The following is a 57,267-nucleotide window of genomic DNA, read 5'->3' on the forward strand; positions in this document are numbered from 1 at the left end:
AATGCCGCCATACCGCCAAACTGCTTGCCGAAGCCTTGGGACTGACTGAGCAGGAATATATCGTTTCCTTTCAAAGCCAGTTCGGCAAGGCAAAATGGGTTAAACCGAGTACGCAGGTTCTGTTTGACGAACTGCCGAAACAAGGCATAACGAAATTGGACGTTTTCTGTCCGGGCTTTATGGCAGACTGCTTGGAAACGATGGAAGAAATCGCTTTGATGGGGCGCGAACAATTTCACGCTGCCGGCGGTAAAGAATACCGCTATATCCCCTGCCTGAACGACGGCGCAGAATGGATAGCCGCGCTGGCAGATTTAGTGCGGCGCAATTTGCGCGGATGGGTTTGAAGTAGCCTTCCGTTTGTTTGACTTAAATCTAAGGTCGTCTGAAAAGCTTAGGCAGGATAGGTTTTCAGACGACCTTTATTGTATGATTGCCCTATTCCTTTAAAACAAAAACATTCCGACCATCTGCAAGGACAAACCATGAAAACCATCCACATCCTGACACTTGCCGCACTCTCCTGCTTTTCCGCCTCAACCTTCGCCGCCGATGCCGCACAGATGGCGCAAGGGCAGAAAATTTACGAAACCAACTGCGCCGCCTGCCACGGTAAAAAAGGCGAAGGCAGAGGCGCAATGTTCCCTCCCCTGTTCCGTTCCGACTACATCATGAAAAAACCGCAGGTACTGTTGAACAGCATGCTCAAAGGCATCAACGGTCCGATCAAGGTTAACGGCAAACCCTACAACGGCTTCATGCCTGCAACAGCCATCAACGAAGCGGACGTAGCAGCAGTTTCGACCTACATTATGAATGCATTTGATAACGGCGGCGGCACCATCACCGAAAAAGATGTGAAAGCGGCAAAAGGCAAAAAATAACCGCTCCCGTAATCAAGAGGTCGTCTGAAACCATGCTTTCAGACGACCTCTGTTATAATCGTTCCGCTTTGCAATAAATGACTTCCCGATTCCGCCGCCTGAAAGACGGTGTTCCGACCATTAAGGACTTTGATGAATATGTTTACTCAAGCAGCCCAAGAATTGACCACCGTCCGCGACATCCTGCGTTTCGCCGTCAGCCGTTTCAACGATGCCGGTTTGTTTTTCGGGCACGGCTCGGACAACGCACACGACGAAGCGGCCTACCTCATCCTACACACCCTCAACCTGCCGCTGGACACGCTGGAACCTTACCTCGACGCCAAGCTGCTGCAAAGCGAGAAAGAAGAAGTATTGGCAGTGCTGGAACGCCGCGCAGTCGAACACATCCCCGCAGCCTACCTCACCCATCAGGCATGGCAGGGCGATTTCGATTTTTATGTTGACGAACGCGTCATCGTACCGCGCTCGTTTATTTACGAACTGCTCGGCGACAGCCTTACCCCTTGGATAGAACACCCCGAATTGGTTCACCGCGCATTGGACTTGTGTACCGGCAGCGGCTGCCTCGCCGTCCAAATGGCGCACCACTACCCTGCTGCTGAAATCGACGCCGTTGATTTGAGTTTGGATGCACTGGAAGTGGCCGCCATCAACGTTGAAGATTATGGTTTGGAAGAGCGCATCAACCTGATTCATACCGATTTGTTCGAAGGATTGGAAGGCGCGTACGACTTAATTGTTTCCAACCCGCCTTATGTCGATGCCGAATCGGTCGATATGTTACCCGACGAATACCTGCACGAACCCGAACTCGCCTTGGGCAGCGGCGAAGACGGTTTGGACGCCACCCGCCAAATCCTGCTGCACGCCGCCAAATACCTGAACCCTAAAGGCTTACTGTTGGTCGAAATCGGACACAACCGCGACGTATTGGAAGCCGCCTATCCCGAGCTGCCGTTCACTTGGTTGGAAACCAGCGGCGGCGACGGATTCGTATTCTTGCTGACCCGCGAGCAGCTATTGGGCGAATACTAGCCCGTTCTTTTTCAAGCAGCATTAATATAAAAAGGTCGTCTGAAAACTTTCAGACGACCTTTTTTCAACCATTCAAGCGATTAGCAACATCTTCCGCCGTTTGCACCGCAGCGGCGTTTGCGGCAGTAGTCTTGAAATTGCAGCTCGGTCATGACGGGGGCGTTGGGATTATGTTTGCGTTGTTGTGCAACGTAGTTTTCATAATCGGGCACGCCTGCCATGAGGTTGGCGGTAAGTTTGGCGGTTTTCCACCAAGCGGCGAGTTTACGCTTCACTTTGTGCCTCCGGTTGTTTGCCGTCGCGGTACACCGCCGGAATTTCTTTAGCGGTTGACCAGCCGACTTTGCGTGCTTTCATAGCGGTACGCACGCCGTAGATGGCAACGACGACGACGACGGAGAGGAACAATGCGGTCAGACCGGCATTAATCTGGTCGTTGAAGATGATTTGCGACATTTCGCCGATGTCTTTAGCGGGCGCGAGGACTTCGTTTTTAGCCAATGCTTCGCTGTATTTGCCGGCATGGGCAAGGAAGCTGACGCGCGGGTCGCTGTGGAACAGTTTTTGCAGACCAGCGTAGCAGGTTACAAATAGTACGCCGACGGCAGGAACGAGTGCCACCCAGACATAGCGGTCGCGTTTCATCTTAATCAACACAACGGCACACATAATCAAGGCTACACCTGCCAGCATTTGGTTGGCGATGCCGAACAAAGGCCAGAGCGAGTTGATGCCGCCCAACGGATCGGTCACGCCGGTGTAGAGGAAGTAGCCCCACAATGCCACGGCGAAGAAGGTCGCAATCAGGTTGGCAGGGATGGAGTCGGTGTTGCCGAAAGGTTTGTAGAAAATACTGCCCAAGTCTTGAATCATGAAACGTGCGACGCGGGTACCGGCATCGACGGCGGTCAGGATGAACAAGGCTTCAAACAACAGGGCAAAGTGATACCAGAATGCCATCATGGCTTCGCCCGGAATCAGACGGCTCATGATGTGTGCCATACCGACTGCGAGGGTAGGCGCACCGCCCGCACGGGAAAGGATGGTGTTTTCGCCCACTTCCTTAGCGGTGTGCAACAGGGTTGCGGCATCGACAGGGAATTGCAGCTTGGTGGTAATCACTTCGGCGGCAGTATTGGCATCTGTACCGATCAGAGCGGCAGGGCTGTTCATAGCGAAGTACACGCCGGGATCAAGCGATGCGGCAGCGGCAAGCGCCATAATCGCCACGAAACTTTCCATCAACATACCGCCGTAACCGATCATGCGGACGTGGGTTTCGTTTTCCAGCATTTTCGGCGTGGTACCGGAAGAAATCAGCGCGTGGAAGCCTGAAACCGCACCACAAGCGATGGTAATGAAGAGGAATGGGAACAATGCGCCTGAGAATACCGGGCCGGAACCGTCGATAAAGTGCGTTACGGCAGGCATTTGCAGCGCAGGGCTGACGATGAGGATGCCGATGGCGAGTGCGACAATCGTACCGATTTTCAGGAAGGTAGAGAGATAGTCGCGCGGAGTCAGCAGCAGCCATACCGGCAATACTGATGCTACGAAGCCGTAAATCATAATCGCCCAAGTGAGCTGGAGGCCGTCAAGGTCAAACCAGTGACCGATGGAGCTATGCGCCACATTGTCGCCGTAAATGACCGCCAACATCAGCAGGATAAAGCCAACGATGGAAATCTCGCCGATTTTGCCCGGACGGATATAACGGGTGTAAATACCCATAAACAGCGCGATAGGCATGGTGGCGGCAATCGTGAACGTACCCCAAGGGCTGTGAACCAGTGCTTTCACCACAATCAGCGCCAACACCGCCATGATGATGACCATAATCATCAAAATACCGATGGACGCGATCACGCCGGGTACAGTGCCGAGTTCTTGTTTTACGATATCGCCCAAAGATTTACCGTCGCGGCGCATGGAGACGAACAAGACCATCATGTCTTGTACCGCGCCGGCGAACACTACGCCGAAGATAATCCACAGCGTACCCGGCAGATAACCCATTTGCGCAGCCAGTACGGGACCGACCAACGGACCTGCGCCCGCAATTGCGGCAAAGTGGTGTCCGAACAATACGCCTTTGTGTGTCGGTACATAGTCCAAACCGTCATTGTGCCGCTCGGCGGGCGTGAGGCGGTTCGGATCAAGCTGCATCACATATTTGGCGATGTAGAGACTGTAAAAACGGTAGGCGATGCAGTACACCGATACGGCGGCGGTGACCATCCATACCGCACTGACCTGCTCGCCCCGACTGAGAGCCAGAGTGGTAAAGGACGCTACGCCGACCAAAACCACAATGCCCCAAATGAGGAACGTTTTGAGCGATTTCATTGTTTAATCCTTAAAATACAAGAGGGAGAATGTTCGGGTTCTTATTGTTGCGGGGGGATAAACTGCATCCCGAAGCATTTGTGGAGGAAAAAATGAAGCGATGATGGTGCGGAACCCTGGCTTGCAATAATTAATAAACGGGGAAACTAAAACGCCAAAATGTTAACTATTATCAAGCTTAGCGTAAGGTTAACACAATCCGATAACGTGCGGGCTAGATTTAACTCAAACAATCGTCATTCATTACGATATTACCGTGTATTTCTTGACAAATTCTTTACAAATACTATAAAGCCACACTACCCGCTTGCATACATTCAAAACGATATAGTGGATTAAATTTAAACCAGTACGGCGTTGCCTCGCCTTGCCGTACTATTTGTACTGTCTGCGGCTTCGCCGCCTTGTCCTGATTTAAATTTAATCCACTATAACGCCATTCCAATTCAATCAGCCCCATAAAGAAAAAGGTCGTCTGAAAACCTGTTTTCAGACGACCTTTTTCTTTCTAAAACTCAATAATCTGTTTCAAATCAATCCGCTTCCAAAACCACTTTCATGGCTTGGTTTTCGGCGGCGTGTTTGAACACATCGTAGGCTTTTTCCAATTCGCTGAATTTGAAACGGTGGGTCAGCATTTTGGTGTAATCAACGGAGCTGCTGGAAATTGCCTTCATCAGCATTTCGGTGGTGTTGGCGTTTACCAGGCCGGTTGTGATGGCGAGGTTTTTAATCCAGAGTTTTTCAAGTTTGAAATCAACGGATTGACCGTGTACGCCGACGACGGCGATATGACCGCCCGGTTTGACGATGTCTTGGCACATATTCCATGTGGCGGGGATGCCGACGGCTTCAATGGCGCAGTCCACGCCGTCTTCACCGACGATGGCAAAGACTTGTTTGGAGACGTCGCCTGAAGCAGGGCTGACGGTATGGGTTGCGCCCAATTCTTTCGCCAGTTTCAAACGGTTTTCGTCCATATCGCAAACGATGATGGCGGCGGGGCTGTACAGTTGGGCGGTCAGCAGGGCGGACATGCCGACAGGGCCTGCGCCTGCGATGAATACGGTGTCGCCGGGTTTGACATCGCCGTATTGCACGCCGATTTCGTGGGCGGTCGGCAAGGCGTCGCTCAACAGCAGCGCGACTTCTTCATTGACGTTGTCGGGCAGCGGAACAAGGCTGTTGTCGGCATAAGGCGTGCGGACGTATTCGGCTTGCGTGCCGTCGATCATGTAGCCCAAAATCCAGCCGCCGTTACGGCAGTGTGAATAGAGTTGGATTTTGCAGTTGTCGCAAGTGCAGCATTTGCTGACGCATGAAATAATGACTTTATCGCCGACTTTGATGTTTTTTACAGCCTCGCCGACTTCTTCTACAATACCGATGCCTTCATGGCCGAGAATACGGCCGTCGGCAACTTCGGGGTTTTTGCCTTTCCAAATACCCAAGTCGGTACCGCAAATCGTGGTTTTGACGATTTTCACCACCGCATCGGTCGGATCGATAATCTGCGGACGGGGTTTTTCTTCAAAACGGATGTCGTTTGCGCCGTGATAAACCATTGCTTTCATGCTGATACTCCTTGCTTGTTGATAAATAATTTCAATATTGCAATAAAGTCTCTTTATATGAGTTATATACCCCTACAAACTGTATGTCAATAAGAATTATTTTCACAATGTTATACCATAACATACTGTTTTAAATATAAATAAAACTCCCGATTGATATTAATGAACACACCCAGCCCCTTCTCCGAACGACTCATCTGCTGGCAAAAACAACACGGCAGGCACCACCTGCCTTGGCAAGTGCAAAACCCTTATTGCGTCTGGCTTTCCGAAATCATGCTCCAGCAGACGCAGGTTGCCACCGTGTTGGACTACTATCCGCGTTTCTTGGAAAAATTCCCGACCGTACAAGCGCTTGCCTCTGCGCCGCAAGACGAAGTATTGTCGCTGTGGGCGGGCTTGGGCTATTACAGCCGCGCGCGCAATCTGCACAAAGCCGCGCAACAAGTCGTCGAACAATTCGGCGGCACGTTTCCGTCAGAGCGCAAAGACTTGGAAACCCTCTGCGGCGTAGGTAGAAGCACCGCTGCCGCCATTTGCGCCTTTGCCTTCAAGTGCCGCGAAACCATTTTGGACGGCAACGTCAAACGCGTGCTCTGCCGCGTGTTCGCCCGCGACGGCAATCCGCAGGACAAAAAATTCGAAAACTCGCTCTGGACGCTTGCCGAAAGCCTGCTGCCGTCTGAAAACGCCGATATGCCCGCCTACACGCAAGGCTTGATGGACTTGGGCGCAACCGTGTGCAAACGGACAAAACCCTTGTGCCATCAATGCCCGATGGCGGACATCTGCGAAGCGAAAAAGCAAAACCGCATCGCCGAGCTGCCGCGCAAAAAAACCGCCCCCGAAGTGCAAACCCTACCGCTTTACTGGCTGATTGTCCGCAACCAAGACGGCGCAATCTTGCTGGAAAAACGTCCTGCCAAAGGCATTTGGGGCGGGCTGTATTGCGTGCTGTGTTTTGAAACCCTGAACGAAACATACGATTGCGCCGAGAAGCTTGGCATTTTTTCAGAGTGCGCAGCCTCCCCGTGGGACGACCTCGAAGAACAACCCGCCCTCACCCACCGCCTGACGCATCGTTTATTGATGATTACGCCGTTTGAAGCGCAAATCAGTTCGCCCGACACGCTACCCCATTCTGAAAACGCATCAAAAGATAACCGCTTCTGGGTGAAACCCGAAAATTTGGCGGATTACGGTTTGCCCAAACCGCTGGCAGATTATTTGAAACAACGGCAGCAGGCATTGTTTTAAAAATGCTTGAAAATCAAACACACAGCATCCAACTCTAAAACACAATAAACATACCCGCGCGTTATACAAACCCGCCCGCCCCTGTCAGGAATCCCATGCACACACTCCCCCTGCTTACCCAACAGTTCGCCGAACTCTCGCCGTTTTTCTATTCCCGCGTTTCCCCTGAGCCGCTGACCGCGCCCTACTGGGTTGCCTTCAACACCGATTTGGCGGCAGAGTTGAATCTGGATACAGATTTTCAGACGACCGCCAACCTTGACTACCTCAGCGGCAACGCGCCGCAATACGCGCCCGCGCCCATTGCCGGCGTTTACAGCGGCCATCAGTTCGGCGTCTATACCCCGCGCCTTGGCGACGGGCGCGCGCTCCTGATTGGCGATTCCGTCGATGCCGCGGGACAACGCCAAGAGTGGCAGCTCAAAGGCGCAGGTAAAACGCCCTACTCCCGCTTTGCCGACGGGCGCGCCGTCTTGCGCTCCTCCATCCGTGAATATCTCTGTTCCGAAGCCATAAACGGTCTCGGCATCCCCACAACCCGCGCCCTCGCCCTGTGCGGCAGCGACGACCCCGTTTATCGGGAAACCGTCGAAACCGCCGCCGTCCTGATCCGCATCGCCCCGAGCTTTCTGCGTTTCGGCCATTTCGAATACTTCTATTACACCGGCCGCGAAGCCGAAATTCAACAACTTGCCGACTACCTTATCCGGCATTACTACCCCGACTGCCGAGATGCCGACAATCCCTACGCCGCCTTGTTGGAACAAATCCGAAACCGCACCGCCTATACCGTCGCCGCATGGCAAAGCGTCGGCTTCTGCCACGGCGTAATGAATACCGACAACATGTCTGCACTGGGACTCACCATAGACTACGGCCCTTTCGGCTTCCTCGACGATTACGACCGCCGCCACGTCTGCAACCACTCCGACACCCAAGGCCGCTACGCCTACAATGCCCAGCCCTTCGTCGCCCATTGGAATTTCGCTGCCCTCGCCTCCTGCTTCGACGCCCTCGTCCCACACGACACCCTCGAGAAACTCATCGACGGCTGGACAGAAATTTTTCAGACGACCTATTTAGAGAAAATGCGCCGCAAACTCGGTTTGCAGCAAGCAGACAAAAGAGACGACGAAAGCCTTATCGCCGACCTCTTCACCGCCTTGCAAGATCAAAAAACCGACTTCACCCTGTTTTTCAGAAACCTGTCCGGAGTCAGCAATACACACGGCGAACCCCTCCCGTCCAAACTCGAACAAACCTTCAAAAACGGCGTTCCGCCCGCCTTCATCCGCTGGCTCGGACGCTACCGCCAACGCCTGCGCGCCGAAAACAGCAATCCCGCCGAACGCGCAATACGCATGAACCTGACCAACCCGCTCTACATCCTGCGCAACTACCTTGCCGAACAGGCCATCGCCCAAGCCCGAAACGGCGACTACCGCGAAATCGAACGCCTGCGCCGCTGCCTCGCCCGTCCCTTTGACGAACAGGCAGAGTTCGCCGACCTTGCCGAACCGCCGCCCGAAGGCAGCATTCCGGTTTGCGTCAGTTGTTCAAGTTGAATGAGATTTCCAACAAGGCAAAGGCGAAATCGCCCTATTCGGTCTGTAAATCCCAAAACCCAAACGGTGGTCTGAAAACCCAAATCGGTTTTCAGACGACCTTTTGACATTGCCCCAGCCGAAAACAATCGGCTTATTCGGAAATCAACGATGCTGCGGGTTGTAGCGGTTTTCCAAGCGCAGGAACACCCAGCCCAAGAAAGTCGTCATCAAGAGATAAATAAGCGCGACGGTATAGAGCGGTTCTTCATAAACGGAATAGCGGCCGCTAATCGTACTTTGCACATAAGCCAGCTCCGCCACGGCGATAACGGACAACAACGAGCTGTCTTTCAAAAGCGTAATAAATTCGCTGGCAAGCGGCGGCAGCATACGGCGCAACGCCTGCGGGAGAATCACATAGCGCATAGCCTGCGGATAAGTCAGACCCAGCGAACGCGCCGCTTCCATCTGACCGCGGTCGATGGACTGGATGCCCGCGCGGAAAATCTCGCAGATATACGCGCCGGAGTTGGCAATCAAGGCAAGCGAACCGGCAATCAGCGCGCCGTAAGAGCGTCGGATTTCCACCGCCTCGTCGCCGTTGATCAGCAAACCGTCGGTAGGATGGACGAAAAACGGGAACCAGACGTAAGACCAAATCACAATCTGCACAAACAGCGGCGTACCACGGAACAGCGTTACATACAGCAGCGAAACCTTACGCAAAACCCAAGCCAGCGCACGCATGGGCGCACCCGCCTTTTCCAGATGAATCAAGCGCGCCAGCGCGAGCAGCAGACCCAATACGGAGCCGCCTGCCGTCGCCACTACGGTCAAGCCCAGCGTAGTCAGCGCGCCGTAGAAAAACATCCAGCGGTATTCGTAAATAATGTCAAACCGAAAATCCATACTCGTCCGCCTGTCTAAAACTCCGGGAAACGGTTTGCGGCAGCCGCCCGATTCCCGAACATTGGAAAAATGAAACTCGATATTTTACAAGAAAATACATTCTTTGAATGCCTTTTTGTTAAATTAATCGGGTTGCCGTCCGTTTTTTTACATTTCCCCGCCCGTCGCGCCTATCCGCCCATTGCCACTCTTAAATCCGTTTTCTTCTGAAAAAACAACGCCAAACAATCCCAATATGCTGCCGTAAAATTGACCGTCCCAATAAAAAAGCGGATAATCCGCCCATCCTTAAAACACCTTTTCAGACGACCTTTCCCCGTGATTCAAAAGGTCGTCTGAAACCTTTTATAAAGCACAAACATGAAAGCACCCGAACTCCTCCTTCCCGCCGGCGGCCTCGAACGTATGCGCGCCGCCTACGACTACGGCGCAGACGCCGTTTATGCCGGCAGCCCGCGTTACTCCCTGCGCGCCCGCAACAACGAATTCGCCAAACTCGACGTCCTCGAGCAAGGCATTAAAGAAGCGCACGAGCGCAACAAAAAATTCTTTTTGACCGTCAACACCCTGCCGCACAATTCCAAGCTCAAAACCTTCGTCGCCGACATGGAACCGCTGATTGCCATGAAACCCGACGCGCTGATTATGGCGGACCCGGGTTTGATTATGACCGTGCGCGAAAAATGGCCCGAAATGCCGATCCACCTGTCCGTACAGGCCAACACCACCAACTACTGGGGCGTGAAATTCTGGCAGAACATCGGCGTCGAGCGCATCATCCTGTCGCGCGAATTGAGCATGGAAGAAATCGCCGAAATCCGCCAAGAATGCCCCGACATCGAACTCGAAGTCTTCATCCACGGCGCATTGTGCATCGCCTACTCAGGCCGTTGCCTATTGTCGGGCTATTTCAACCACCGCGACCCCAACCAAGGCACCTGCACCAATTCCTGCCGCTGGGATTACAAAGTCCACAACGCCACTGAAAGCGATGCGGGCGACGCCCAGCTTCTGCAAGGTTTCAACTTTGAAAAAGCCCAAGAAGAAGCCAACCAAAACTTCGAAGGCATCAACGGTCAGAAACGCCACCCCTACGCCGACAAAGTCTTCCTGATTGAAGAGTCCAACCGCCCAGGCGAAATGATGCCGATTATGGAAGACGAACACGGCACCTACATCATGAATTCCAAAGACCTGCGCGGTATCGAAGTCGTCGAAAAACTCGCCAAAATCGGCGTGGACAGCCTCAAAGTCGAAGGCCGCACCAAGTCGCTCTACTACGTCGCCCGCGTCGCCCAGTCCTACCGCAAAGCGATTGACGACGCCGTTGCAGGCCGTCCGTTCGACTACGGTTTGCTGAGCGAACTTGAAGGCCTCGCCAACCGCGGCTACACCAGCGGCTTCCTCGAACGCCACCAAACCCAAGACTATCAAAACTACCTCAGCGGCCATTCCACCGCCAAACAAAGCCAATACGTCGGACACGTTACCGAAATCGACGCCGAAGGCTGGGCAACGGTGGAAGTCAAAAACCGCTTCGCCGTCGGCGACACCTTGGAAATCATCCACCCCGAAGGCAACCAAACCGTCACGCTGGAACAAATGACCCGCAAAGGCGCAGCCGTCGAAGTCGCCCCGGGCAACGGCATCCAAGTCAAAATCCCGAATATGCAGGGCAAAGAAAAAGCCTTGCTGGCGCGGGTCATCAAATAATCATGAGGTCGTCTGAAAATTTTCAGACGACCTTTTGCCTTTTCCGACTCCAATCCCTTCTCAATAATCTATAAATGAACGGCTTTAATATTGAATAAACGGTTGTAAAATAACTCTGAATATTAATATATTCTTAATTTCTTCATGTTGATTTAAAAGTACAATTTGGCCTAGTAGCAACTAATTAATAAAATGCAGGCATTTTTCAAAACTTAACAAATAAGTACAACTCATTGATTGTCAGATAAATTGGTTGAATCATTTATTGCAATTCAACATTTCCATAACTTGCGCCATACTTGCCAACAAACAAATTCTCAGTTAATGTTTTGTGTAAGCGGTTACATCCGTGAGTATTCTATTAATCAATAACATAGGATGGTATAGCCATGAATGAAGATATTATCAAAGGCAAATGGGCACAGCTCAAAGGTAAAGCCAAAGAAAAATGGGGCGAATTGACCAACGATGATTTGGATATTATCGAAGGCAAACGTGACCAATTGGCAGGTAAAATCCAAGAACGTTACGGCCGTTCCAAAGAAGAAGCCGAAAAAGAAGTTGATGACTGGCTGAACGAAAATTAATATCAAACCCCACTAACACTAAAAAACGGTCGGGGATTTCTCCCTTGACCGTTTTATCATTGAAAATCCGAAAGGAATAATTATGCTACATTATGCAGTAGTCTTCTTCGTCATTGCCATCATTGCAGCCTTCCTTGGTTTTGGCGGCATTGCAGGCAGCGCGGCAGGTATCGCTAAAATCCTGTTTATCTGTTTCTTGGTTTTAGCTGTGTTGTCTTTGATTTTTGGCAAAAGAAGATAATCAAAACCTAATAATTTAAACAATAAAGTAAAATCGTAAACAATTTTTTTTACGAAATATTTTATTGTTTATCAAAACAAAGGTCGTCTGAAATTTTCAGACGACCTTTCTTCATGTCAAACCTTAATCTTCATACGCTTCCATCGGCGGGCAGGAGCAGACCAGATTCCGGTCGCCGTACACGTCGTCCACGCGGTTGACGCTCGGCCAGAATTTGTTTTCGCGCACGAAAGGCAACGGGAAGACGGCTTCTTCGCGGGAGTACGGATGCGCCCATTCGCCGGTTACGTCGGCGGCGGTGTGCGGGGCGTTGACCAGCGGGTTGTCGTCTTTCGGCCATTCGCCGCGTTCGACTTTCAGCACTTCCTGTTTGATTTGTTTCAGGGCGGCGATGAAGCGGTCGAGTTCGGCTTTGCTCTCGCTTTCGGTCGGCTCGATCATCAGTGTGCCGGCAACGGGGAAGGAAACGGTCGGGGCGTGGAAGCCGTAGTCCATCAGGCGTTTGGCGATGTCGGTTTCAGTGATGCCGCTTTCGGCTTTGAGCGGACGCAAGTCGACGATACATTCGTGAGCGACGCGGCCGTTTTTGCCTGTATACAGAATCGGATAGTCTTCGCTCAGGCGTTTGGCGACGTAATTGGCGTTGAGCAATGCCCAGCGTGTTGCCTGCTCCATGCCTTGTTTGCCCATCATGGTCAGGTACATCCAAGTAATCGGCAAGATGGACGCAGAACCGAAGGCGGCTGCGGCAACGGCGGTTTGGTCGGCACTGGCGCTGTGGGTGTCGGTCAAAGCGTGTCCCGGTGCAAACGGAGCGAGGTGGGCTTTCAAACCGATAGGGCCGACGCCCGGGCCGCCGCCGCCGTGGGGGATGCAGAAGGTTTTGTGCAGGTTCATGTGCAACACGTCCGCGCCGACTTCGGCAGGCTGCATGATGCCGATTTGGGCGTTGAGGTTGGCGCCGTCCATGTAAACCTGTCCGCCGTTTTCATGGATGATGCGGCAGATGTCGCGGATGCCTTCTTCGTACACGCCGTGGGTGGACGGGTAGGTAATCATGATGGCGGACAAGGCGTCGCGGTGTTGTTCGGCTTTGGCTTTCAAGTCGTCGATATTGACGTTGCCGTGTTCGTCGGTATCGACGACGACGACTTTCAAACCGAGCATGGCGGCGGTGGCGGGGTTGGTGCCGTGGGCGGACTTGGGAATCAGGCAGATGTTGCGGTGTGCTTCGCCTTGGGCTTCCTGATAGCGGCGGATGGACAGCATACCGCTGTATTCGCCCTGCGCGCCGGAATTGGGCTGGAAGGAAATCGCGTCAAAACCGGTGATGGCTTTCAGACTGTTTTCCATGTCGGTCAGAAGTTCGCGGTAGCCTGCGGTTTGCGCTTCGGGGGCGTAGGGGTGGATGTCGGTGAACTCCGTCCAGGTAATCGGCAGCATTTCGGCGGTGGCATTGAGCTTCATGGTGCAGCTGCCCAGCGAAATCATGCTGCGGTTCATCGCCAAATCGCGGTCTTCGAGTTTCTTCAGGTAGCGCAGCATTTCGTGTTCGGTGTGGTAACGGTTGAACACGGGATGTTGCAAGATATTGTCTTGGCGCAGGAATTCGGTTTTCAGACGACCTTTGACGTCGTCTGAAAGCGTGAAAGTGTTGTTGCCGGTGAAGGCATAGTACAACACGGCAAGGTCTTCGCGCACGGATGTTTCGTGGAAGGCGGCGGCGATTTGGGTGTCGCTGACGCGGCGCAGGTTGTAGCCCAGTTCCAAAGCGGTTTGGAACGCTTTGTCCGCTTTGTCTTTGCTGCCGAAATCAACGGTAACGGTATCGAAGAAGACTTCGTGAACCACTTTCAGGCCGTCTGAAACCAGCGCGTCGGCAAAGGCGGAAGCCAGCGCGTGAATGCGGTTGGCGATGCGTTTCACGCCTTCGGGGCCGTGATAAACGGCGTACATGCCCGCCAAGTTCGCCAGCAATGCTTGCGCGGTACAAATATTGGACGTGGCTTTTTCGCGGCGGATATGTTGCTCGCGGGTGGACAACGCCATGCGCAGCGCGGGTTTGCCCGATGCGTCTTTGGATACGCCGATGATGCGGCCCGGGGCGGAGCGTTTGAACTCGTCTTTAAACGCGAAATAAGCGGCGTGCGGCCCGCCGAAGCCCATCGGTACGCCGAAGCGTTGCGTGTTGCCCAACGCGATGTCCGCGCCCAATTCGGCAGGCGATTTCAGCAAGACCAAGCTCATGATGTCGGCGGCAACGGCAACAATCGTGCCTTTGGTTTTCAGACGACCTACGACGCTTTGCAAGTCTTGCACGTCGCCGTCTTTGCCGACGTATTGGAACAGCGCGCCGAAGTATTCGCCTTCATCCGCTTTGGCAAAATCGCCAACCACCAGCTCGAAGCCGAAATATTTGGCGCGGGTTTTCATCACGTCCAAAGTCTGCGGATAGACGCGCTCGTCCACAAAGAAACGCTCGGATTTCACCTTGCCCACGCGGTGCGCCATCGCCATCGCTTCGGCGGCGGCGGTCGCTTCGTCCAGCAAAGACGCGCCCGCCACGGGGAAACCGGTCAAATCGATACACACCTGCTGGAAGTTCAGCAACGCTTCCAAACGCCCCTGCGCGATTTCCGCCTGATACGGCGTGTAGGCGGTGTACCAGCCCGGATTTTCCAATACGTTGCGCAAAATCACGTTCGGCACGCGGGTCGGGTAATAGCCCAAGCCGATATAGGATTTGTTGATCACGTTTTTCGACGCAATGCCTTTCAGCTTCGCCAAAGCATCCGCCTCGGTCAGGGCTTCGGGCAGGTCGAGTTCGGACGGCATACGGATGCTTTGCGGCACGGTGTTGCCGACAAATTCGTCCATACTCTTTTCGCCGAGCGCTTCCAAAAGCGCAGCCTCGTCGCCGAAACTCAAATGACGCGCGGCAAATTCGTTGGGGTTGAACAGTTCGGATAGTTTCATTTCTACTCCTTTTTTGTTGTAGGAATCTGCCGCGAAGGCAGGTGTTTTGATGTTTCAGACGACGTTTGGATTCGGGAGGTCGTCTGAAAACATTTATTTAAAAATAAATACGGTAAGTGATATTAAAAACCCGTTTTCAGACGACCTCTGCCCATTTCGGGCGGCATTCTAAAACTTCTTGATAAACCGGACAGCTTTCAATATGCGCGCCGGGCAGGTAGCCGGTACTCATTAAAAATTCGCCGACGATTTCGCCGCCGACAAATTTGAAATGCTTTTTAAAGAGCTTCACCCACCCGTCTTTGTCGAGCGGATGGTGTGCATCCAGCCAGTTTTTGAATGAGCCGTATTCCTGCTGTATCTTTTTGATTTGCCGTGCGTTATAAATCGCAGCATTGATTTTCAAGCGGTTGCGGACGATGCCTGCGTCGGCAAGCAGGCGTTCGATGTCGGCTTCGTCGAATGCGGCGACAGCGTCGATGTCGAAATTTTTAAATGCAGCCCGAAACGCCTGCTGCTTCTTCAGCATCAATGTCCAGCTCAAACCCGCCTGATTGATTTCCAACACCAGCCGTCCGAACAACTCATTGTCGTCTGAAATCGGAAAACCGTATTGCTTATCGTGGTAATGTTTGTTCGGATTGTCCGTATCGCTTGGGAAGGCGGCAATAAATTCGCAGTAATTCATGTTTTATCGATCAAGCGAAACAAAGGTCGTCTGAAAACCTAAAACGGGGTTTCAGACGACCTTTCAAAATCGGAGCGCAGCAATATGCCTGCCGCGCCATTTTAAAATCAATCCACTTCGCCCGCGTATTGTTCGGCGGTCAGCAGGCCGTCGTAGTCGGCAGGGTTGGCAGGTTTGATTTTGAAGAACCAGCCTGCGCCGTATGGGTCGCTGTTGGCAGTTTCCGGCGCACTGGGCAAATCTTCGTTGACGGCGACGACTTCGCCCTCAATCGGCGCGTACACGTCGGACGCGGCTTTCACAGACTCAACCACACCGGCTTGTTCTTCAGCAGCAAGGTTCGCGCCGACTTCGGGCAGCTCGACGAACACGATGTCGCCCAACAACTCTTGCGCGTGGTGGGTAATGCCGACGGTGATGGTACCGTCTTCTTCAAGGCGCAGCCATTCGTGGCTGGCAACGTATTTCAGTTCGGCTGGGATGTTGTTGCTCATGGTTTGATTCTCCATTGGTTTTTGGCTTAAAGAATGAAGCCTTCGGATATGATCGACAGGCTGTTTTACGTTTGTTTTCAGACGACCTTTACTTTAACAAAGCTCGTCTGAAACCGCATCAATCAAACTGTTTCTGTCCGTTGCGCACAAACGGCAGCTTCAATACGCGCACGTCCACCTCTTTGCCGCGTATCAGCACTTTTGCGGTATCGCCGTCAAAATCTTTCGGTACGCGGGCGATGGCGATGGATTGTTTCAGGCTGGGCGAGAATACGCCGCTGGTGGTTTCGCCTTTGCCTTTGTCAGTCAACACTTCCATATGCGCGCGCAGGATGCCGCCTTTGTCGAGCAGCAAACCGACTTGTTTGACGGCAACGCCTTTTTCTTTCAATGCCAACAAAGCGGCTTTGCCGACGAAATCGCGGTTTTCGTCTTTCAAATCAACGGTCCAGCCCATGCCAGCTTCGAGCGGGCTGGTGTCGTCGTCCATATCGTTGCCGTAGAGGTTCATGCCGGCTTCCATGCGCAGGGTGTCGCGCGCGCCGAGGCCGCAGGGCTGTACGCCGGCTTGTTGCAGGGCTTTGAAGAACGCGACGGCTTCGGTGCCGGGCAGGATGACTTCGACGCCGTCTTCGCCGGTGTAGCCGGTGCGGGCGACAAACCAGTCGTTGCCCAAATCCGCGCCTTGGAACGGTTTGAGGTTGTGGACGACTTCCGCCCATTCGGGTTTGATGGTCAGGAGTTTTTCGATGGCTTTAGGACCTTGCACGGCAAGCATACCGAGGTCGTAACGAGGGTTGAAGGCGACGCCGAATTCTTGTCCGACTTTGTGGAACTGGGCGGTGTCTTTCTCGCGGGTCGCGCCGTTGGATACGATGCGGTATTGGGTTTCGGCTTCGTTGGTGCGGTAAACGATCAAGTCGTCAATCACACCACCATTGTCGTTGAGCAGCGCGGAATAAAGGGCTTTGCCGACGAAGGCGAGTTTGGCAACGTCGTTGGCAATCAGTTTGCGGAAAAAGGCTTTGGCGTTCGCTCCGGCGACGTCGGTAACGAGCATATGGGATACGTCGAATATGCCTGCGTCAGTGCGCACAGCTTCGTGTTCGGCGATTTGCGAACCATAATGGATGGGCAGCTCCCAGCCGGCAAAATCGACCAGCTTCGCGCCTGCATCTTGATGGGCTTGGTGAAACGGGGTGGTTTTCAGGGCAGTCATTCTCAGCTTCTCCGGATTTATTGTTCAGATGCCGTCCGCACATAAGCAGCGCGGAAGACCCTATCTGTCCTTGAACCTGAGATTTTCGGCATACCCGCTTGATGGCAAACCAGTCTGCTCACTGCTTGCGCGGTTGTCTGAATGGTGGTTCAGACGGCCTTCTCCCCTTCGGTGGGTGCGATCGCACCGCTCTCCAGATGTTTTATTTCAATGTGCAGTCCCTGTTGCCTGAGCGATTTAAGGGCATCTGCGCCTTCGGCGGCTACATGTAACCTGATGTAGCTCTCTCCTGCACATGGCGCGATTATGGCTTGAAAAGGCAGTTTGGGCAAGCCGTCCCTTTGAAATAAAACCGTTGTAAAAATCTCCAAAATTACAAATCATTTAACACAGATTATACCGACAAACCACCCGTCATTAGAGGATAATATGTTAAAAACAACTTATTTAGGATATAATGCCACCAACTTAACCAACTGACCCGGCAAAAGGGTTCGGAGAAAGAACGCAAATGACCCAGCAGATTACTTTGGATAAAACCGATTTGAAAATTTTACAGGTTTTACAGGAAAACGGACGTTTGACCAATGTTGAGCTGGCGGAACGCATCTCCCTCTCCCCCTCGCCCTGCTTACGCCGCCTCAAACAACTGGAAGACGCAGGCATCATCCGCCGCTATGCCGCCCTACTCTCTCCCGCAGCCGTCGATTTGGGCTTGCAGGCGTTTATCCGCGTTTCCATCAGCAAAGCAAAAGACGCACGCGAAGATTTCGCGCAATCGGTACAAGGATGGCCGGAAGTATTGAGCTGCTTCGCCCTTACCGGTGAAACCGACTACCTGCTCCACGCATTTTTCACCGATATGAATGCTTTTTCCCATTTCGTCTTGGATACACTCCTTTCCCACCACGGCGTACAGGACGCGCAATCAAGCTTCGTATTGAAAGAAATCAAAACCACTACCTCCCTGCCGCTTTCGCATTTGGTACGGGAATAGGCAGGCGCTTCAAAAAAGGTCGTCTGAAATCTTTTTCAGACGACCTTTCGGGTTTTATGGGGAACCGGCTTTATTTTGCGCCGTAATTGGGTTGCAGCAGGGCGCAGGGTTGGCGTTCCCTGCGGCTGCGGCGGCTGCGTCCGGCGATGGTGCCGCAGGCGGCGCCGGGATCGGTTTTGTCGGCTTTTTGGGATTTGTCGCCGCGCTCGTTACGTTCATTGCGTTCGCTGCGGTTGTTCCGTTCGGAGCGGTTTCTGTCGCTGCCGCGGCTGCGGGTTGGGGCGGCTTGGGTGTCTGCGGCGGCATCGCTGTCGGCGTCACTTCCCCACCAGTTCGGCTCGAAACCTTCGATGCGTTCGACTGCCAAGTCGTTGCCGGTCAGCTCCTTGATGGCTTCAAACATTTTCTGCTCGGTTTTGTCCATCAGGGAAATGGCGACGCCGTCCGCGCCCGCCCTGCCGGTGCGTCCGATGCGGTGGACGTAGTCTTCGGGCTGGGTCGGCAGTTCGTAGTTGATGACGAAGGGCAGCTCGGCGATATCCAAACCGCGTGCGGCGACGTCGGTGGCGACGAGGACGCGCAGGCTGCCTTCTTTGAAGGCGTTGAGGGTTTCGAGGCGGCTTTGCTGGGATTTGTCGCCGTGGATGGATTGGGCGGCAAGGTTGCGGCGCACGAGGTCTCGGGTGACTTGATCGACGCTTTGTTTGGTTTTGCAGAACACGATGACTTGGTTCATCTGCAAATCGACAATCAGCCGCTCTAAAAGATTGCGTTTTTTGAGCGCGTCAACGGCGATGATGTGCTGCTCGACATTGGCGCTGGTGGTATTTTGCGCGGCGACTTCGACGATTTCGGGCGCGTTCATAAAATCTTTGGCGAGCTTGCGGATGGGGGGCGCGAAGGTTGCGGAAAAGAGCAGGGTTTGGCGTGGCTTGGGCAGCATCTGCATGATTTTGCGGATGTCGTCGATGAAACCCATATCGAGCATACGGTCGGCTTCGTCGAGGACGACGATTTCGACTTTGTTTAAATTGATGTTTTTCTGTTTGACGTGGTCAAGCAGCCTGCCGACGGTGGCGACGACGATTTCGCAGCCGGCGCGCAGGTCGGCGGTTTGTTTGTCCATGCTGACGCCGCCGAAAAGGACGGTATGCCGCAGCGGCAGGTTTTTGATGTAACCCTGCACGTTTTGGTCGATTTGGTCGGCAAGCTCGCGCGTCGGGGTCAATACGAGCATACGCACGGGGTGCATCGCGGGCGAGGTACTGGAAGTGGCGTAGCGTTTGAGGCGTTCCAGGCTGGGCAGCATAAAGGCGGCGGTTTTGCCTGTACCGGTTTGGGCGGCGGCGAGCAAGTCGTGGCCGGCGAGTGCTTTGGGAATCGCGGCGGCTTGGATGGGCGTCGGGTTTTCGTAACCTTGTTCGGTCAGCGCGGAAACGATTTCGCTGCCAAGCCCGAGTGAGGCGAATGGATTCATGGCGGTATCTTTCTGTCCGGACGGGATGCGGAATGCCGCATGGGGTCGTCTGAAACGGGAGGATGTTTTGATTGTGTGTTTGATAGGATGCCGCCGGCAAAGTGTGCGGCCGGTTTACGGCAAACCGCAGAAGGGGGATGTGGTCTCTGCGGTATGGAAAGGTAAGCGGGATTATGCCATAAAACCCTTGCGCCGCCCAACGGCAGGCGGTCGGGACGTTGGGATTGGGCGGTGTCGCCGGGATGGAAAGGAAATTTTTTACATTGCCGTACCGCCGGCGTTTATGTCCCTTAAATTTTTGAAACCGCTTATCATTTCCTGACGGCATTTACTGTCATAGTTCAAACTTATCAAAAACTTTCATATGTAAATGAAACTAAATCGTACTGATGGGACTCTGTTTTGGGACAGACGCAAATTTGCGCTGTAAACCATCAATCACAATAGGAATATACGACATGAAAACTTTATTGATCGCCGTTGCCGCTGCAAGCCTGATGCTGGGTGCCTGCTCCAGCAGCAAAACTACTGAAGAAGCTAAAACCCCTAGCGTAAGCGTTGAAGAGGCAATCGCTCAATGTCAACAAGCTTCCGGTGCAAACCAAGACCGCGCCGTGTTCGATGCATGTATGAAGGACAAAGGCTACCAACGCAGCGCCGCTGAGGGCGCAGCCGCTGCTTCTGCACCTGCCGCACAATAAGCACAGCCGGGAATTATTGCTGTATCACCCGATCTGTTCGGGGTCATACATCAACAATTTCCGCCATGCTTGCTCCGCCTGATTCCATTCACTCCCAGAAGGTAGGGCGGGCGCAAACGGAAAGGTCGTCTGAAAACTGTTTTCAGACGACCTTTCCGTTTGTTTTATCCGACGGATTCGGTTATTACAAGGCGCGGTCGAAATACAGCGGCACACCCGATGCTTCGCTCATGCGCAGCAGGTAGTCCATAACCTTCTGCGGCCACTCGACACCGCGCACGACGGTCAGGTTGCGCAATATCGGGAACACCAATATGTCTTCCATGCCGATTTCGCCGTTCAAACCTGCGCCGTTTTCGGTCATCAGCGTTTCCAGTTCTGCCAAATCCTCGTGCAGCCGCTCCACATACTGACCGGTTTTGTCCAAATTGGTGGCAAAGCTGCCGATGCTTTTCTCTTTTTTGTCCGTGAAATATTTCACCGCTTCCGGCGTTTCAAATTCGGGCAGTCCGAGTTTGATCACGCGCGGCTGGACGAGTTTCAGGTTGTATTCGCCCACTTTGTCCAACCATGCCTGGATTTCGGGGCGGGTTTCATCTTTCAGACGACCCTCGCGGTCGAGATAGCGGACAACGTCCAAACTCTCGCCCATAAACGAACCGTCTTCTTTTTGCAGGATGGGCACTTGTTTCGCGCCGATCATGCCGATCGGCGTTGCCTCGTCGTCGTTTGCCAGCACGACTTCTTCAACGTCCGCGCCAAACAGTCCCGCCGCCATCCGCGCACGCACGCAAAACGGGCAATGGTCGTAAATATACAGCTTCATCGGATACTCCTTTTCAAGTTCATCAAACGGACGAACCATATCATTTAAGGTCGTCTGAAACAACCCGCTTACAGACAATATAGTGGATTAACTTTAAATCAGGACAAGGCGACGAAGCCGCAGACAGTACAGATAGTACGGAACCGATTCACTTGGTGCTTCAGCACCTTAGAGAATCGTTCTCTTTGAGCTGAGGCGAGGCAACGCCGTACCGGTTTAAAGTTAATCCACTCTATCCCGCAAAACAGCCCGCAAATCCCTTTGGCAACCTGTTACAATAAACCTGTTTTTATCGAAACGAAAAGACACCATCATGACCGCCACCAGCCCGATTCAAGACACGCAAAGCGCGACTCCGCAAGAATTGCGCGAATGGTTCGACAGTTACTGCGCCGCGCTGCCGGACAACGATAAAAACCTCATCGGCGCCGCATGGTCGTTGGCAAAGGAACACTATCCCGCCGATGCCGCCACGCCGTATGGCGAACCGCTGCTCGACCATTTGCTCGGCGCGGCGCAGATGGTCAACGAACTCGACCTGCTCTCCGATGCCGTCGCCGCCACCCTGCTTGCCGACATCGGACGCTACGTTCCCGATTGGAACCTCTTGGTTTCCGAACGCTGCAACAGCACCGTCGCCGAGCTGGTCAAAGGTGTGGACGAAGTGCAGAAACTCACCCACTTCGCCCGGGTGGACAGCCTCGCCACTTCCGAAGAGCGCGCCCAGCAAGCCGAAACCATGCGTAAAATGCTGCTGGCGATGGTTACCGACATCCGCGTCGTGTTGATCAAGCTCGCCATGCGCACCCGCACCATGCAGTTCCTCAGCAATATCCCCGACAGCCCCGAAAAACGCGCCGTCGCCAAAGAAACCCTCGACATCTTCGCCCCGCTCGCCAACCGTCTAGGCGTGTGGCAGCTCAAATGGCAGCTCGAAGACCTCGGCTTCCGCCATCAAGAACCTGAAAAATACCGCGAAATCGCGCTGCTTTTGGACGAAAAACGCACCGAACGCCTCGAATACATCGAAAACTTCCTCAACATCCTGCGCGCGGAGCTTAAAAAATACAACGTCCATTTTGAAGTCGCCGGCCGCCCGAAACACATCTACTCCATTTACAAAAAAATGGTGAAGAAAAAACTCAGCTTCGACGGCCTCTTTGACATCCGCGCCGTGCGGATTCTGGTCGATACCGTTCCCGAGTGTTACACCACGCTGGGTATCGTCCACAGCCTCTGGCAGCCCATCCCGGGCGAGTTCGACGACTACATCGCCAACCCCAAAGGCAACGGCTATAAAAGTTTGCACACCGTCATCGTCGGCCCGGAAGACAAAGGCGTGGAAGTGCAAATCCGCACCTTCGATATGCACCAATTCAACGAATTCGGTGTCGCCGCCCACTGGCGTTACAAAGAGGGCGGCAAGGGCGATTCCGCCTACGAACAAAAAATCGCTTGGTTGCGCCAACTCTTGGACTGGCGCGAAAACATGGCGGAAAGCGGCAAGGAAGACCTCGCCGCCGCCTTCAAAACCGAGCTTTTCAACGACACGATTTACGTCCTGACCCCGCACGGCAAAGTCCTCTCCCTGCCCACCGGCGCGACCCCCATCGACTTCGCCTACGCCTTACACAGCAGCATCGGCGACCGTTGCCGCGGCGCGAAAGTCGAAGGGCAAATCGTGCCGCTGTCCACCCCGCTCGAAAACGGACAGCGCGTCGAAATCATTACCGCCAAAGAAGGGCATCCTTCCGTCAACTGGCTGTATGAAGGCTGGGTCAAATCCAGCAAGGCAATCGGCAAAATCCGCGCCTACATCCGCCAGCAAAACGCCGACACCGTGCGCGAAGAAGGCCGCGTCCAACTCGACAAACAGCTTGCCAAACTCACGCCCAAGCCCAACCTGCAAGAGCTTGCCGAAAACCTCGGCTACAAAAAACTCGACGACCTCTACACCGCCGTCGGACAGGGCGAAATTTCCAACCGCGCCATCCAGAAAGCCTGCGGCACGCTGAATGAACCGCCGCCCGTACCGGTTAGCGAAACCACCATCGTCAAACAGTCCAAAATCAAAAAAGGCGGCAAAACAGGTGTGCTCATCGACGGTGAAGACGGGTTGATGACCACGCTTGCCAAATGCTGCAAACCCGCGCCGCCCGACGATATTGTCGGCTTCGTTACCCGCGAACGCGGCATTTCGGTACACCGCAAAACCTGCCCCTCTTTCCAACACCTTGCCGAACAAGCACCCGAAAAAGTATTGGACGCAAGCTGGGCGGCATTGCAGGAAGGGCAAGTGTTCGCCGTCGATGTCGAAATCCGCGCCCAAGACCGCTCAGGACTTTTGCGCGACGTATCCGACGCGCTCGCCCGCCACAAACTCAACGTTACCGCCGTGCAAACCCAGTCCCGCGACTTGGAAGCCAGCATGAGGTTCACGCTCGAAGTCAAACAGGTCAACGACCTCCCGCGCGTCCTCGCCAGCCTCGGCGACGTCAAAGGCGTGTTGAGCGTTACGCGCTTGTAAGTTGGAATAAAAGGTCGTCTGAAAAACAGGTTTCGGGTTTTTCAGACGACCTTTTTATGAGAATACTTGCGAAGATTTAGAGGTTTGGCCATTCGTTGAGTCAACTGCCATCATACCTGTCGGTGCGTGAATGACGGCGCAAGTTTTTTTATAGTGGATTAACTTTAAACCAGTACGGTGTTGCCTCGCCTTGCCGTACTATCTGTACTGTCTGCGGCTTCGTCGCCTTGTCCTGATTTAAATTTAATCCACTATATTTTCATGCCGATAAATTAAAGGTCGTCTGAAACCCCAAAGCAAGGTTTCAGACGACCTTTTTAGTTAACTGCCTACATCAAATTAATGATGACCGCAGCCGCATTCTTTTTTCATGTCGATAACCATGCGGCCGGTGATTTTGCCTTCGCGCATTTCTTGGAAAATCGCCGGAGCTTCGTCCAAAGCACGCAGTTGGACTTTCGGTACCACCAAGCCTTCTGCGCCGAATTGGAAGGCTTCTTCCAAGTCTTTGCGCGTACCGACCAGCGAGCCGACCACTTCGATGCCGTCCAAGACCAGACGCGGGATGGACAAGTCCATAGATTCGGGCGGCAGGCCGATGGCGACGACGCGGCCGCCTGCACGGACGCAGTCCACGGCGGAGTTGAACGCGGCGGCGGATACGGCGGTGACAACGGCTGCGTGTGCGCCACCGGTTTTTTCTTGAATCACTTTGGCTGCGTCTTCTTTGGCGGCGTTGATGACTAAATCTGCGCCGCTTTCTTTAGCGAATGCCAGTTTTTCATCGTTGATGTCGATGGCGACAACGTGTGCGCCGAATACTTTTTTCGCGTATTGGACACCCAAGTTGCCCAAACCGCCCGCGCCGTAAACGGCAATCCATTGTCCCGGACGCACGCCGGAAACTTTCACGCCTTTGTAAGTGGTTACGCCGGCGCAGGTAATGCTGGAGGCTTGTGCGGGGTCGAGGCCGTCGGGTACTTTGACGGCGTAGTCCGCATCGACGATACAGTGGGTCGCCATACCGCCGTCGGCGGTGTAACCTGCGTTCAATACGGAACGGCACAAGGTTTCGCGGCCGGTATTACAGTATTCGCACGAACCGCAGCTTTGGAACAACCATGCGATGCTGACGCGGTCGCCGACTTTCAGGGCGTTCGCGCCCGGAGCGACTTCTTTGACGATGCCGATGCCTTCGTGTCCCAACACGCGGCCCGGTTTTTCGCCGTAGTCGCCTGCCGCAACGTGCAAGTCGGTATGGCACACGCCGCAATATTCGACTTCAACTAACGCCTCGCCGTATTCCAACGGGCGCAGTTCGCGTTCTACAACTTCTACATCGCCTGCTACATTTTGATTCACAACAACTGCTTGCATCTTCATGGTGTTCTCCTTGGCATTCGTAAGAAATCCGTAAACGGTCGGGCGGTATAACGCCTTTCCTGCAAACGAGAATACCCTCCTTCATTTCGTCGTGTCAACACCCTATCTTTTTGAAAAATAGGAAATAAAATGTTATACCATAACATTTTATCTGCGTAAAAATATACCTGTTAAAGCGCTGAAAAATTCTTACACATATCATGTAAAAAAGGTCGTCTGAAAACTTTAAATATATTGACAAACTCGCTTCATTTCCATACGGGGTCAAGCCTTATCGGCTTCAATTTCCTATTTTAGAAAATTACATATTTGGAATTTCGAGAACGTTATCATTTTTAGTGCTTGAACTGAAAGAGAAAAAATACTATCCTGTTTTCAGACGACGTTTGAGGAACGTCCAAAACCTAAGAAAGACAACCAAGGAGACAGCATCATGGCAAAAGATTTAAATGTGTTTGATAAAGAGTACGGCCTCTTGATTAACGGCGTGTGGACCAAACCCGGCGCGCTTTTGGATTCATACAATCCTGCCAACGGCGAATTGTTAGCCAAATTTACCGACGCATCCGATGCCGATGTTGATGCTGCGGTTGCCGCCGCGCAAGAAGCGTTCAAAACATGGCGCAAAACCACCACCACCGAACGCGCCGCCATACTCAACAAAATCGCCGATGTGATTGACGACAACTTGGAATTGTTCGCCTTGCAGGAAACGCTGGACAACGGCAAACCCATCCGCGAAACCCGCGCCGCCGACATCCCGCTGGCTTCCGACCATTTCCGCTACTTTGCCAGCGTGATCCGCGGCGAAGAAGGCACTGCCACCCAGCTTGACTCCGAAGACTTATCTATCGTCCTGCGCGAACCCATCGGCGTCGTCGGTCAGATTATTCCGTGGAACTTCCCTTTCCTGATGGCGGCTTGGAAAATCGCGCCCGCACTTGCCGCAGGCTGTACCATCGTTATCCACCCGTCTTCCAGCACTTCGCTGAGCCTGTTGTCGTTCGCTCAAAAAATCAACCACTTGCTGCCTAAAGGCGTGTTGAACATCATTACCGGACGCGGTTCTAAATCCGGCGAATACATGCTGCACCACAAAGGCTTCAACAAGCTCGCCTTTACCGGTTCGACCGAAATCGGCCGCCACATCGGCATCGCCGCTGCTGAAATGCTGATTCCCGCCACCTTGGAGCTGGGCGGCAAATCCGCCAACATCTTCTTTGACGACATGCCGTTTGACAAAGCCCTCGAAGGCGCGCAAAAAGGTATTTTGTTCAACCAAGGCCAAGTATGCTGCGCCGGTTCGCGTATCTTCGTTCAGGAAGGCATTTACGACAAATTCGTCAACGCCTTGGCGGAAGAATTCAAAAAAATCAAAGTCGGCCTGCCTTGGGAAGACGACACCCAAATGGGTTCGCAAGTCAACGCCGGTCAGCTTGAAACCATTTTGAAATACGTCAAAATCGGCGAACAGGAAGGCTGCCGCATTATCACCGGCGGTAAGAAAATCGAAGGCGAGTTGGGCAAAGGCGAATTTGTCGAGCCGACCCTGATTGAAGCCGGCAGCAACAGCGCCCGCGTCGCCCAAGAAGAAATCTTCGGCCCGGTTGCCACCGTGATTAAATTCAAAACCGAAGAAGAAGTCATCAAAATGGCCAATGACAGCGAATACGGCTTGGGCGGCGCAGTTTGGAGTACCGACATCAACCGCTGCCTGCGCGTTTCCAATGCGCTGGAAACCGGCCGCGTTTGGGTGAACTGCTACAACCGCCTGCCCGCAGGCGCACCGTTCGGCGGCTACAAAACTTCAGGTATCGGCCGCGAAACCCACAAAATGATGCTCGCTGCTTATACTCAAGTGAAAAATATCTACATTTCCACCCGCGAAGAGCGCGAAGGCTTCTATTGATTGCCTGCTGAACATTGTTTATTGATGTAGAAAAAAAGGTCGTCTGAAATCCGGATTCTGGTTTCAGACGACCTTTTTGTGTTGACTGGAATTTTATGAGTGCTTGTCGTTATAGACAAATAAACCGTCAGGCTTAACTTTGGGAAAGATTAAACTAGTTGCAGGAGATCTATGAAGTCAAAGGGTAAGGGTAATTTCGCTATAGGGTGTTCGCCGTCATGATTAACAGATACTGTTACAAGCCATTTTGCCGGCAATCAGTTGGAAATGTCGAATTCGAGAATCCGACAGTTGCTACGGCAAAAACCGTAGCATGAGAATAGAAACCCGTAGCGTGGGCTTTGCCCATGAATCAAACCTAAAATTGCAGACGACCTTTTTTACCTAGCATCATCGTGGGCAAAGCCCACGCTACAATGCACACCGACGGGGCAATAGGTCGTCTGAAAACAGGGGGGGGGAGCAATTTTTGCCGAAACCTCTACCGTTATTCCCGCGCAGGCGGGAATCCATTTTTTAAATTCAGAAACTGTTTTTCAAATTAAGGTTTCTTAGGTTTTACGATGGATTCCCGCCTGCGCGGGAATGATGAAATTTGATGACATACCGGATTTAAAGTTAAGTATGTTTGCTATAGAAAGCCGGATAAATCCGTTATTTCAAATTTAACGAATTTAAATTTGAAATAACAAATCAAAGGTTGTCTGAAAATCTGTTTTCAGACGGCCTTTTTTGAAATTGCAGTCAGGTCATCGTTACCTTATCGACGTTTCAAATTACCTAATTACCTGAAAGCCTGCCACACCACCCAAGCAATGATTGTCCAAGCAAATACCACTCCCGCTGCCAATATCATCACAAATACCAGCCAGACGGCAATCTCTATCTTACGTCCGGTCAATACGCGCCGTACTTTCCGCCGGCCGCCATGCCGATATGGGCGGCGCAGAACGGAAATGCGCTTTTTGCCGTAACTCAGGAAATCCCAAGTGGCGGCAAAGAGTTCGAGAACGCCAGATACAAAATCCAATACCACTATTTAAACTCCGTAAAATATACTGGCGTTATAGTAAATCCAAACAAGGAATCCCTATTCCGTCATTTACGCGCAGGCGGGAATTCGAGCCCTGATTTATCAGGAATATTTAGAGGTTGCCGCGACTTTAAACTTCTGGATTCCCGCCTGCACGGGAATGACGGTAATTGAATCTTCCCTGTTCCAATCCGCTGTAAAAACGTTTTCAGACGACCTTTTTGATGTTCGGGTTTACAACCCCAACTCCTCCCAAATCTCATCAATCTTAGCCGTAACCGCAGGGTCTTTTTTGATCACACGTCCCCATTCGCGGTCGGTTTCGCCCGGCCATTTGTTGGTTGCATCTAAGCCCATTTTGCCGCCGAGTCCGCTGACGGGGCTGGCGAAGTCCAGATAATCGATGGGCGTGTTTTCCACTAAAACGGTGTCACGCACGGGGTCCATGCGCGTGGTTACGGCCCAGATGACTTCTTTCCAGTCGCGCACGTTCACATCGTCATCGACCACGATGATGAATTTGGTGTACATAAATTGGCGCAGGAACGACCAGCAACCCATCATCACGCGCTTGGCGTGTCCGGCGTACTGTTTTTTCATGCTGACCACCGCAATGCGGTAGGAACAGCCTTCGGGCGGCAGGTAGAAATCGGTGATTTCGGGAAACTGCTTTTGCAAGAGCGGTACGAACACTTCATTCAACGCCACGCCCAAAACGGCGGGTTCGTCGGGCGGTTTGCCTGTGTAGGTGGAATGGTAAATCGAGTTTTCGCGCATGGTGATGCGTTCGACCGTGAACACGGGGAAATGGTCCTGCTCGTTGTAATAGCCCGTGTGGTCGCCGTATGGGCCTTCCAACGCGGTTTCGTTCGGATGGATGACGCCTTCCAGCACGATTTCAGCGCGTGCGGGCACTTGCAAATCGTTGCCGATACATTTCACCAGTTCTGTCCGAGAACCGCGCAGCAGTCCGGCAAACTGGTATTCGCTCAAGGTATCGGGAACGGGCGTTACCGCGCCCAAAATGGTGGCAGGGTCGCAGCCGAGCACGACGGCGACGGGATATGGCGTATCAGGATTGAGTTTGCGGAACTCCTGATAATCCAGCGCGCCGCCGCGATGCGACAGCCAGCGCATAATCAGCTTGTTTTTGCCGATTAACTGCTGGCGGTAAATGCCTAAGTTCTGGCGTTTTTTGTGCGGTCCGCGCGTTACGGTCAAGCCCCACGTTACCAGCGGCGCAACGTCTTTCGGCCAGCAATGTTGAATCGGAAGTTTATACAAATCAACGTCTTCACCTTCCCATACGATTTCCTGACACGGCGCATTTTTCACCACGTTTGGTGCCATGCTCCAAATGTCTTTCAGCAGCGGCAGTTTGGAAAATGCGTCTTTGATGCCTTTGGGCGGTTCGGGTTCTTTCAAATACGCCAGCGTCTGCCCGATTTCGCGCAGTTTGGACACGCTGTCCGCACCCATGCCCATCGCCACGCGTTCGGGCGTACCGAACAGGTTCGCCAACACGGGATAATCGTAGCGCGTGCCGTCGGGCTTAATCGGGTGTTCAAACAACAACGCCGGCCCTTCGGCACGCAGCACGCGGTCGGCGATTTCGGTCATTTCCAAATGCGGGGAAACGGGATGCGCGACGCGCTTGAGTTTGCCCTGCTGCTCGAGCAAGGCGATGAAGTCGCGTAGGTCTTTGTATTTCATGTTGATCCTTATTTGAGGTCGTCTGAAAGCCGGAGTTTGGATTTCAGACGACCTGAAACGTCAATTTTTTGTCAAATTCTTTACAGAAGTTTTAATCGGTTCCGAAGCAAATTTATGGTTTACCTATAACTACCAATTCACGCGCACTGCCCTGCTGCCGAGCAGTTTTTCCAGTTCGTCGAATAACGCGGAGCTGGGTGTCACCATCCATTTCGGCGGCACTTGAAACTTGCCCGACGCTTTGTCGTTGCTGTACGACAGTTGCAGCGGGATGTGCGATGTGTCGGGCAGGCGGTGGGCGGTGAGGATGGCGGCGAGGCGTGCGATGTCGTGGCCGGGGGCAAGGGCGAGGCTGAGGCTGCGGGCGTAGCGTTCGCGCGCCATTTGCAGGGTCATGACTTGGTTTGCCATGATGCGCAGCCCGTCGCCGCCGCCGTAGTCGTCGCGGCTGACTTTGGATTCGATAATCAGTACTTGGTCGGATTTGAGGTAGTCGGCGCAGTTTTCCAGCGTCTGGCCGCTGACCATGATTTCAATCTGTCCGCTCAAATCTTCGAGGCTGACGAAGGCGATTTTTCCGCGCTTACCCATCATGGTGCGCACGGCGGTAACGAATCCGGCGAGGCGCACGCTGTCTTGCGGTTTCAGACGGCCTAATTTGGTCGGGGCGATTTGGCGGACTTCTTGGGCATACGGGCCGAACGGGTGGCCAGACAGGTAGAAGCCGATGACGGTTTTTTCTTCGGCGAGTTTTTCCGATTCGCTCCACATGGGTGCATCGATGAGCTGCACCGGTTCGATGGCGTCTTCCATCATGTCAAACAGCCCGCCCTGATTGGCGTTGGCGGCTTTTTGGTCGGCGTTGTTCATGGCGAGGTCGATGTTTGCCAAGAGCATGGCGCGGTTGGGTTCGATGCTGTCGAACGCGCCGCCGCGTATCAGGGCTTCGAGGGTGCGGCGGTTCATGTGTTCTTTGCCGACGCGCTCGCAGAAGTCCAAGAGGCCGGTAAACTTGCCGCCGCTTTGCCGCGCGGCGATGATGGATTCGACGGCGGCTTCGCCCGTGCCTTTAATTGCGCCGAGTGCGTAGCGGATTTTCATGTTCGGATACGGCGTGAAGCGGTAGTCGGATTCGTTGATGTCGGGCGGCAGGAACTCGATGCCGTTGGCGCGGCAGTCGTCGTAGAAATGCTTGAGCTGGTCGGTGTTGTCCAATTCAGACGACATGGTCGCCGCCATAAATTCGGCGGGGTAATGGGCTTTGAGCCATGCGGTCTGGTAGGAAATCAGGGCGTAGGCGGCGGCGTGGGATTTGTTGAAACCGTAGCCGGCGAATTTTTCCATATAGTTGAAGATTTCGTCGGATTTTTCGCGCGAAATGCCTTGTTTTGCCGCGCCTTCGGCGAAGATTTCGCGGTGTTTCACCATTTCTTCGGGCTTTTTCTTACCCATGGCGCGGCGCAGCAAGTCCGCACCGCCGAGCGAGTAGCCGCCGATAATCTGTGCCGCCTGCATCACTTGTTCCTGATACACCATAATCCCGTAGGTCGGCGCGAGGATGCCTTCCAGCAGCGGGTGGATGTATTGGAATTCCTGCCCCTTCATACGCGCGACGAAGTCGGGGATGTTGTCCATCGGGCCGGGGCGGTAGAGCGATACGAAGGCGATGAGTTCTTCAAACTTGGTGGTGTGCGCCGTTTTCAGCATTTTTTTCATGCCGGTCGATTCGAACTGGAATACGGCGGTAGTGTTTGCGTCGCGGAAGATTTTGTAGGCGGCTTGGTCATCGAGCGGGATTTTGCCGACATCGACAATATCGCCGGTGGTGTTTTTGATGTTGTTCTGCGCCATTTCGATAATGGTCAGGTTGCGCAGGCCCAAAAAGTCGAACTTCACCAAACCCACGTCTTCCACGTCGCCCTTGTCGTACATGGATACGGGCGAGGCGGATTCGTCCGCCTGATACACGGGGCTGTAATCGGAAATCTTGCCCGGCGCAATCAACACGCCGCCCGCGTGCATACCCAAACCGCGCGTCAAATCTTCCAGCTTTTTCGCCAGCGTAATCAGTTCGTCCGCTTCTTCCGCTTCAATCAATTCCTGAATCTGCGGCTCCGCCTTCATCGCGTCGTCCAAACCCAAAGGTTTGTTGGCTTCCAGCGGAATCAGCTTCGACAATTTGTCGCACAGGGTAAACGGCAGCTCCAGCACGCGCCCTACGTCGCGTATCACCGCTTTGGACGACATCGTGCCGAAGGTCACAATCTGGCTCACCGCCTGCGCGCCGTATTTGTCGCGCACATACTCAATCACGCGCCCGCGGTTGCTTTGGCAAAAGTCCACATCGAAGTCGGGCATGGAGACACGTTCTGGGTTTAAGAAACGCTCGAACAGCAGCGCGTATTTGAGTGGATCAAGGTCGGTAATCTTCAGCGAATACGCCACCAGCGAACCCGCGCCCGAACCGCGTCCCGGTCCCACCGGACAGCCGTGCGTTTTCGCCCAGTTGATAAAGTCTTGTACGATAAGAAAATAGCCGGGGAATTTCATCTGGATGATGATGTTCAACTCAAAATCCAGCCGCTCCTGATATTCCGGCATTTTCGCCGCCCGTTCCGCCTCGTCGGGATAAAGCTGAACCATGCGTTCCTGCAAACCCTCGTTGGACAGTTTCACCAGATAATCATCCAGCGACAGACCGTCGGGCGTCGGGAACAGGGGCAGGAAGTTTTTGCCCAGCGTGATATGGATATTGCAGCGTTTGGCGATTTCCACCGTGTTTTCCAAGGCTTCCGGCAAGTCGGCGAAACGCTCCAGCATCGTTTCCGGCGGAATGAAAAACTGGCTCGGCGTGAAATCGCGCGGACGTTTCTTGTCCGTCAGCACCCAGCCGCCCGCGATGCACACCCGCGCCTCGTGCGCGTTGAAATCGTCGCGGCTCATAAACTGCGTCGGATGCGTCGCCACCACCGGCAAACCCAACTCCTCCGCCAGCTTCACGCTGCCCGAAACGCAAGCCTCCCATTCGGGACGCTCGGGCAGGCGTTGCAGCTCCAGATAAAACGCATCGGGAAACCACGCCGCATACTTCAACGCCGCCGCACGCGCCGCGTCTTCATTGCCGTTCAACAGATTCACGCCCACTTCGCCGTAATGCGCGCCGCTCAAACAAATCAAGCCGCTGTTGTCGCCGTTTTCCAGCCATTCGGGATTGAGTTCCGCATGATGGACATTGCGGTCTTTGCCGACATAAGCCGCCGTCAAAAGTTCGCTCAAGCGCAGATAGCCCGCATCGTTGCGGATAATCAGCATGGCGCGGAACGGCTTGTCGGGCGCATTCGGATTGCCTATCCACACGTCCGCCGCCCCGACAGGCTTAATCCCCGCGCTGCGGCAGGCTTTATAGAATTTCACCAAACCGAATTCGTTCATCAAATCGCTGATGCCCAAAGCAGGCAAACCGTATTCCTGCGCTTTGGCAATCAGTTTTTTAATCCGCACCATACCGTCGGTAATCGAAAACTCGGTATGCAGGCGCAGCGGGATGTAGGTCGGCTCGGTCATGGCAAAATCGGCGTGAACAATAAAAGGCGTATTGTAGCAGGGTTGGAAAAAGGTCGTCTGAAAACGAGTGAAGCGGGGTTTGCCAAAACGAACAAAGTGAGTTTCGCTAAAACGAGCACGGCGGGTTTTCAGACGACCTTGAAAGAAAAATGGTATGTAAAACAGAAAAAATTTTTCATTCTATTTAAATTTTATAAAAAACAAAATAAAAACCGACCAATGTACAAATTTAGCATTCAAACGGTATGAAATTTCCGAAATTTTACGATTTAATTACAACAAAATCCGATATTAAAATATGAAAAACGGGAATTAATATTGCATTTGCAATTCCAGCGGGTACAATGACGCAAAATGCCTATCGGCATAGAGAATGCGGTTTCCTGCATATTTCAATATTAATAAAGACCGCCTGATACGGTCGTATCGTGTTTCAAAAGGGATATATCGGAATGCTCCATACCAAAGTCGTCGTCGTCGGTAGTATCAACATGGATTTAGTAACCCGCGCCACCCAATTCGCGCGCGCGGGCGAGACTTTGCTGGGAAGCTCATTCCATCGCTACATGGGAGGCAAAGGTGCCAACCAAGCAGTTGCCGCCGCACGCCTAGGTGCATGCGTAACCATCATCGGTGCAGTCGGCGACGACGATTTCGGACTGGAAATGGTAACCAACCTCCGCCACGAAGGTATATGTACCGATTATGTCCAAACCATCATGGGACAAAACAGCGGCATGGCAAACATTACCGTTGCCGACGAAGAAAATTCCATCATCGTTATTGCCGGCGCAAATATGTATCTGACCGTTGCCGACATCGAAGCCGCAGAAGAACGGTTTGCCGAAGCCGACATCATCCTCAGCCAGCTTGAAATTCCGATGGAGTGCGTGATGGCCGCATCAAGGCTGGCAGCAAAATACAATAAACCCTTTATCCTCAATCCTGCGCCCGCCCGCGCCATCCCAAAAGAATTGCTGGAGCAAATTACTATCTTAACGCCCAACCGCTACGAGCTTGCCGCCAGCCTGGGAGCGCCGCAAGGCTTGTCCCCCGAAGAGTTGATTTTGAAATCCCCCTGTCCCGTCCTGATGACTTCAGGCAGTAAAGGCGCCGTATATAAAGACCCTAAAGGCCGCCTACGCCATGTTTCAGGTTTTAAAGTACAAACCTCTGACACCACAGGTGCCAGCGATGCCTTCAACGGTGCATTAGCAGTATTCTGGCACGAAGGCATAGACATCGCCGTACGCAAGGCCTGTGCCGCTGCCGCCCTGTCTATTACCCGCTCTGGCGCACAAAACGGAATGCCTTTCGAGTTCGAATTAAGCGGCTTCCTCGCCTCTCAAAAATAAGGTTTGATGCGGCATATTTCTCCCTTAGTCAACATCGTCTGAAACTGCCACAGATAAATAAATCGGAAATTAAGGTTTAATCTTCTCGGTACATAAATAAACAGTCATCACAATATAGTGGATTAACTTTAAACCGGTACGGCGTTACCTCGCCTTGCCGTACTATCTGTACTGTCTGCGGCTTCGTCGCCTTGTCCTGATTTAAATTTAATCCACTATAAAAACGTCGTCTGAAAACCCTTTTTCAAGTTTTCAGACGACGTTTTCTTATTTTCCTATCAACGCGTTACCGGTTTATATTTAATCCGTTTCGGTTTCGCACCCTCTTCGCCCAAACGGCGTTTCTTATCGGCTTCATATTCCTGATAGTTGCCGTCGAAGAACACCCATTTCGAATCGCCTTCGCAAGCCAAGATATGCGTGGCGATGCGGTCGAGGAACCAGCGGTCATGCGAAATCACCATTACGCTGCCGGCAAATTCCAGCAATGCGTCTTCCAGCGCGCGCAGGGTTTCTACGTCGAGGTCGTTGGACGGTTCGTCCAGTAGCAAGACATTGCCGCCGCTCAACAAGGTTTTCGCCAAGTGCAAACGTCCGCGTTCACCGCCGGAAAGCTGCCCCGCGATTTTGCTTTGGTCGCTGCCTTTGAAGTTGAAGCGTCCCAAATACTGGCGGGCGGGAATTTCAAACTGCCCGACCTGCAAAATGTCGCGACCTTCAGCAATGTTGTCGAATACGGTTTTGTCGTTTTGCAAACCTTCGCGGCTTTGGTCAATCAGGCTCATTTTCACGGTTTGCCCGATTTTCACTTCACCTGAATCGGGCTGCTCTTTGCCCGCAATCATTTTGAACAGCGTCGATTTACCCGCGCCGTTCGGACCGATGATGCCGACAATCGCGCCCGCGGGCACTTTGAAGCTCAAATCGTCAATCAGCACTTTGTCGCCAAACGATTTGGAAACGTTCACAAATTCAATCACTTCGTTACCCAAACGCTCGGCGACGGGAATGAAGATTTCCTGCGTTTCATTGCGTTTTTGGTATTCGTAGTTGCTCATTTCCTCAAAACGCGCCAAACGCGCTTTAGACTTGGCTTGGCGGCCTTTGGCATTTTGGCGCACCCATTCCAATTCCTGCTTCATCGCCTTCACGCGCGCGGCTTCGGATTTTGCCTCGTTTTCCAAGCGTTTTTCTTTCTGCTCCAGCCAAGACGAGTAATTGCCTTTCCACGGAATACCGTGGCCGCGGTCGAGTTCCAAAATCCATTCGGCGGCGTTGTCGAGGAAGTAGCGGTCGTGTGTTACGGCAACGACTGTGCCGGGGAAGCGCACCAAGAATTGCTCCAGCCATTCGACCGATTCCGCATCCAAGTGGTTGGTCGGCTCGTCCAGCAGAAGCATGTCGGGCTTGCTCAACAAGAGTTTACACAAAGCGACGCGGCGTTTTTCACCGCCGGACAAATTGCCGATTTTGGCATCCCATTCCGGCAGGCGCAGCGCATCGGCGGCGATTTCCAATTCGTGTTCCGCACCGCCGCCCGTGGACGAACCCGCCGCGATAATCGCTTCCAAGCGGCCCTGTTCTTCCGCCAGCGCGTCAAAATCCGCATCGGGATTGGCATACTCGGCATACACTTCTTCCAAACGTTTCTGCGCGGCGGCTACTTCGCCCAAACCGCTTTCCACTTCCTCACGCACGGTTTTTTCCGGATCAAGCTCCGGCTCTTGCGGCAGGTAGCCGATTTTAATGCCGCCCATCGGCACGGCTTCGCCCTCAAATTCCTTATCCACACCCGCCATAATCCGCAGCACGGTGGACTTACCCGCGCCGTTCAAACCGAGCAAACCGATTTTCGCGCCGGGGAAGAAAGAAAGGGAAATATCTTTAATGATGGTTTTCTGCGGCGGCACAACCTTGCTCACTCGCAGCATAGAATAGACGTATTGTTGGGACATGGTTTTCTCAATTCGGTCAAACAAATTTCAGACGACCCATTTTAACCGATTGCACCGATTGTTGCTTGCACGGATGATATTTAGAGGGGAAACAGATGGAATGGATTGATTTGTTCGGATTTGAAAGAAGGTCGTCTGAAATAGTGGTTTCAGACGACCTTTGAGCAAGAAAAATTACGAGTGGCATTTGCCGTCGAAGTTTCAAGGTTTAACCAAACACGTGCACCGAATGCTGGATATGATCGTCATGATTGACGGCTTCATACTCAAAGAAACCCGCACTCGTCATTTTACCAGTATGAAAATGCAGCACGCTCGTTTCGATGAATTTGAAAACTGGCTGCGCGGCTGGGAAAACGTGGAAAGTGCGGACAAAACCAGTGGCGACACCTGTTGTCAAATTGTGTACGCCACAGACAATTTGGCCGAACTGGAACATTTTTTGAGCCAATTGCTGCAACACGGTACATACCGCCTGCACAGCAGCATCCGGCGTATGAAGTAATTTTTAGACATGCCTCCACCTCCTCATGCGACCTGCACATTAAGCCGCATGAAAACACAAACCGCACAAAGCAAGCCTGCATTTCAATTTCCAAAGTGCAGGCTGCTTTTGGCGTTTCAGGTAGCCCTTGGACGGTTTTCAAACACTGTATCCCGTCCCCATTCTTCCGCCAAAAAATCCACAAACGCCCGGATTTTCGGGCTGACGGCACGTCCTGCGTAATAGACGGCGTTGAACGGGGTCGGCACGACAAGTCGGCGGTCGGGAAAGAGTTCCGTCAGCCGTCCTGCTGCCAAATCCGCGTCCACCGTGAAATCGGGCAGGCTGGCGATGCCTTGCCCGGACAGGCAGAGCCGTTTGACCGTCTCGCAACTGTCGGCGCAGAGTTTCGGGCGGGCGGTGTATGCCTGTCCGTCGTCGCAGGCTATGTCCCACACGTTCAGCACGCTCGGCTCGCAATAGCCCAAGCAGCAGTGCCGTTCCAATTCGGAAGGGTTCTGCGGCATGCCGTGTTGCGCCAGATAATCGGGCGCGGCGACCACTCTGCGGTAGCTGTCGAACAGGGGGCGCACGCGCAGGGACGAATCGTCCAGCCGTCCCGCGCGGATGGCGACATCGACCCTGCGTTCAATCAGGTCGATGCGGTTTTCAGACGAGGTCAGCGACACGTCCACCTGCGGATAACGGCGGCAAAACGCCCCGATGAGCGGCACAAGGCGGTTCAACACCAGCGCGGTGGCGGCATCGACACGCAGCAAACCCTGCGGCACACCGCTTGCCGCGCGGATTTCCGCTTCCGCCTGTGCCATGTCTTCCAGAATCTTTTTGGCGCGGCGGAAATACTGCGCGCCTTCTTCGGTAGTGCTGATTTGACGCGTGGTGCGGTTGAGCAGGGTAACGCCAAGCTTGGCTTCCAGCCGCTTCACGCTGCGGCTGACGGCGGAATTGTCAGTCTCCAGCACTGCCGCCGCGCGGGTAAAACCACCGTTTTCCACCACGGCAACGAAAAAACGGAGGTCGTCTGAATGGGTTTGCATTATTTTTTGATTTTTAAATTTAAAATGTTTAGTTATATTGGAGGCAATCTATAACGATGTTACTTCCTTGCTGTAAAATTCTTGAATAATTTTATCTAAATCCATAGGTAAACAATCCATATATAGATACTGCATTTGGACAATAGGAAATAAAGATAACCCACTTCCATCACACATTGTTCCCTGCAACATTGCATTTAATGTCTGAATTCCATTAGAGTTTTGTACAATTTGAATGAGCATGGGTTCAATATAACCATCCCGCTGCCGATTGAAAGCGTGCATTCCACCATGTATGAATGAATTGGTCGGCTTAATGTGCCGTTCTCTAAATTCTTGAAATAACTGAACTGCTTTTTTCGGTAATTTTCCTGTGTCAACGGCTTTATTCAAATCTGCCAGCATTTCCGTAATATTAGGCATCCAATTCTCTATTTTCTTAACATTCTGTTCAGAAATCGGTTGATGTAAGGCATCGACACGTTCGTCTTTCGCATACCAATATAACCAATACGCACGCAATAATGCTTCGTACTGCAACCTTAACAAACTGGTTGAAGATATAAAGTTTCCATTTCTTGCCAGCGTAAGGATGGCAGAGTGATGCTCTGAAGAGATATCCGCCATAATCAATGTGGCCGATATGCGAGGCTCTGTTTCATCCGTACACGGTATCTTTTTTATTTCTCTAAACATGGCGTTGCAAAATTCTTCAGATTTTGCCAAGAATCGTTTCATTACTGATGTGGTCATTTTCTATTAAAGAGTAAAGATGAAAAAATTGCTGTGATTTTAGCAGAAGTGTTTTGTAGATTGACGGATTTATCGTCAATAAAAAACCGCCGATAATCCTGTTTTCACACCACAACAGGAGCAAGAAATGACCTTGAACCAAGATTTGATGAACGCCGTCCGCACTTTGAGCGATGCAGGCTGCCATTACCGTTTGGACGAATTGGCGGGCTGCTACGAGCCTGATTTGCACATCTTTATCGTCCAGCCGGACGGCAATGTGCTGTCGTTTGACTACGAACAGAACATGGCGTTTTTCCGCGAACGCCGCGATGCGGGCGCACCGCCGATTAATACGTCCATTCATTTCAATATCGCCGAAGTACAGGGCGGCACAGGCTTCGTTACCGCCACCCTCCGTATGGATTTGGGCTACGGCGCGGGCGAGCAGGAAATCGTGTTTACCTTGATGCTGCGTATCGGGAACGACGGCAAATGGCGCGTGTTCCGCGAGCACGCGGTGATTACTTCGGGGCGGGGATAGTTTTGTTTTCCCGCATTTTCAGGTAGCTTTTCAGACGACCTTTCGGTTATTTGATGCAGCCTGCACTTCAATTTCCAAAGTGCAGGCTGTGCTTTAGCTTCGCAGAAACTCCCTTTCAGGTAACCTTTAGGTTTCAGGCAGCCTGCATCACTCTGCCGCCGCAAACACCTCCTTCGCCACAAACACCGCATTCAGCACCTTCGGAAAACCCAAATACGGAATGCAGTGGATAAACGCCTCCACAATTTCATCGCGCGTCAGCCCCACGTTCAGCGAAGCGTGGATATGCACGCGCAACTGGTTTTCACAGCCGCCCTGCGCCGCCAGAGCCGCCAGCGTTACCAGCTCGCGCTGCCGCACATCAAGCTGCGGGCGTTGGTAAATCTCGCCGAATGCGAAACCGATGATGTATTTGCCCAAATCAGGCGAAATATCCGCCAACGCCTGCATTACCTTGTCGCCCTGTTCGCCGTCGATTTCGTTCAGCTTTGCTAAGCCGCGTGCCATTAAATCCTGATTATTCAACATTTTTCATCTCCATACTGAAATAGGCAAAATTGCACGGTCAGGTTAAACTATCAAGCGAACTTTATAGCAAGGAGATTTGATGCAGACCAAGGAATTTGCCGAGCAAACGGGTTTGTCCGCCGCCACGCTGCGCTACTACGAGCAGGAAGGGCTGCTGCGCCCCGAACGAAACGCCAACGGCTACCGCGAATACGGTGCGCGCGATTTGGAATGGGTGGGTTTCATCCTTCGGCTGAAAGACATGGGCGTGCCGCTGGCGCAAATCAAGGAATACGCGCGGCTGCGGCATTTGGGTGATGAAACCGTCCCCGAACGTTACCGGATTTTGCAGGAACATCAGGCGGCTTTGAAACAAAAACGGCAGGAATTGGACGCGCATCGGGAATTTTTGGAACGGAAGCTGGCATGGTATCGGAAAAAGATGGGTGGGCAGGAATAGGCAGCCAAAAGGTCGTCTGAAAATCAGTTTTCAGACGACCTTTTATCTTTTATACGGAGGCATCCATCATCAGCCTGCCGCCTGTTTTTTCCACTCGACACGCTCTGCCAAATCGGTATTGAAATGCGCGCCGATGTTTTGCCGCCTGGCGTATGCGGCTTGGGCGACGGCGAGGCTGCATTCGAGCAGGTTGCGGTTTTCGTATTCGGATGCGGTGTGCGGTTCGGCTTGGTTTTGTTTCCAAAGCCGCAGTTGGGCGATGGCGCGGCGCAGGCCTGTATCGTTGCGGAGGATGCCGAGATGGCGTTGGTTGAACGCTTGCAGGACGGGGCGGCTGAATGTGTTTTGGAGGTCGTCTGAAAAGATACCTGCTTCAACAGAGGGGTTTTCAGACGACCTTTTGGACGGTAAGGTTTGGAATGCTTGTCCGTCTGCGATGGTTTGGGCGGCAAGCCTGGCGGTAACGACGCATTCGAGCAGGGAGTTGCTGGCGAGGCGGTTGGCTCCGTGCAGCCCTGTGCAGGCGGTTTCGCCTAAGGCGTAGAGCTGCGGCAGGGAGGTTCTGCCGCAGGGGTCGGTTTGGATGCCGCCGCAGGTGTAGTGTTGCACGGGGCGGACGGGGATGGCTTGGCGCGTGATGTCCAAACCGCATTGGAACAGGCAGTGCCGATGGATGGACGGGAAATGCTGACGGACGAACTCTGCGGGTTGATGGCTGATGTCGAGCGAGACGAAGTCTTGCGTTTGTTTGGCGATTTCGGCGGCGATGGCGCGGGCAACGATGTCGCGCGGCGCGAGTTCGGCGCGGCGGTCGTAATGCGGCATAAACCGTTCGCCCGCTTGGTTGGTCAGAATGCCGCCTTCGCCGCGCACGGCTTCGGAAATCAGGAAGGTGCGTCCGTTTTCAGACGGCCTTGCCAAGCCTGTGGGGTGGAATTGGATAAATTCGAGGTTTTCGACTGCGCAGCCTGCGCGTATCGCCATGGCGATGGCGTCGCCCGTGCATTCGGGCGGCGTGGTGGTGGCGGCGTAAATCTGTCCCAAGCCGCCGCCTGCGAGTACGGTATGGCGTGCGCGGATGCGGTAGGTTCCTTGTGTTCGGCGGTCGAGGACGGTCAGTCCGCACGCTGCGCCTGATTCGGTTTGGATGTCCAACGCCATCTGCCGCTCGCAAACGCGGATGTTCGGGCGGCGGCGTATTTGGGCAATCAGGCTCTGCATGACGGCTTCGCCCGTGTAGTCGGCGACGTGGGCGATTCGGCGGCAGGTATGCCCGCCTTCGCGCGTCAGGTGCAGGTCGTTATGATTCCGGTCGAACGCCACGCCCTGCGCCAGCAGCCATTCGATTGCCGGTTTGCCCTGCGACAGGATGGCGCGGACGGCGGCTTCGTCGCACAAACCCGCGCCCGCTTCTAAGGTATCGGCAACGTGTTTTTCGATGTCGTCCTCTCCCGACCACGCCGCCGCAATCCCGCCTTGCGCATGACGGCTTGCGGTGTCGTCCAGCCGGTTCTTGCACAAAATGACGATGCGGAACGATTCAGGCAGAGACAGGGCGAGCGTCAGTGCCGCCAGCCCGTTTCCGGCAATCAATACGTCGCAATCGGTTTGCATGGTGTTGTCCTTGTTTGAGAGGTCGTCTGAAACGGTATAGTGGATTAAATTTAAACCAGTACGGCGTTGCCTCGCCTTAGCTCAAAGAGAACGATTCTCTAAGGTGCTGAAGCACCAAGTGAATCGGTTCCGTACTATTTGTACTGTCAGCGGCTTCGTCGCCTTGCCTGATTTTTGTTAATCCACTATAAATATGGACGGCAAATCAGGCGGGGCCCATGCCGTTGAACACATCTTTTTTCTTCAGCCCTGCCGCGAAGTCGAGCATACGTTGCAAAGGCAGTTTGGCGGCTTCGCCCAGCTTTCTGTCCAACAGGATTTCGTTGCATCCGCTTGTCAGGGCGTGTTTGATGCCGCCCAGCGAATTCATCGCCATCCACGGGCAGAACGCGCAGCTTTTGCAGCTTCCGCCGTTGCCCGCCGTCGGTGCGGCAATAAATTCTTTGTCGGGCGCCTGCTTTTGCATTTCGTGCAGGATGCCTAAATCGGTCGCCACGATGAATTTTTTTTCAGGACGCGATACGGCGGCTTTGAGCAATTTACTGGTCGAGCCGACCACGTCGCCCAGTTCGATGACGCTTTGCGGCGATTCGGGATGAACCAGCACCACCGCGTCGGGGTGTTCCGCTTTCAACACCGCCAGTTCTTGCCCTTTGAATTCGTTATGGACGATGCACGAACCCTGCCACAACAGCATATCCGCGTCCGTTTCGCGGCGGATGTAGTCGCCGAGGTGGCGGTCGGGTCCCCAAATCAGTTTCTCGCCGCGCGATTTCAGATACGACACGATTTCCAACGCCACCGAAGACGTTACCACCCAGTCGGCACGCGCTTTCACGGCGGCGGAAGTGTTGGCGTACACCACCACCGTGCGGTCGGGGTGTTGGTCGCAAAACGCCGAAAACGCCTCTTCCGGACAGCCCAAATCCAAAGAACATTCCGCTTCCAAATCAGGCATCAGCACCGTTTTTTCAGGGCAGAGGATTTTCGCGCTCTCGCCCATGAAGCGTACGCCCGCCACCACCAGCGTACCGGCCTCGTGTTCCGCGCCGAAGCGTGCCATCTCCAGCGAATCGCCCACGCATCCGCCTGTTTCCAAGGCCAAATCCTGAATCAGCGGATCAACATAATAATGCGCCACCAAGACCGCGTTTTTCTCCTTCAGCAAAGCCTTGATTTCGTCTTTCAGACGACCTGCCGTCTCGCGGTCGGGCGTATCGGCAACCTTCGCCCACGCCTGACGGATTTGGCAGGCGGAAGTCGGCGTCTGGATGAGTGGCATATCGTAATCGAACGAGCGGCGGGCGGCGGTTTGCATGATGTTTCCTTGTAGCTGGTTTTTGAGGCGGCATGAAGGTTTGCCGTCTGTTTTTCAAACTGTTTTTATATTATGCTCAACTTGAGTATAATATGCAAGGTCGTCTGAAAACAGGTTTGAGATACCGCAAAACCGACCCACTTCGTTCCGACAAACCGCTTTGGTTTACAATAAAGCCTTTCCCACCCGCAGAAAGCCGAACATGGACGCCTACCCCGAAGCCGAAGCCCCGCCGCAAAGCATCGTTGAGCTGGTTCCCGTATTGATTGCCGTTACCGACGGCGGCCTGCGGGTATTGACCGTCGCCCAAGGCACGCTCCTGCCCAACGGCCCGCTCTCCCCCCTGCGCAATTCATTGCAGGCGGGCGTGAAGCTGTGGGTCGCCAAGCAGACTTCGCAGCCTATGGGCTATGTGGAACAGCTTTACACCTTTGTCGATACCCACCGCCGCAACGAACACGGCATGCCCGTCTTGTACGTCAGCTATTTGGGGCTGGTGCGCGAGGCAGCCGACAGCATCCTGCATCCCGACGCGAAATGGCAGGACTGCTACGACTATTTCCCGTGGGAAGACTTGCGCGCAGACAGCGGGCAGCGCGACGCCATCGTCAGCCGCCTGCGCATTTGGGCAAATTCGGCGGACACGGAGGAAGTCCGCCAAAAGCGGCTCAAACGCATTCATTTGTGTTGGGGGGTCGAACCGGAAAACTGGTCGGAAGAATACGTTTTGCAACGCTATGAAATGCTGTATGAAAGCGGCCTGATAGCGGAGGCCGCCGAGCCGCAGGCAAACTTCGACTTCGCGCTCACGGGGCAGCCCATGCGCCACGACCACCGCCGCGTGTTGGCGACCGCCCTGTCCCGCCTGCGTGCCAAAATCAAATACCGCCCCGTGATTTTCGAACTGATGCCGCCCGAATTCACGCTGCTGCAACTGCAAAACAGCGTCGAAGCCATCAGCGGCAGATTGCTGCACAAGCAAAACTTCCGCCGCCAGATTCAGCAGCAAAACCTCATCGAGCCGTCGGATACCGGCGTATCGGGCAGTAAAGGCCGCCCCGCGCAGCTTTACCGCTTCCGCGACGACGTCCTGCCCGACAGGCTGATTTCGGACATCGGACTGCCGCTGGGCAGCCGTTAGCCCGTTTTCAGACGACCTATAGTGGATTAACAAAAATCAGGACAAGGCGACGAAGCCGCAGACAGTACAGATAGTACGGAACCGATTCACTTGGTGCTTCAGCACCTTAGAGAATCGTTCTCTTTGAGCTAAGGCAAGGCAACGCCGTACTGGTTTAAAGTTAATCCACTATAAAATGAAGTTTTGCCCCATCGGTGCAACATCCATCTTTTTCAACAAAGGAAACCCCATGTCGTCTGAAAACACCCTCTTCCCCCTGCCCGACACCCTGTTGCGCCCCATGGTGGAACAAGCCTTGAGCGAAGATTTGGGTAGGCGTAGCGACATTACGTCCGCCGCCGTTATCGCCCCCGATAAAACCGCCAAACTCTTCCTCGTCAGCCGCGAAGACGGCGTTATCGCCGGCATGGACTTGGCACGCCTCGCCTTTCAGACGATGGATCCGTCCGTCCGCTTCCAAGCCGAAAACCGAGACGGACAAGCCGTCCGCGCAGGTCAGACGCTGGCCGCCGTCGAAGGCAACGCCCGCGCACTGCTCGCCGCCGAACGCACCGCGCTCAACTACCTCACGCACTTGAGTGGCATCGCCACCGCCACCGCGCGTGCCGTCGCCGAAGTCGCCGAATACGGTACAGACATCGTGTGCAGCCGCAAAACCATCCCCCTGCTGCGCGTCCTGCAAAAATACGCCGTCAGGGCAGGCGGCGGCGTGAACCACCGCATGGGTTTGGACGACGCCGTGCTCATCAAAGACAACCACCTCGCCTATTGCGGCAGCATCGCCCAAGCCGTGCGGCAGGCAAAACAGGCGGTCGGACCGTTGACCTGCGTGGAAGTCGAAGTGGACACATTGGCACAACTGGACGAAGCCATCGCGGCTGGCGCGGAACGGATTTTGCTGGACAACATGGACGACGAAACCTTGAAAGAAGCGGCAAACCGCTGCCACACGCAAACCGCCCACCCCCACACCGTCTATTGCGAAGCATCGGGCGGCATCGGCTTCGACCGCCTGAAGCGCGTGGCGCAAACCGGCGTGGACGGCATCGCCCTCGGCTATCTGACCCACAGCAGCCGCTCGTTGGACATAGGTTTGGATTTCGTGGCGTAAATTTTGCCGAAGACAGCGGCGCAGAAAGAAAACCATTCAAAAACGCCCGTTTCGTCATTCACGCACAGGCGGGGTAAAGATGACGAAACGGGCGTTTTCTGGAGTGGATTAAAATTGCAATGATAAGGCGTTGCCAACGTCCTTATGGACTATATTATTTTTGACACGCAACTTACCGGTTGTCGTCATTCCCGCCCCCGCCTGCGCGAGGACAGGCTACGGCGGAAATCCATTTTTGAAATTCAGAAACTGTTTTTTAAATCAAGGTTTTACAAGTTTTACAATGGATTCCCGCCGTAGCCTGTCCTCGCGCAGGCGGGGGCGGGAATGACGGAAAAAGTATTAAAAACTGGGAAGATAGGAGATATATGTGATACGGCAAACAGGGTTACAGTTGCACAAAGGTCGTCTGAAAACCCCTTCACCTGATTTTCAGACGACCTCAATCCATATCGCTTTCAGGCAGCTCCGCCGAACCCATGCGGCGCAGGATGATATTGGTCTTGTTGCGCAGGCGTTTGCTTTTTGGATTGTCGGCGTAAAACAGCGGCGCAGGGACGCGGGCGGCGAGTTTGGCGGCCTGCTGTTTGGTCAGGTTGGCGGCGGGTCTTTTATAAAAATACTGGGACGCGGCTTCTGCGCCGAATACGCCGTAGTGCCATTCGATGGCGTTCAGATACAGCTCGAAAATGCGGTCTTTGTCGGTAACGGCTTCCATCATCGCGGTAATCGCGGCTTCTTCGCCTTTGCGGATATAGCTGCGGCTTTCGTTCAGAAACAGGTTTTTGGCAAGCTGTTGGCTGATGGTCGAGCCGCCTGCTTTGACTTCGCCGCTTTGTTTGTTGCGTTTGATGGCGTATTGGATGCCGCCCCAGTCGAAGCCGCCGTGTTCGGCGAATTTGGCGTCTTCGGAGGCAATCAGGGCTTTTTTCAGGTTGACCGAAATGCGGTCGTAAGGTACCCAGCGGTAATCGAGTGCGACATCTTTGCCTTCGCTTTGAAACTGCCGCATCCGCATCGCCATGAAGGCGGTTTTGTTCGGCGCGACGGCGCGGTAAGTGATGATGTTGCCGTACACGTAAGCGTTGAAAAAGATAAATGCGCCCAAAGGCAGGGCAATCAGCCATTTGATGATGCGGAACATTTTATAACTCTCTCATATATTGGACGACGGGCAGGACATCGGGTGCGAAACCGCGCCAAAGCCGGTAGGAAGCTGCCGCCTGTCCGACCAGCATGCCCAATCCGTCGGCGGTTTGTTTTGAGCCTGATTGGCGGGCAAACGCTAAAAACGGCTCTGCCGCTTCGCCGTAAACCATATCGTAAGCCAAGGTGCAATGTTCAAAGACTTTGGGCGATACGGCGGGAAGCTGGCCGCTTAAGCCGCCGGATGTGCCGTTGATGATGATGTCGAAGCCGCCTTCCAGTTCATCTAAAGGTATGGCTTCAATATCGAAATGCGCCGCCATTTCCGCCGCTTTGGCATGGGTTCGGTTGGCGATAACGATGAGCGCGGGGCGGTATTCCTTCAACACGGGAATCACGCCGCGCACCGCGCCGCCCGCGCCGAGCAGCAAGACGGTTTTGCCCGACAATTCCACGCCCAGCCTCTTTGAAATATCGTCCGTCAGTCCGAGCCCGTCGGTATTGTCGCCGCGTATTTTACCGTTTTCCAGCAAAATCAGCGTATTGACCGCACCCGCCGCCAACGCGCGTTCGGAATGTTCGTCCGACAAGGCAAACGCTTCCTGCTTGAACGGTACGGTAACATTCGCCCCGCGCCCGCCGTCGGCAAAAAACGCTTCGACCGCCTGCGCGAAACCGCCGATGTCGGCGCAAATGCGTTCATATTCGATTTCAACGCCTTCCTGCAAGGCAAACTGCCGATGGATTTGCGGCGATTTGCTGTGTGCGACGGGGTTGCCGAAAACGGCATAACGGGGAGCAGTGTTCATAAAAATCCTATCCGGCAGGACAAATGCAAAGACCGCCCATTATAACCGCCTTTGCCGCCTCACAGCGCTGTTTTCCAATAAATCCAAATACGCATCGGATTGTTGACAATCAGGTCGTCTGAAACTATATTCCGCAAGTCAGAAATTTAACGGATTTGCGGTTTCAGACGACCTTCGGCGTGATAAAATGCAGCAGATTTTCCGCGAGATTCCGTATCCGTTACTTCCCATTTAGGAGCCGAAAATGTCTATCAAAGACGCAGTAAAACTGATTGAAGAAAGCGAAGCCCGCTTCGTAGATTTGCGCTTTACCGATACCAAAGGCAAGCAGCACCACTTCACCGTCCCCGCCCGCATCGTCCTCGACGACCCCGAAGAGTGGTTTGAAAACGGTCAGGCGTTTGACGGCTCGTCCATCGGCGGCTGGAAAGGCATTCAGGCATCCGACATGCAGTTGCGTCCCGACCCCGCGACTGCCTTCATCGACCCCTTCTACGACGACACTACCGTCGTCCTTACCTGCGACGTCATCGACCCCGCCGACGGTCAAGGCTACGACCGCGACCCGCGTTCCATCGCCCGCCGCGCCGAAGCCTACCTCAAATCCTCCGGCATCGGCGACACCGCCTACTTCGGCCCCGAACCCGAATTCTTCGTCTTCGACGGCGTAGAGTTTGAAACCGATATGCACAAAACCCGTTACGAAATCACGTCCGAAAGCGGCGCATGGGCAAGCGGGCTGCACATGGACGGTCAAAACACCGGCCACCGTCCCGCCGTCAAAGGCGGCTACGCCCCCGTCGCCCCGATTGATGCCGGACAAGACCTGCGCTCTGCCATGGTGAACATTTTGGAAGAACTCGGCATCGAAGTCGAAGTCCACCACGCCGAAGTCGGCACCGGCAGCCAAATGGAAATCGGCACGCGCTTCGCCACATTGGTCAAACGCGCCGACCAAACCCAAGACATGAAATACGTCATCCAAAACGTTGCCCACAACTTCGGCAAAACCGCCACCTTCATGCCTAAACCCATCATGGGCGACAACGGCAGCGGCATGCACGTCCACCAATCCATCTGGAAAGACGGTCAAAACCTGTTCGCAGGCGACGGCTATGCCGGCTTGAGCGACACCGCCCTCTACTACATCGGCGGCATCATCAAACACGCCAAAGCCCTGAACGCGATTACCAATCCGTCCACCAACTCCTACAAACGCCTTGTGCCGCACTTCGAAGCGCCGACCAAACTCGCCTACTCTGCCAAAAACCGTTCCGCGTCCATCCGCATTCCGTCCGTGAACAGCAGCAAGGCACGCCGCATCGAAGCGCGTTTCCCCGACCCGACCGCCAACCCATACTTGGCGTTCGCCGCCCTGCTGATGGCGGGTTTGGACGGCATTCAAAACAAAATCCACCCGGGCGACCCAGCCGATAAAAACCTCTACGACCTGCCGCCGGAAGAAGACGCACTCGTCCCAACCGTCTGCGCCTCTTTGGAAGAAGCCCTCGCCGCCCTCAAAGCCGACCACGAATTCCTGCTGCGCGGCGGCGTGTTCAGTAAAGACTGGATCGACAGCTACATCGCCTTCAAAGAAGAAGACGTACGCCGCATCCGCATGGCGCCGCATCCGTTGGAATTTGAAATGTATTACAGCCTGTAATCCGCATTTCCTGTCGGGCTAAACGAAAGGTCGTCTGAAAACCTTGTTTCTAGGTTTTCAGACGACCTTTTTTTGTTTATTGGAAATACGGCCTGCCTGCCAAAGCAAAAAGTAGTAAAATAACAGCAATCAAACGACACAAACCCTGCCAATATAGTGGATTAAATTTAAATCAGGACAAGGCGACGAAGCCGCAGACAGTACAAATAGTACGGCAAGGCGAGGCAACGCCGTACTGGTTTAAAGTTAATCCACTATAATAAAAACTGTCGTCATTCAAACGCACACCTACCCTTCCCCGAAAAGCCGTCCTACCTTTCAGACGACCTTTCTTTCCAACCTCAAAACAAGGAGCGTTACAATGAAAGCAGCACGTTTTTACGATAAAGGCGACATCCGCATCGAAGACATCCCCGAACCGACCGTCGCCCCCGGCACCGTCGGTATCAACGTCGCCTGGTGCGGCATCTGCGGTACCGACCTGCACGAATTTATGGAAGGTCCGATTTTCATCCCGCCCTGCGGCCATCCGCACCCGATTTCCGGCGAGTCCGCGCCCGTAACGATGGGACACGAATTCTCCGGCGTGGTTTATGCCGTCGGCGAAGGCGTGGACGACCTCAAAGTCGGACAACACGTCGTAGTCGAACCCTACATCATCCGCGATGACGTACCGACCGGCGAAGGCAGCAACTACCACCTCTCCAAAGACATGAACTTCATCGGTTTGGGCGGCTGCGGTGGCGGTCTTGCCGAAAAAATTGCCGTCAAACGCCGCTGGGTGCATCCGATTTCCGACAAAATCCCGTTAGACCAAGCCGCTTTGATTGAGCCTCTGTCCGTCGGTCATCACGCTTATGTCCGCAGCGGAGCAAAAGCAGGCGATGTCGCATTGGTCGGCGGCGCTGGCCCGATCGGTTTGCTGCTTGCCGCCGTGTTAAAAGCCAAAGGCATCAAAGTCATCATCACCGAATTGAGTAAAGCGCGTAAAGACAAAGCCCGCGAATCCGGCGTTGCCGACTACATCCTCGACCCGTCCGAAGTCGACGTCGTCGAAGAAGTGAAAAAACTGACCAACGGCGAAGGCGTGGACGTCGCATTCGAATGTACCAGCGTCAATAAAGTGCTGGACACCATGGTCGAAGCCTGCCGCCCAACCGCGAAAGTCGTCATCGTATCCATTTGGAGCCATCCTGCCACCATCAACGTCCACAGCGTTGTGATGAAAGAGCTGGACGTACGCGGCACCATCGCCTACTGCAACGACCATGCCGAAACCATCAAACTGGTGGAAGAAGGCAAAATCAACCTCGAACCTTTCATCACCCAGCGTATCAAGCTAGACGAGCTGATTTCCGAAGGCTTCGAGCGTCTGATTCACAACAACGAATCCGCCGTCAAAATCATCGTCAATCCTAACCTGTAAACGACTGACGGACTGATATAGCTAAATAACTTTTTTCGATACGCAACTTATCGGTTATCGTCATTCCCGTCCCCGCCTACGCGAGGACAGGCTACGGCGCGAATCCATTTTTGAAATTCAGAAACTGTTTTCCAAATTAAGGTTTCTCAAATTTTACGATGGATTCCCACCGTAGCCTGTCCTCGCGTAGGCGGGGGTGGGAATGACGGAATTTGATGATATACCGTATTAAAGTTAAGTATGCTTGCTATAGAAACACAAAGGTCGTCTGAAAACCTCAAATCGGGTTTTTCAGACGACCTTTTCTTTTGCCTACTTTAGAAAGTGTGTTTCAACGTAGCAGTCAGGCTGCGAGGCGTGCCGTAAACGTGGATGTCGGGCATGGGGCGGTAGCGTTTGTTGAACACGTTTTCAAAGTCCAAACCGATGCGGGTGGATTTGCCGATTTTGTAATGCGCGGTCAAGTCCAGCGTAGCGCATGGACGTTGGGTTAAGGCTTCTTTACCGGCAGCGGTGAGGGGCTGGTATTCATCAGATACTGCGTTTGTGCTGCTTTGCCAGTTGACGTTTGCACCCAAGTTCAAACGGTCGGTTACGTCATACGCCGTAAAGAGTTTGAAAAGGTGGGTAGGATAAGAAGGGTTGACCAAATTGCCCGAATCGTTTTTGAGTTTGGAGTACGCATAAGAAGCATTGATCAGCCATTTGTCGCTTAGGCGTCCGCCGACGGACAATTCCACGCCTTTGGTCGTTGTGTTGTTAACAGATTCATAGTAAATACGTTGATGTTCATCATCGCGAATTTCTTTCCCCAAATGGTCGCGTTTATTGATAAACGCCGCCGCAGAAGCGTTCAAACGGCCTTCAAACCATGAGGCTTTTAAGCCGAGTTCATATGTTTTGCCGCGTTGCGGTTCGAGCGGTTTGCCGTTTCGATCCAAATTGCGCACTTGCGGGCGGAATATGGTGGTATAGGAGGTGTAGGCTGTCAGATTGTCGTTTAAATCATAACTTGCGCCCAAATAGGGGATAAATACCTTGTTTTTATGCCTGCTGTCGGCAAAATTGTTGCGATCAGAACTGTAGCGGTATTGCCAATCGACAAACCGTCCGCCGCCTATCAATGCCAGCCTGTCAGTCAGTTTGAAACGGGTCGAACCATAAACAGAGAAGTTTTTCATATGAGCAAAGCCGTCGCGAAGGTAGGGTATGGACGGTTTTGTGAAATTTCCGTCAAAAAGGCGCAAATCAGGGACAATCCCATCTTCATTTTCTTTGTAATATGAAGGAGTTTCCTTATTGTACTGATAGCTGATGCCGGCATTGAATTCATGTCTGCGTCCAAAAAGCGGGTAATCGCCGTCCAAACTCAGAGAAAAATCTTGGTCGGTGTACTTGGCTTGGTCGCGCTCGGCAACGAATTGAGCGGAATAGTCCGGATTAATGACAAAAGGACCGGCCATGCCGGCAACCGCGTCACTTTTTCCATAAGTATGGCTGTAGTTGCCGTTCAGAGTCCAACCGTTTTCAAACTCATGATTGACAGAGGTGAAGATTTCCGCACTGTTTTCTTTACCGTAAGCCCATTTTGCTGAGGAATTGCTGCGCGGTGAGGCTGCAAACGGTTCGAAAGGTTGATTGTTGTCAGGGTCTCCCGCTACGGTCAGATAGCTGAAAGGAGAGCTGCCGGTATTGCGGAAACGGTGTATTTCCGTACCGAGGCGCCATTGGGTTTGCGGCGTGAGGTCGTAGGACAGAATACCGTAGAAAGTGTGATTGTGGCGCGAAGTGTTCGGCAAGTAATCGCCGCCGTGGTCGCTGACCAAAATGGCGCGGCCGCGCAAGGTATTGTCGGCATTCAGAGGATGATTGGCATCAAGGACGAAACGGTAGTGTTTCCAAGAACCGACACCGGCTTCCACGCTGACGGCTGGCTTGGCAGTCGGTTTTTTGCGTTCCAAAGCAACCGTACCGCCCGGTTCGCCCATACCGCCGTTGGACAAACCGCTTGCGCCGCGCACGACGACAACTTGTTCGTACAATGCGCTGTCCAGATTGTTGGTGCCGCGGCGGATGGCTTTACTGTCGTAAAGGAACTTGGGCGCGCCGTCCACAGAAATGCTGTCAATCGCCTGACTGCGCGAAATAAACTCGCTGTGGCCGGAGACGTTGTTGCCCATTTTGCTGTGGAACACGCCCGGTGTTTGTTTCAATACGTCCTGCAAGGTATCCAAACCTTGGTCGTCCATTTGTTTTTCAGTGACGACAGACAAGGACTGCGGCGTTTCACGCTGGGTCAGGCGGATGCCTGTCGCGGCGGAGGAAGCGGGAATGGTGTAGTTGGAGGTTGTCTGTTTGCCGACGCCCCGTACTTGGACAGTAGGCAAATCAACCTGCTCAACCCCATCCCCAGCACCTAAGGAGTAAGCAGATAAAAGTGCCGCAGCAACAGCAACCGGCAAACGTGCCGGACGAAATTTAGATAATGGCATGGTGTCTCCTAATTATTTAGCCGTCCGAACGGCAGCGGAGTTCCAAACCTCCTTGCACCATTCGGCAGCAAACGGCTTTTTATGCATTAAATAAGAATTTTTATCAAATTTCTGTAATAGGATGAAATAAACGGTCGGAGTATAGGTAACTGACGGGCATGAATCAAATAATTTACACAGTCCCCGATACATCATTTTCATCTGCATGACCATCTTTCATTCTCAATCAAACAAATCCAAAAGTTGTAAAAAAGGTCGTCTGAAAATTTTCAGACGACCTTTTCAATAATATAAGGATTTAGAAGAATGATATTTGCGTATTAGGTTGGCATTTGATTCTTCACCATTCCCCTACTCTATCCCCGCCCATTTGTGTGTCTGCACGCTCAACTGCCAATGCACGGGCGCGTCGGGGCGGCTGTTTAAGATACCGATTTGGCGGATGGTGTCGTAGATGTTCATCACACCGTTTTGTTCGCAGGGCGAAAGGTAGTAATGGCGCGCGCGGATTTTGCGTTCCATGTTTTCGCAGAACGCAACGACATCGCCGTCCGCCACGATGCGTACTTCGTTGGCCTCGGCGATGCAGTTGGTTTCATATTTGGCGGCGTAGCAGGCTTTGGGGCTGGTGGCGACGTAGTTGATTTGCGGCGGCGCGGGCTTGAGTCCGTTGGTTTCGATGCAGAGGAAATAACCTTCTGCCTTGAGCGCGTCCAGCAGCGTATCGAGATGCGGCTGGATGGTCGGCTCGCCGCCGGTGATGATGATATTGCGCGCAGTGTAGGTTTTCAGACGACCTAAGATGTCGGACAGGCTCATCATGCCGAATTTCAAATAATCGGTATCACACCAGCCGCACGCCAGATTGCATTTGCCCAAGCGGACGAAAACGGCAGGCATACCAGTGTTCCAACCCTCGCCTTGCAGGCTCTCGAAAATTTCAACGATGCGGTATTGCGGATTTTCGGGGGCGACGCTGATTTTTTTCATACCGCCAACACCGCTGCCGCCGCCAGCATCGCGGGCAGGCCTTGCTTGACGAGTATGCCTTTGTTGCCGGAAGAGAACGCACCCCATGCGGCGGCAATCAACACGAAGCCGAGAAACAGAATCGTCGCGCCGTAAACGGCGTTGTCCGGCGCGGCAAACCGCGACCACACCAGCCCGATGCCGAGAAAGCCGTTATACAGCCCTTGGTTGCTGAACAGGGTCTGCACGCGCTTTTGTTCCATAAATTCATAAGGCAGCTTGAACATTTCCGCCGCCTTTTCGCTGGGAATCTGCGTCATTTCAAGCCAGGCGATGTAGAAATGTTCGGCGGCGACGAGGAGGACTAAGAGGGTGGAAAGGAGTTTCATGGGTGTTCCTTTTAATGGGTGTATTTGATATGGAAGGTCGTCTGAAACATGGGCAATCGGATTTTCAGACGAGCTTTTTGCTTTTTAACGGATGATTTTGGTTCGCTGGCAAAACCGCGCCCTACTCCCCTTCATACTCCGCACACGATGTCGGCGTTTCCCACAATTTCACGCTGCACACTTTCAGCCCCGCGTTTTGCAAACGGTCATACATTTCGACCGCCATATTTTCGGCGGTGGTGCGGCAGGGCAGGCACAGGGTTTTCATGTTCCAGCCCTCCAAGAGCGCGGCGATTTGGCATTCGCGACCGTTGCCGCCATTGTAGATAAACGCATGATCGAAAGGGTCGGTAATGTGTTTTTTCACAATGGCTTTGAGGTCGGTGAAATCCATCACCATGCCGTCTTTCGCGCCACCCCGTATGGGTTCGTCTGAAACGGTGATTTCGAGTTTGTAGGTATGCCCGTGCAGGTTTTGGCATTTGCCGTCATGCCCGTCGAGCATGTGTGAAGAGTCGAAGGTAAATATCTTGGTAATTTTCATGGTCGGTACTTTAAATCGGTAAATAGCCCTGAAAGCCGATTTCGGCAGGCTTGCCGTGCGGATTCGGGGTCAGGCGGATGGTGTGATTGCCGATGCGGTCGAGCCGGAGCAGGTTGTCCACGTCTTTTAAGTTGTCTTTATGCTGCTGAACATGGTCGGTCAACAGGGTTTGCAGGGCTTTTTGTTTGGCTTCGGCAGGCGTGGCGGCGGCGAACAGTCCGAAAGCGTGCGCCTCGGCAAGCTGCCCCGCGCGATAGCCGCCGACATTGACGAAATACAGGTGCGGGGCGTTTTCAGACGACCCCTTTGGCTCGGCGTGGTCGGATACATCGACATCGTAACCGTCCACCCATTCGACAACCTGCCAGCCGTCAATGTGGATTTTGTCCGCATCGCCGAACCATGCGGCTTTGAGCGCAGGGATGGCTTCACGGTAATCGTCGCACACGGCAAATTGGATGTCGTGCACTTCGATATTGGAGCGGCCTGCGTTACCGCCGAGATAGAACATATAAAGTTTGGTCATGATAAGGCTTGTATCGGATGATGGTTGTATAGTGGATTAAATTTAAATCAGGACAAGGCGACGAAGCCGCAGACAGTACAGATAGTACGGCAAGGCGAGGCAACGCCGTACTGGTTTAAAGTTAATCCACTATATTTTCAGACGACCCTTTTACTTTCCAAATATTCCGCCAACCCGCGCTCGCGCAACACGCAGCTCGGGCATTCGTGGCAGCCGCCGACGATGCCGTTGTAGCAGGTGTGTGTCTCTTCGCGGATGTAGTCCAGCGCGCCCATTTCGTCCGCCAGCGCCCAAGTTTGCGCTTTGGTCAGGTACATCAGCGGGGTGTGGATTTGGAAGGCGTAGTCCATCGCCAGATTGAGGGTGACGTTCATGGATTTGACGAACACGTCGCGGCAGTCGGGATAGCCAGAGAAGTCGGTTTCGCACACGCCCGCGATGATGTGCCTGATGCCTTGTCCTTTGGCGTAGATGGCGGCGTATAGCAGAAAAAGGGCGTTGCGTCCGTCCACGAAGGTATTGGGCAGTCCGTCTGAAGCGGTTTCGATGGCGGCGGTGTCGTCCATCAGGGCGTTGTGTGTAATTTGCTGCATCAGGCTCAAGTCGAGTACGGTTTGTTTGACGCCCAAATCCTGAGCGATCCAGCGGGCGCGTTCCAGCTCGACGGCGTGGCGTTGTCCGTATTGGAAGGTGATGGCTTGGACGTTTTCGCGCCCGTAGGTTTGAATCGCCTGAATCAGGCAGGTGGTGGAATCCTGGCCGCCGGAGAAGATGACCAAGGCTTGTGGGTGTTGCATGGTGAATCCTAGTTTTGGTAACGCGGGAGGTTTGCGAACCGCGAAAATGGAAAAAATTGTACGGATTATAGCGGATTTCGTCCGAATATACGCCGCCTGAAAGAACAAGGTCGTCTGAAACCCTGGAAAACGGTTTAAGACGACCTTTGGGATGTGGGAGCATCAGGCTTTAGGTTTCAACGCCGCCGCTTCTTTGGCGAGGCGTGTAATGGTGTCCCAGTCTTTGTTTTTCACGGCTTCTTTCGGTGTCAGCCATGAACCACCGACGCACAAGACGTTGGGCAGTGCCAAGTAATCGGGGGCGGTGGCGAGGCTGATGCCGCCGGTCGGGCAGAAGCGCACCTCGGCATAAGGGCCGTAGAGGGCTTTGAGCATGGCTTTGCCGCCGACGACTTCGGCGGGGAAGAGTTTGAGGGTATCGATGCCGTGTTCCAAAGCCAGTTGGACTTCGCCCGGAGTGGCAACGCCGGGAATCAGGGGGATGCCGCTGTTGTGGCTGGCTTTGGCGAGGGATTCGTGCAAACCCGGGCTGATGGCGAAAACCGCGCCTGCGTCTTCGACGGCTTTGAGCTGTTCGGGGTTGGTAACCGTACCCGCGCCGACGATGGCGTTGGGCACTTCTTT

At 53.5% G+C, this 57,267-nt stretch carries 50 protein-coding genes, 3 pseudogenes and 1 riboswitch (2 of these 54 only partly in view); of the genes and pseudogenes, 21 read left to right on the plus strand and 32 right to left on the minus strand.

Going from position 1 to position 57,267, the window contains the following annotated elements; genetic code table 11:
* From hemH to prmB, 3 genes are all read left to right on the plus strand, one after another.
* A protein-coding gene (gene hemH / locus RSJ68_07275) for a ferrochelatase (protein ID WNU96261.1) crosses the window boundary here: on the plus strand, window positions 1–347 show its final stretch. Its footprint begins 664 nt before the window's first position; only the last 347 of its 1,011 coding nucleotides appear in the window; its start codon lies beyond the left edge, outside the window; the stop codon is at window positions 345–347.
* A gap of 138 nt (window positions 348–485) precedes the next feature.
* Complete coding sequence (locus RSJ68_07280; GenBank protein ID WNU96262.1) at window positions 486–884, plus strand: cytochrome c; 399 nt, start codon at window positions 486–488, stop codon at window positions 882–884.
* A 138-nt stretch (window positions 885–1,022) separates the two neighbouring features.
* Window positions 1,023–1,922 carry a 50S ribosomal protein L3 N(5)-glutamine methyltransferase gene (gene prmB / locus RSJ68_07285; GenBank protein WNU98373.1) on the plus strand — a complete coding sequence of 300 codons (900 nt, stop codon included), beginning with the start codon at window positions 1,023–1,025 and terminating at the stop codon, window positions 1,920–1,922.
* An 80-nt stretch (window positions 1,923–2,002) separates the two neighbouring features.
* On the opposite strand, the gene RSJ68_07290 is transcribed toward prmB, so the two are convergent.
* From RSJ68_07290 to RSJ68_07305, 4 genes and pseudogenes are all read right to left on the minus strand, one after another.
* On the minus strand, window positions 2,003–2,197 hold the full coding sequence (locus tag RSJ68_07290) for a YbdD/YjiX family protein (protein WNU96263.1): 195 nt from the start codon (window positions 2,195–2,197) through the stop codon (window positions 2,003–2,005).
* On the minus strand, window positions 2,187–4,268 hold the full coding sequence (locus tag RSJ68_07295) for a carbon starvation CstA family protein (GenBank protein WNU96264.1): 2,082 nt from the start codon (window positions 4,266–4,268) through the stop codon (window positions 2,187–2,189). Before RSJ68_07295 ends, RSJ68_07290 begins: the two co-directional genes overlap by 11 nt.
* 325 nt (window positions 4,269–4,593) lie before the next feature.
* Window positions 4,594–4,710: pseudogene (locus RSJ68_07300) on the minus strand (IS5/IS1182 family transposase).
* A 91-nt stretch (window positions 4,711–4,801) separates the two neighbouring features.
* Window positions 4,802–5,842 carry a zinc-dependent alcohol dehydrogenase family protein gene (locus RSJ68_07305; GenBank protein WNU96265.1) on the minus strand — a complete coding sequence of 347 codons (1,041 nt, stop codon included), beginning with the start codon at window positions 5,840–5,842 and terminating at the stop codon, window positions 4,802–4,804.
* A 162-nt stretch (window positions 5,843–6,004) separates the two neighbouring features.
* On the opposite strand from RSJ68_07305, the gene mutY reads away from it, so the two are divergent.
* Both mutY and RSJ68_07315 read left to right on the plus strand, forming a co-directional pair.
* Window positions 6,005–7,099: an A/G-specific adenine glycosylase gene (mutY, locus tag RSJ68_07310; protein ID WNU96266.1), complete on the plus strand. Its 1,095-nt coding sequence runs from the start codon at window positions 6,005–6,007 to the stop codon at window positions 7,097–7,099.
* Between the two features lie 95 nt (window positions 7,100–7,194).
* Window positions 7,195–8,664, plus strand: a complete 1,470-nt coding sequence (locus tag RSJ68_07315) for a YdiU family protein (protein WNU96267.1) — start codon at window positions 7,195–7,197, stop codon at window positions 8,662–8,664.
* A 144-nt stretch (window positions 8,665–8,808) separates the two neighbouring features.
* Here the strand turns inward: RSJ68_07315 and RSJ68_07320 are convergent, their stop codons facing one another.
* Window positions 8,809–9,555, minus strand: coding sequence for an amino acid ABC transporter permease (locus RSJ68_07320; GenBank protein ID WNU96268.1), 747 nt, complete (start codon window positions 9,553–9,555; stop codon window positions 8,809–8,811).
* Window positions 9,556–9,915: 360 nt separating this feature from the next.
* Between RSJ68_07320 and yegQ the strand changes: the two genes are divergently transcribed.
* From yegQ to RSJ68_07335, 3 genes are all read left to right on the plus strand, one after another.
* Window positions 9,916–11,268, plus strand: coding sequence for a tRNA 5-hydroxyuridine modification protein YegQ (yegQ, locus tag RSJ68_07325; protein WNU96269.1), 1,353 nt, complete (start codon window positions 9,916–9,918; stop codon window positions 11,266–11,268).
* A gap of 389 nt (window positions 11,269–11,657) precedes the next feature.
* Window positions 11,658–11,855, plus strand: coding sequence for a CsbD family protein (locus RSJ68_07330; protein WNU96270.1), 198 nt, complete (start codon window positions 11,658–11,660; stop codon window positions 11,853–11,855).
* 82 nt (window positions 11,856–11,937) lie between these two features.
* Window positions 11,938–12,096, plus strand: a complete 159-nt coding sequence (locus RSJ68_07335; GenBank protein ID WNU96271.1) for a DUF1328 domain-containing protein — start codon at window positions 11,938–11,940, stop codon at window positions 12,094–12,096.
* 123 nt (window positions 12,097–12,219) lie between these two features.
* Here RSJ68_07335 and gcvP read toward each other — a convergent pair whose 3' ends face one another.
* From gcvP to gcvT, 4 genes are all read right to left on the minus strand, one after another.
* The gene (gcvP, locus tag RSJ68_07340) at window positions 12,220–15,072 is read right to left on the minus strand and encodes an aminomethyl-transferring glycine dehydrogenase (protein ID WNU96272.1); all 2,853 of its coding nucleotides are present in this window, start codon (window positions 15,070–15,072) and stop codon (window positions 12,220–12,222) included.
* Window positions 15,073–15,208: 136 nt separating this feature from the next.
* Window positions 15,209–15,760, minus strand: a complete 552-nt coding sequence (locus RSJ68_07345; protein WNU96273.1) for a DNA-3-methyladenine glycosylase I — start codon at window positions 15,758–15,760, stop codon at window positions 15,209–15,211.
* A gap of 107 nt (window positions 15,761–15,867) precedes the next feature.
* Window positions 15,868–16,254, minus strand: coding sequence for a glycine cleavage system protein GcvH (gene gcvH, locus RSJ68_07350; protein WNU96274.1), 387 nt, complete (start codon window positions 16,252–16,254; stop codon window positions 15,868–15,870).
* Between the two features lie 118 nt (window positions 16,255–16,372).
* A complete protein-coding gene (gene gcvT / locus RSJ68_07355) occupies window positions 16,373–17,473 on the minus strand; it encodes a glycine cleavage system aminomethyltransferase GcvT (GenBank protein ID WNU96275.1) in 1,101 nt (366 codons plus the stop codon).
* 205 nt (window positions 17,474–17,678) lie between these two features.
* Window positions 17,679–17,775: riboswitch (glycine riboswitch) on the minus strand.
* 209 nt (window positions 17,776–17,984) lie between these two features.
* Between gcvT and RSJ68_07360 the strand changes: the two genes are divergently transcribed.
* Window positions 17,985–18,470: an Lrp/AsnC family transcriptional regulator gene (locus tag RSJ68_07360; protein ID WNU96276.1), complete on the plus strand. Its 486-nt coding sequence runs from the start codon at window positions 17,985–17,987 to the stop codon at window positions 18,468–18,470.
* A 70-nt stretch (window positions 18,471–18,540) separates the two neighbouring features.
* Here the strand turns inward: RSJ68_07360 and RSJ68_07365 are convergent, their stop codons facing one another.
* Window positions 18,541–19,947 (minus strand): DEAD/DEAH box helicase, encoded by a 1,407-nt coding sequence (locus RSJ68_07365; protein WNU96277.1) that lies wholly within the window; start codon window positions 19,945–19,947, stop codon window positions 18,541–18,543.
* Window positions 19,948–20,405: 458 nt separating this feature from the next.
* On the opposite strand from RSJ68_07365, the gene RSJ68_07370 reads away from it, so the two are divergent.
* Window positions 20,406–20,648, plus strand: coding sequence for a hypothetical protein (locus tag RSJ68_07370; protein WNU96278.1), 243 nt, complete (start codon window positions 20,406–20,408; stop codon window positions 20,646–20,648).
* Window positions 20,649–20,832: 184 nt separating this feature from the next.
* On the opposite strand, the gene RSJ68_07375 is transcribed toward RSJ68_07370, so the two are convergent.
* Entirely contained in the window at window positions 20,833–21,474 is a 642-nt protein-coding gene (locus RSJ68_07375; protein ID WNU96279.1) for a GrxB family glutaredoxin, read from the minus strand.
* 313 nt (window positions 21,475–21,787) lie between these two features.
* Here RSJ68_07375 and RSJ68_07380 point away from each other — a divergent pair, with 313 nt between their 5' ends.
* Window positions 21,788–24,001, plus strand: a complete 2,214-nt coding sequence (locus RSJ68_07380; GenBank protein WNU96280.1) for a bifunctional (p)ppGpp synthetase/guanosine-3',5'-bis(diphosphate) 3'-pyrophosphohydrolase — start codon at window positions 21,788–21,790, stop codon at window positions 23,999–24,001.
* A gap of 151 nt (window positions 24,002–24,152) precedes the next feature.
* Here the strand turns inward: RSJ68_07380 and RSJ68_07385 are convergent.
* Window positions 24,153–24,272 (minus strand): annotated as a pseudogene (locus tag RSJ68_07385) (IS5/IS1182 family transposase).
* Window positions 24,273–24,340: 68 nt separating this feature from the next.
* Window positions 24,341–25,384 (minus strand): alcohol dehydrogenase AdhP, encoded by a 1,044-nt coding sequence (adhP, locus tag RSJ68_07390; protein ID WNU96281.1) that lies wholly within the window; start codon window positions 25,382–25,384, stop codon window positions 24,341–24,343.
* 433 nt (window positions 25,385–25,817) lie between these two features.
* Here adhP and RSJ68_07395 point away from each other — a divergent pair, with 433 nt between their 5' ends.
* The gene (locus RSJ68_07395; GenBank protein WNU96282.1) at window positions 25,818–27,293 is read left to right on the plus strand and encodes an aldehyde dehydrogenase family protein; all 1,476 of its coding nucleotides are present in this window, start codon (window positions 25,818–25,820) and stop codon (window positions 27,291–27,293) included.
* A gap of 784 nt (window positions 27,294–28,077) precedes the next feature.
* Here the strand turns inward: RSJ68_07395 and RSJ68_07400 are convergent.
* The 3 genes from RSJ68_07400 to dnaE form a co-directional block, all read right to left on the minus strand.
* Window positions 28,078–28,329, minus strand: coding sequence for a hypothetical protein (locus RSJ68_07400; GenBank protein WNU96283.1), 252 nt, complete (start codon window positions 28,327–28,329; stop codon window positions 28,078–28,080).
* 231 nt (window positions 28,330–28,560) lie between these two features.
* Window positions 28,561–30,039, minus strand: coding sequence for a 4-hydroxy-3-polyprenylbenzoate decarboxylase (ubiD, locus tag RSJ68_07405; protein WNU96284.1), 1,479 nt, complete (start codon window positions 30,037–30,039; stop codon window positions 28,561–28,563).
* A gap of 129 nt (window positions 30,040–30,168) precedes the next feature.
* Window positions 30,169–33,603, minus strand: a complete 3,435-nt coding sequence (gene dnaE / locus RSJ68_07410) for a DNA polymerase III subunit alpha (protein WNU96285.1) — start codon at window positions 33,601–33,603, stop codon at window positions 30,169–30,171.
* Window positions 33,604–33,615: 12 nt separating this feature from the next.
* Between dnaE and RSJ68_07415 the strand changes: the two genes are divergently transcribed.
* A complete protein-coding gene (locus RSJ68_07415) occupies window positions 33,616–33,852 on the plus strand; it encodes a hypothetical protein (protein ID WNU96286.1) in 237 nt (78 codons plus the stop codon).
* Window positions 33,853–34,055: 203 nt separating this feature from the next.
* On the plus strand, window positions 34,056–34,958 hold the full coding sequence (locus RSJ68_07420; GenBank protein ID WNU96287.1) for a ribokinase: 903 nt from the start codon (window positions 34,056–34,058) through the stop codon (window positions 34,956–34,958).
* A gap of 112 nt (window positions 34,959–35,070) precedes the next feature.
* On the opposite strand, the pseudogene RSJ68_07425 reads toward RSJ68_07420, so the two are convergent.
* Together RSJ68_07425 and ettA are read right to left on the minus strand one after the other, a co-directional pair.
* Window positions 35,071–35,178: pseudogene (locus RSJ68_07425) on the minus strand (IS5/IS1182 family transposase).
* A gap of 58 nt (window positions 35,179–35,236) precedes the next feature.
* Complete coding sequence (ettA, locus tag RSJ68_07430) at window positions 35,237–36,913, minus strand: energy-dependent translational throttle protein EttA (protein WNU96288.1); 1,677 nt, start codon at window positions 36,911–36,913, stop codon at window positions 35,237–35,239.
* Between the two features lie 229 nt (window positions 36,914–37,142).
* Between ettA and RSJ68_07435 the strand changes: the two genes are divergently transcribed.
* On the plus strand, window positions 37,143–37,418 hold the full coding sequence (locus RSJ68_07435) for an Lrp/AsnC ligand binding domain-containing protein (protein WNU96289.1): 276 nt from the start codon (window positions 37,143–37,145) through the stop codon (window positions 37,416–37,418).
* A 116-nt stretch (window positions 37,419–37,534) separates the two neighbouring features.
* On the opposite strand, the gene RSJ68_07440 is transcribed toward RSJ68_07435, so the two are convergent.
* The gene (locus RSJ68_07440) at window positions 37,535–38,455 is read right to left on the minus strand and encodes a LysR substrate-binding domain-containing protein (GenBank protein WNU96290.1); all 921 of its coding nucleotides are present in this window, start codon (window positions 38,453–38,455) and stop codon (window positions 37,535–37,537) included.
* Between the two features lie 48 nt (window positions 38,456–38,503).
* On the minus strand, window positions 38,504–39,181 hold the full coding sequence (locus RSJ68_07445) for a hypothetical protein (GenBank protein WNU96291.1): 678 nt from the start codon (window positions 39,179–39,181) through the stop codon (window positions 38,504–38,506).
* A gap of 154 nt (window positions 39,182–39,335) precedes the next feature.
* Here RSJ68_07445 and RSJ68_07450 point away from each other — a divergent pair, with 154 nt between their 5' ends.
* The gene (locus RSJ68_07450; protein ID WNU96292.1) at window positions 39,336–39,731 is read left to right on the plus strand and encodes a nuclear transport factor 2 family protein; all 396 of its coding nucleotides are present in this window, start codon (window positions 39,336–39,338) and stop codon (window positions 39,729–39,731) included.
* A 147-nt stretch (window positions 39,732–39,878) separates the two neighbouring features.
* Here RSJ68_07450 and RSJ68_07455 read toward each other — a convergent pair whose 3' ends face one another.
* Window positions 39,879–40,259 (minus strand): carboxymuconolactone decarboxylase family protein, encoded by a 381-nt coding sequence (locus tag RSJ68_07455; GenBank protein ID WNU96293.1) that lies wholly within the window; start codon window positions 40,257–40,259, stop codon window positions 39,879–39,881.
* Window positions 40,260–40,338: 79 nt separating this feature from the next.
* Here RSJ68_07455 and RSJ68_07460 point away from each other — a divergent pair, with 79 nt between their 5' ends.
* A complete protein-coding gene (locus tag RSJ68_07460) occupies window positions 40,339–40,698 on the plus strand; it encodes a MerR family transcriptional regulator (GenBank protein ID WNU96294.1) in 360 nt (119 codons plus the stop codon).
* Window positions 40,699–40,767: 69 nt separating this feature from the next.
* Here the strand turns inward: RSJ68_07460 and nadB are convergent, their stop codons facing one another.
* Together nadB and nadA are read right to left on the minus strand one after the other, a co-directional pair.
* Complete coding sequence (nadB, locus tag RSJ68_07465) at window positions 40,768–42,312, minus strand: L-aspartate oxidase (GenBank protein WNU96295.1); 1,545 nt, start codon at window positions 42,310–42,312, stop codon at window positions 40,768–40,770.
* A gap of 205 nt (window positions 42,313–42,517) precedes the next feature.
* Window positions 42,518–43,630 carry a quinolinate synthase NadA gene (nadA, locus tag RSJ68_07470; GenBank protein ID WNU96296.1) on the minus strand — a complete coding sequence of 371 codons (1,113 nt, stop codon included), beginning with the start codon at window positions 43,628–43,630 and terminating at the stop codon, window positions 42,518–42,520.
* Between the two features lie 202 nt (window positions 43,631–43,832).
* On the opposite strand from nadA, the gene RSJ68_07475 reads away from it, so the two are divergent.
* On the plus strand, window positions 43,833–44,771 hold the full coding sequence (locus tag RSJ68_07475) for a hypothetical protein (protein WNU96297.1): 939 nt from the start codon (window positions 43,833–43,835) through the stop codon (window positions 44,769–44,771).
* A 229-nt stretch (window positions 44,772–45,000) separates the two neighbouring features.
* Entirely contained in the window at window positions 45,001–45,882 is an 882-nt protein-coding gene (nadC, locus tag RSJ68_07480; GenBank protein ID WNU96298.1) for a carboxylating nicotinate-nucleotide diphosphorylase, read from the plus strand.
* Between the two features lie 442 nt (window positions 45,883–46,324).
* On the opposite strand, the gene mtgA is transcribed toward nadC, so the two are convergent.
* Both mtgA and aroE read right to left on the minus strand, forming a co-directional pair.
* A complete protein-coding gene (gene mtgA / locus RSJ68_07485; GenBank protein ID WNU96299.1) occupies window positions 46,325–47,026 on the minus strand; it encodes a monofunctional biosynthetic peptidoglycan transglycosylase in 702 nt (233 codons plus the stop codon).
* A 1-nt stretch (window position 47,027) separates the two neighbouring features.
* Window positions 47,028–47,837 carry a shikimate dehydrogenase gene (gene aroE, locus RSJ68_07490; protein ID WNU96300.1) on the minus strand — a complete coding sequence of 270 codons (810 nt, stop codon included), beginning with the start codon at window positions 47,835–47,837 and terminating at the stop codon, window positions 47,028–47,030.
* A 244-nt stretch (window positions 47,838–48,081) separates the two neighbouring features.
* Here aroE and glnA point away from each other — a divergent pair, with 244 nt between their 5' ends.
* Together glnA and RSJ68_07500 are read left to right on the plus strand one after the other, a co-directional pair.
* Entirely contained in the window at window positions 48,082–49,500 is a 1,419-nt protein-coding gene (gene glnA, locus RSJ68_07495) for a type I glutamate--ammonia ligase (GenBank protein ID WNU96301.1), read from the plus strand.
* 361 nt (window positions 49,501–49,861) lie between these two features.
* Entirely contained in the window at window positions 49,862–50,926 is a 1,065-nt protein-coding gene (locus tag RSJ68_07500) for a 2,3-butanediol dehydrogenase (protein WNU96302.1), read from the plus strand.
* A 317-nt stretch (window positions 50,927–51,243) separates the two neighbouring features.
* On the opposite strand, the gene RSJ68_07505 is transcribed toward RSJ68_07500, so the two are convergent.
* The 7 genes from RSJ68_07505 to RSJ68_07535 all read right to left on the minus strand — a co-directional run.
* A complete protein-coding gene (locus RSJ68_07505; protein ID WNU96303.1) occupies window positions 51,244–53,418 on the minus strand; it encodes a TonB-dependent siderophore receptor in 2,175 nt (724 codons plus the stop codon).
* A 351-nt stretch (window positions 53,419–53,769) separates the two neighbouring features.
* Window positions 53,770–54,408, minus strand: a complete 639-nt coding sequence (locus RSJ68_07510) for a 7-carboxy-7-deazaguanine synthase QueE (GenBank protein WNU96304.1) — start codon at window positions 54,406–54,408, stop codon at window positions 53,770–53,772.
* Entirely contained in the window at window positions 54,405–54,776 is a 372-nt protein-coding gene (locus tag RSJ68_07515) for a DUF1304 domain-containing protein (protein WNU96305.1), read from the minus strand. The genes RSJ68_07510 and RSJ68_07515 overlap by 4 nt, the downstream gene beginning before the upstream one ends.
* Before the next feature lie 121 nt (window positions 54,777–54,897).
* Complete coding sequence (gene queD, locus RSJ68_07520) at window positions 54,898–55,320, minus strand: 6-carboxytetrahydropterin synthase QueD (protein WNU96306.1); 423 nt, start codon at window positions 55,318–55,320, stop codon at window positions 54,898–54,900.
* 10 nt (window positions 55,321–55,330) lie between these two features.
* Window positions 55,331–55,846: a DUF1543 domain-containing protein gene (locus RSJ68_07525; protein WNU96307.1), complete on the minus strand. Its 516-nt coding sequence runs from the start codon at window positions 55,844–55,846 to the stop codon at window positions 55,331–55,333.
* Window positions 55,847–55,983: 137 nt separating this feature from the next.
* On the minus strand, window positions 55,984–56,643 hold the full coding sequence (gene queC, locus RSJ68_07530; protein ID WNU96308.1) for a 7-cyano-7-deazaguanine synthase QueC: 660 nt from the start codon (window positions 56,641–56,643) through the stop codon (window positions 55,984–55,986).
* Window positions 56,644–56,805: 162 nt separating this feature from the next.
* Window positions 56,806–57,267, minus strand: the 3' portion of a protein-coding gene (locus RSJ68_07535; protein WNU96309.1) for a bifunctional 4-hydroxy-2-oxoglutarate aldolase/2-dehydro-3-deoxy-phosphogluconate aldolase. 177 nt of this gene lie beyond the right edge of the window; the window shows 462 of its 639 coding nt (coding positions 178–639); the start codon falls outside the window, past its right edge — the gene reads right to left on this strand; the stop codon is at window positions 56,806–56,808.

The organism is Neisseria sp. DTU_2020_1000833_1_SI_GRL_NUU_006, from assembly GCA_032388755.1.
Lineage (GTDB): Bacteria > Pseudomonadota > Gammaproteobacteria > Burkholderiales > Neisseriaceae > Neisseria > Neisseria sicca_C.

What these genes read in the sequence shown, in the direction of transcription:
- RSJ68_07280 (WNU96262.1), top strand. Translation starts at nt 486, where the DNA reads ATGAAAACCATCCACATCCTGACACTTGCCGCACTCTCCTGCTTTTCC.
- prmB (WNU98373.1), top strand. Translation starts at nt 1,023, where the DNA reads ATGTTTACTCAAGCAGCCCAAGAATTGACCACCGTCCGCGACATCCTG.
- RSJ68_07295 (WNU96264.1), bottom strand. Translation starts at nt 4,268, where the DNA reads ATGAAATCGCTCAAAACGTTCCTCATTTGGGGCATTGTGGTTTTGGTC.
- RSJ68_07305 (WNU96265.1), bottom strand. Translation starts at nt 5,842, where the DNA reads ATGAAAGCAATGGTTTATCACGGCGCAAACGACATCCGTTTTGAAGAA.
- mutY (WNU96266.1), top strand. Translation starts at nt 6,005, where the DNA reads ATGAACACACCCAGCCCCTTCTCCGAACGACTCATCTGCTGGCAAAAA.
- RSJ68_07315 (WNU96267.1), top strand. Translation starts at nt 7,195, where the DNA reads ATGCACACACTCCCCCTGCTTACCCAACAGTTCGCCGAACTCTCGCCG.
- RSJ68_07320 (WNU96268.1), bottom strand. Translation starts at nt 9,555, where the DNA reads ATGGATTTTCGGTTTGACATTATTTACGAATACCGCTGGATGTTTTTC.
- yegQ (WNU96269.1), top strand. Translation starts at nt 9,916, where the DNA reads ATGAAAGCACCCGAACTCCTCCTTCCCGCCGGCGGCCTCGAACGTATG.
- RSJ68_07330 (WNU96270.1), top strand. Translation starts at nt 11,658, where the DNA reads ATGAATGAAGATATTATCAAAGGCAAATGGGCACAGCTCAAAGGTAAA.
- RSJ68_07335 (WNU96271.1), top strand. Translation starts at nt 11,938, where the DNA reads ATGCTACATTATGCAGTAGTCTTCTTCGTCATTGCCATCATTGCAGCC.
- gcvP (WNU96272.1), bottom strand. Translation starts at nt 15,072, where the DNA reads ATGAAACTATCCGAACTGTTCAACCCCAACGAATTTGCCGCGCGTCAT.
- RSJ68_07345 (WNU96273.1), bottom strand. Translation starts at nt 15,760, where the DNA reads ATGAATTACTGCGAATTTATTGCCGCCTTCCCAAGCGATACGGACAAT.
- gcvH (WNU96274.1), bottom strand. Translation starts at nt 16,254, where the DNA reads ATGAGCAACAACATCCCAGCCGAACTGAAATACGTTGCCAGCCACGAA.
- gcvT (WNU96275.1), bottom strand. Translation starts at nt 17,473, where the DNA reads ATGACTGCCCTGAAAACCACCCCGTTTCACCAAGCCCATCAAGATGCA.
- RSJ68_07360 (WNU96276.1), top strand. Translation starts at nt 17,985, where the DNA reads ATGACCCAGCAGATTACTTTGGATAAAACCGATTTGAAAATTTTACAG.
- RSJ68_07365 (WNU96277.1), bottom strand. Translation starts at nt 19,947, where the DNA reads ATGAATCCATTCGCCTCACTCGGGCTTGGCAGCGAAATCGTTTCCGCG.
- RSJ68_07370 (WNU96278.1), top strand. Translation starts at nt 20,406, where the DNA reads ATGAAAACTTTATTGATCGCCGTTGCCGCTGCAAGCCTGATGCTGGGT.
- RSJ68_07375 (WNU96279.1), bottom strand. Translation starts at nt 21,474, where the DNA reads ATGAAGCTGTATATTTACGACCATTGCCCGTTTTGCGTGCGTGCGCGG.
- RSJ68_07380 (WNU96280.1), top strand. Translation starts at nt 21,788, where the DNA reads ATGACCGCCACCAGCCCGATTCAAGACACGCAAAGCGCGACTCCGCAA.
- adhP (WNU96281.1), bottom strand. Translation starts at nt 25,384, where the DNA reads ATGAAGATGCAAGCAGTTGTTGTGAATCAAAATGTAGCAGGCGATGTA.
- RSJ68_07395 (WNU96282.1), top strand. Translation starts at nt 25,818, where the DNA reads ATGGCAAAAGATTTAAATGTGTTTGATAAAGAGTACGGCCTCTTGATT.
- ubiD (WNU96284.1), bottom strand. Translation starts at nt 30,039, where the DNA reads ATGAAATACAAAGACCTACGCGACTTCATCGCCTTGCTCGAGCAGCAG.
- dnaE (WNU96285.1), bottom strand. Translation starts at nt 33,603, where the DNA reads ATGACCGAGCCGACCTACATCCCGCTGCGCCTGCATACCGAGTTTTCG.
- RSJ68_07420 (WNU96287.1), top strand. Translation starts at nt 34,056, where the DNA reads ATGCTCCATACCAAAGTCGTCGTCGTCGGTAGTATCAACATGGATTTA.
- ettA (WNU96288.1), bottom strand. Translation starts at nt 36,913, where the DNA reads ATGTCCCAACAATACGTCTATTCTATGCTGCGAGTGAGCAAGGTTGTG.
- RSJ68_07435 (WNU96289.1), top strand. Translation starts at nt 37,143, where the DNA reads ATGCTGGATATGATCGTCATGATTGACGGCTTCATACTCAAAGAAACC.
- RSJ68_07440 (WNU96290.1), bottom strand. Translation starts at nt 38,455, where the DNA reads ATGCAAACCCATTCAGACGACCTCCGTTTTTTCGTTGCCGTGGTGGAA.
- RSJ68_07450 (WNU96292.1), top strand. Translation starts at nt 39,336, where the DNA reads ATGACCTTGAACCAAGATTTGATGAACGCCGTCCGCACTTTGAGCGAT.
- RSJ68_07455 (WNU96293.1), bottom strand. Translation starts at nt 40,259, where the DNA reads ATGTTGAATAATCAGGATTTAATGGCACGCGGCTTAGCAAAGCTGAAC.
- RSJ68_07460 (WNU96294.1), top strand. Translation starts at nt 40,339, where the DNA reads ATGCAGACCAAGGAATTTGCCGAGCAAACGGGTTTGTCCGCCGCCACG.
- nadB (WNU96295.1), bottom strand. Translation starts at nt 42,312, where the DNA reads ATGCAAACCGATTGCGACGTATTGATTGCCGGAAACGGGCTGGCGGCA.
- nadA (WNU96296.1), bottom strand. Translation starts at nt 43,630, where the DNA reads ATGCAAACCGCCGCCCGCCGCTCGTTCGATTACGATATGCCACTCATC.
- RSJ68_07475 (WNU96297.1), top strand. Translation starts at nt 43,833, where the DNA reads ATGGACGCCTACCCCGAAGCCGAAGCCCCGCCGCAAAGCATCGTTGAG.
- nadC (WNU96298.1), top strand. Translation starts at nt 45,001, where the DNA reads ATGTCGTCTGAAAACACCCTCTTCCCCCTGCCCGACACCCTGTTGCGC.
- mtgA (WNU96299.1), bottom strand. Translation starts at nt 47,026, where the DNA reads ATGTTCCGCATCATCAAATGGCTGATTGCCCTGCCTTTGGGCGCATTT.
- aroE (WNU96300.1), bottom strand. Translation starts at nt 47,837, where the DNA reads ATGAACACTGCTCCCCGTTATGCCGTTTTCGGCAACCCCGTCGCACAC.
- glnA (WNU96301.1), top strand. Translation starts at nt 48,082, where the DNA reads ATGTCTATCAAAGACGCAGTAAAACTGATTGAAGAAAGCGAAGCCCGC.
- RSJ68_07500 (WNU96302.1), top strand. Translation starts at nt 49,862, where the DNA reads ATGAAAGCAGCACGTTTTTACGATAAAGGCGACATCCGCATCGAAGAC.
- RSJ68_07505 (WNU96303.1), bottom strand. Translation starts at nt 53,418, where the DNA reads ATGCCATTATCTAAATTTCGTCCGGCACGTTTGCCGGTTGCTGTTGCT.
- RSJ68_07510 (WNU96304.1), bottom strand. Translation starts at nt 54,408, where the DNA reads ATGAAAAAAATCAGCGTCGCCCCCGAAAATCCGCAATACCGCATCGTT.
- RSJ68_07515 (WNU96305.1), bottom strand. Translation starts at nt 54,776, where the DNA reads ATGAAACTCCTTTCCACCCTCTTAGTCCTCCTCGTCGCCGCCGAACAT.
- queD (WNU96306.1), bottom strand. Translation starts at nt 55,320, where the DNA reads ATGAAAATTACCAAGATATTTACCTTCGACTCTTCACACATGCTCGAC.
- RSJ68_07525 (WNU96307.1), bottom strand. Translation starts at nt 55,846, where the DNA reads ATGACCAAACTTTATATGTTCTATCTCGGCGGTAACGCAGGCCGCTCC.
- queC (WNU96308.1), bottom strand. Translation starts at nt 56,643, where the DNA reads ATGCAACACCCACAAGCCTTGGTCATCTTCTCCGGCGGCCAGGATTCC.